The following is a 57,671-nucleotide window of genomic DNA, read 5'->3' on the forward strand; positions in this document are numbered from 1 at the left end:
CAATGCAGCAGAAATTAAATGCAGCAGGCTACAACTGCGGGACTCCTGACGGAAAATTCGGCAGCGGCACAGATACTGCTGTAAGAAATTTTCAGAGAGCAAAAGGTCTTACAGTGGATGGGAAGGCTGGTAAGGCGACTCTTAAAGCTCTTGATGGAGCCGACTCCGGCGGTGGGACTACCTATTGCAGTAACAGTTATTTAAACACCAAACAAATGACGGTAAACGCTCAATATATCTTAAACTATTTACGGAACAAGGGCTGGACCAAAAATGCCGTCTGCGGAATGCTTGGCAACATGCAGACAGAGAGTACCATCAACCCAGGTATTTGGCAGAGCTTAAAGGAAAACAACACCAGCGGCGGTTTTGGTCTGGTTCAGTGGACACCAGCTACCAAGTACATTGACTGGGCCAAAAGCAATGGATTAACTGTTGCAAATATGGATAGTGAATTAAAGCGTATTCTGTACGAAGTAAGCAACAAAGAACAGTTCCATGCAACTACCAAATACAATATGACGTTCTCACAATTCACCCGTTCCACTGAGAGTGCCTATTACCTGGCTTGTGCCTTTTTACATAACTATGAGCAACCAAAAAATGCCTCCCAGGATGAAACACGTGGAAATCAGGCAACTTATTGGTTTAATACACTATCATAAAAATAGTATAATGCACTCACTATAAAAGAAGGGGGAAACTGTTTCTGCTTAGTTTCCCCCTTCTTTTAACGGTTCTATTATCTATTTTCCCAAAGGTTCTGTTTCAGCAGATAGAACTGCTGTATATCACTGTATTTAAGCTGTGCTTCAAAATGATCACTTCCAGTTGCGTGAACAGCAGGCAAACTAAACACTATACCGTCAGGCTTTAGGAAGAATTTTACATTCCCCTCAATACTAAAGGGGTCTACCGTCTGATATTCCGGTGATTGAAGCTTCAGCATTTCTGGAAAACTGGCTTTATCATAGGAAGTAACAGGGTTCTCAGGGAACATGGCTTTCTCAAAAAATACTGCCTGGAAATCAGCATTGGTTGTATACAAATCTTTAAGATTCAGCTCTTTCATGGAATGCAGATCTACATTCATTGTAATTAAATTGTTGGTGCTATATGCTGCATCGTCAATGGAGCTTGGACCCCAAAATATAATACTTACCACCTTATTATTGTTAAGTGTCACATCGGCTTGATAATCAATGTTTAATCTGGCATCACTTGAAAAGAGAGATGTATCTATCTGAGCCAGGCTCTGTACTTTATCATAGACCATGGCGTTTAAGGCATCATTATTCTTGAATTGAGGATATTGAATTTCTACAGAACTATTCTTATTTGGCGCTTCTGTATAAACAAGCATTGTAATGCTATCATCTTTTACCTTTGTTTCCTCCGTATTACTGATAGACAATGTCTCTTTTGTACTAATTTCTGTTTCTAATTCCTGTTTTTTCTCCTGCTTCTGTTCCTGCGTTTGTTCCTGCGTTTGTTCTACGGTTACCGTATATGATTCACCATCTGCTTTTTTCCCACAGCCCCCAATAAGGATACAGGAAAAAAATACGAAGCCTAGTAAACCCATTTTCTTTTTCATTGAAGTACCTCCACTTAATTTAATCCATATTATGTATGATCTCTCTATCATAATAATTACTTTTATATCTTATCATATGATGTAATAAATACGGTATTACTTGTAAGTTTTCCCTTCCTGAATCGACTTTATTTTACATGGTGTGAAACCCAACTGGCAGAGTTTTTTACATAAAAAATGCGCTTTGAACAGGCTGTAACAGCCGGTCAAAACGCATTTTGAATTTACTTATAAAATTATACTTCGAAAATAAGATCGCCGTAGCTTGGTAATGGCCATATCTCTTTATCTACAATCATCTCAAGCTTATCAGCAGGTGCACGAAGAGCTGCCATAGCAGGAACTACCTCATCGTGGTATGCAGCTGCCTGCTCTTTGTTCTCTTTGATCGCTGAGCACTTATCTGTTATCTCTACCAGTGCGGATAAGGCTACCTTCATATCAGAAAGGTACGCGCTCACTTCGATGAGAAGCTCTTCCTGTACGCTGGTATCTGCATCAGGACATGCTGTCTTGATCTTTCCTAAGGAATCTGCCAGTATGGAAGTGTATTTTACAACGGCAGGAATGAGCTGCTTTCCAGCCATATCAATCATAGTTCTGGCTTCGATGTTGATCGCCTTGGTATAAGCTTCATATTCAATCTCAACGCGAGATTCCAACTCAGCCTTTGTAAATACCTTAAATTCCTCAAACATCTTAACAGCAGCGTCTGTAGCAAGAGCTGGAATTGCATCGATCATGGACTTTAAGTTTGGAAGTCCTCTCTTCTCAGCTTCTTCTACCCATGCATCTGCATAACCGTTTCCATTGAAGATAATTCTTCTGTGAGCGGCTAACTGCTTCTTGATTAAGTCATGAACTGCGGTATCGAAGTCTTCTGCCTTCTCAAGAATGTCTGCTGCTTCTTTGAATGCCTCTGCGGTAATGGTATTTAACACTACGTTTGGAGAGGAAATGGAATCGGAGGAACCAACCATACGGAACTCAAACTTGTTGCCTGTAAATGCAAATGGTGAAGTTCTGTTACGGTCTGTTGCATCCTTAAATAAATCTGGTAAGGTTCTAACACCTGTCTTTAAGGTGCCGCCTGCCTTGGAGCGGGTTGCCTCTCCAGTGCTGCAAAGCTGGTCAACTACGTCTTCTAACTGCTCGCCGATGAATACGGAGATGATAGCTGGAGGTGCCTCATTGGCTCCCAGTCTGTGATCATTTCCAACGTCTGCTGCAGACTCACGAAGGAGGTCAGCGTGTTTGTCAACTGCCTTTAAGATACAGGATAATACCAGTAAGAACTGAATGTTCTCATGTGGTGTCTCGCCTGGATTTAATAGGTTGATGCCATCATCTGAGGTTAAGGACCAGTTGTTGTGCTTACCGGAACCATTCACGCCTGCAAATGGCTTCTCATGAAGGAGACAATTAAGTCCGTGGCGTCCTGCTACCTTCTTTAAGGTTTCCATAACCAGCTGGTTATGATCTACGGCAACGTTTGCCTGCTCAAAGATTGGTGCCAGCTCGTGCTGTGCAGGAGCTACCTCATTATGCTGTGTCTTTGCCGGTACGCCTAACTTCCAAAGCTCTTCATTTACTTCCTTCATGTAAGCAGCAACTCGTTCCCGAATAGCTCCAAAGTAATGATCTTCCAGCTCCTGGCCTTTTGGAGGCATAGCGCCGAATAAAGTACGGCCAGCATAAATTAAATCTTTTCTCTGTAAATATTTATCGTGATCCACCAGGAAATACTCCTGCTCCGGTCCTACGGAAGGGGTAACTCTCTTGGCTGTGGTATTTCCAAATAATCTTAAGATTCTTAAAGCCTGCTCATCAACAGCCTCCATGGATCTTAAAAGAGGAGTTTTTTTATCAAGTGCTTCTCCTGTATAGGAACAGAAAGCAGTCGGTATGCAAAGGGTAACACCAATTGCATCTTCTCTTAAGAATGCAGGTGAAGTACAATCCCAAGCAGTATAGCCTCTGGCCTCGAAGGTTGCTCTAAGTCCTCCAGATGGGAATGAGGATGCATCCGGCTCTCCTTTTACCAGTTCTTTTCCGGAGAATTCCATGATGACCTTTCCTTCGGAAGTCGGTGCAGAGATAAAGGAATCATGCTTTTCTGCGGTAATACCGGTAAGCGGCTGGAACCAATGGGTGTAGTGAGTGGCACCTCTCTCAATTGCCCAGTCCTTCATTGCATGTGCAACTACATCAGCAATGGAAGGATCTAACTCTGCGCCATCCTCAATCGTTTTCTTTAACTTCTTGAAAACGGACTTTGGTAAACGCTCTCTCATAACGGTTTCGTTAAATACATTCTTGCCAAACTTTTCGGCTACGTTTACAACTTCACTCATAAATTCTCCATCCTCTCATATGAATTACCACTTAATAAAATTAAGTCAGTTCGCCCTTTTTAAGTCTCCTCAATAACTGAATATGCATAAAAAACAGAAAAGGCGCCCTCCCTTTGCAAGGAGAACGCCATCGTTCTTAATTAAAATAAATCATTTTCCTAAAAAAATCAAGTACTTTTTCAAATATTTTTGAATTAAAAACAATTATGCTTTTCCAACAGAACCAAATAATTCCATCTTCTCTTTTACAGTTCCCTTAATTGCTTCTACACCTGGTGCAAGAAGTTTTCTTGGGTCAAAGCCCTTGCCTTCTAAATCCTTGCCTGCTTCGATGTACTTACGGGTTGCCTCAGCAAAGGTAAGCTGACACTCTGTATTAACGTTGATTTTAGCAACGCCAAGGCTGATGGCTTTCTTGATCTGATCTTCCGGAATGCCTGTACCACCGTGAAGAACTAAAGGCATATCGCCAACTTTGTCTTTAATTGCTGCTAAAGTATCAAAGCTTAAACCAGCCCAGTTTTCCGGATATTTTCCGTGAATATTGCCGATACCTGCTGCCAGCATGGTCACGCCTAAATCAGCTACCTGCTTACACTCGTCTGGATCTGCACACTCACCCATACCAACAACGCCGTCTTCTTCTCCGCCGATAGAACCAACCTCAGCCTCGATAGACATTCCCTTTTCTGCACAAACCTTTACAAGCTCTGTTGTCTTTTCAACATTCTCAGCAATCGGGTAATGGGAACCATCGAACATGATGGAAGAAAATCCTGCTTCGATACATTTATAACAGCCTTCATAGGAGCCGTGATCTAAATGAAGTGCTACTGGAACTGTAATCTTCATCTCTTCAATCATCGCTTTTACCATAGAAGCAACTGTTTTATAGCCAGTCATATATTTTCCAGCACCCTCGGAAACACCGAGAATAACTGGGGATTTTAACTCCTCTGCCGTCTGCAGAACTGCTTTTGTCCACTCAAGGTTGTTGATGTTGAACTGTCCGACTGCATACTTTCCGTCTCTTGCCTTTTCAAGCATCTCTTTCGCTGAAACTAACATATCTCGAACCTCCATCTATTTTTAGTTTTTATTTATTCATTATATACCATTTTGTCCTATTTGGAAAGTTTAATTTCAAAAAGATTGTTTTTTTTATAACAAAGTTACATTTTGCTTTCATACGGTCATTGCTTTATAATGGTATTAGAATAAATACAACATGGGAGAAATGTTATGAATCAGAAGACAGAAGAAGATAGGAACCTGTTTACCAGAAAACAACTGAGAAAGCTGATTTTCCCCCTGGTCATCGAGCAGTTTTTAGCCGTTGCCATGGGAATGACGGATACCCTTATGGTGGCCGCCATCGGAGAGGCTGCCGTATCAGGCGTATCCATCGTTGATACCATTAACATTCTTTTGATCGGTCTCTTTGGTGCCATGGCAGCCGGCGGATCTGTTGTAGCAGCCCAGTACATTGGAAGAAAGGACGATAAGAACGTTGCAAAAGCTGCCGGACAGCTTTTTCTGGCCGTGGGAGGACTTTCTATCATCCTTGCGGCAATCGCCCTGATATTCAACGAGCCGCTTTTGCGTCTTGTTTATGGAAACATCAGTCAGGATGTTATGGATAATGCAAAGGTCTATTTTTTCCTGTCCGCCTTATCTTATCCTTTCCTCGCCTTTTATAACAGTTCCGCCGCGCTTTTCCGTTCCGCAGGCAATTCGGGAGTATCCATGCGGGTATCTCTCATTGCCAATGTAATGAATATCGTGGGTAATTTTATCTTTATCTTTGGACTCCATATGGGTGTGGCTGGATCTGGAATCTCCACTCTGATTTCAAGAATTTTCTGCGCTGTTATCATGCTGGTTCTGTTAAAAAGACATGCAGGATTAAGCGTTGATTTCACCCTTAAGGTGGATAAGGGAATGCTTCGAAGAATTCTTAATATCGGTGTACCGAATGGTGTGGAAAACAGTATCTTTCAGCTTGGGAAACTACTTTTATCAAGCCTGATCTCCAGTTTTGGTACCGTTGCCATTGCCGCCAATGCAGTAGCAAGTACCATATGCGGTCTGGAGACCATTCCAGCTACTGCTATCGGCATTGCCATGGTTACTGTGGTCGGACAGTGTGTGGGAGCCAGAGAACTGGATCAGGCAAAGAAATATATGGGAAGACTACTAAAAACCGCTTATCTCTGCCTCATCGTATTAAACCTCTCCATTATTCCATTTTTGAACGGAATAACGGCGCTGTTCCAGCTTTCCCCGGAAACCAGCGCCTTAGCGGTAAAACTTATGCTCTATCACAGCATCTGCTGCATGTTGATCCATCCACTGGCCTTCTGCCTCACCAACGGCCTGCGTGCCGCTGGTGACGTCCGTTTTACCATGGTGGTATCCATCTGCTCCATGTGGATCTGCCGTATCGTTCTTGCTTATTTCCTAAGCCTTCACCTTGGGCTTGGACTCATGGGCATCTGGATCGCCATGACCATCGACTGGCTGGTCCGCGCCATCTTCTTCTCCAGCCGTGTGCTGGGAGGAAAATGGAAGCGGTTCGCCCTTCGTTCTCTGAATTAATTTAAAAAACCTAAAACAGCTTCCTTCATCTGATCCGCATCGCAAACCGTGGTATGACGTACCTCGGCGGTGCGGATTTCTTCTACTGCCTGAGGAATCACAATTCCGGATACCCGGGAGAGATGGTCAATAATCTCAAACTCATCCTTTGTTTCCTGATTTCCTTCTATGGCTTCCAAAACACTTCTTGAAAATTTATAAGGACTGGCTGTTGAGGCGATGACCGTTTTTGTATCATCCTTTGTCTCTTCTTTATAGTTACTGTATACAGTCGAAGCGACTCCGGTATGAGTATCAATTAAGTAGCCGGTATCTTCAAACAGCTTTTTAATCGCAGCTTTATTTTCAGCTTCTGACGCAAAGCCTCCTACAAAGCCCTTCATTCTCTCTCTCATCTCACTGGTTACAGAATAGCTGCCGCTTTCTCCAAGAGCCTTCATAAGGTTTGCATTGGCTGTTGCGTCACCGCCAGCACTTAAGTAAATGAGTCTCTCTAAATTGCTGGAAATCAAGATATCCATGGAAGGAGAAGTGGTTAGTATAAATTCCCGGTTCCTGTCATAGGTTCCTGTCTGGAAGAAATCAAAAAGGACTTTATTCTCATTGGATGCACAGATTAAGGTCTTAATCGGTGCTCCCATGAGCTTTGCAAAATAAGCCGCCAGAATGTTTCCGAAGTTACCGGTTGGCACGGCCACATTAATTTCTTCCCCTTCTTTAATCTCTTCATTTAAAAGGAGCTTTGCATAGGCATAGACATAGTAGACGATCTGGGGAACCAGTCTTCCGATGTTAATGGAATTGGCAGAGGAAAGCTGATATCCTTTTTCTTCCAGAAGCTTTGCAAACTCTTTGTCGTTAAAGATCTTCTTTACTCCGGTCTGAGCATCGTCAAAGTTTCCGTGAATGGCTGCCACATGGGTATTCTCCCCTTTTTGTGTTACCATCTGAAGTTCCTGGACCGGACTTACTCCATCCTTTGGATAGAACACAATGATCTCGGTTCCTTCCACATCGGCAAAGCCTGCCATAGCCGCCTTACCTGTATCGCCGGAGGTAGCGGTAAGAATTACGATCTTGTTTTTTACCTCATTTTTTTTCGCAGCGGTAGTCATCAGATGGGGCAGGATAGAAAGTGCCATATCTTTAAATGCAATGGTACTTCCATGATATAATTCCAGATAATAAGCACCATCTGCTTTGGATAGAGGTGCAATCTCTTCCGTATCAAATTTGCTGTCATAAGCCTGATTGATGCAGCTTTTTAATTCGGCTTCGGTGAAATCCGTAAGGAACAGCTTCATTACCTCATAGGCTGTTTCCTGGTATGTCATGAGGGATAGCTCCTTCATGGATCTGTCAAGCTTTGGAATAAAGCTTGGCATAAATAAGCCGCCGTCTGCTGCCAGCCCTTTTAAAATTGCCTGGGAAGCCGTTACACCAGCTTCGCCGCCCCGGGTACTTTGATAGGATAATTCCATAGTATCTGATTCCTTTCCTGCTTTGTCATAATTTAGAGTGGATAAAAACCTTGCCAGCATTGTAGCACACTTTATGAAATGGCGCAAGCAAAAAGTATTCTTTATACGGACATATGTATTTGTTGCAAAGACATATGTCTGAGCTTTCCATTTGTCCCTTTCTATGGTAAGATACTCCCATGGATACAGAAAGGATGAACTTATTTTTATGAAATATGAACATATGCAGAAAGGTATTTTCCTTAGCCGGCCCAACCGCTTTATTGCCAATGTTTTAATAACTAATAAGAACGGCCAGGAAGAAACTGTCGTCTGCCATGTAAAAAATACAGGACGCTGCAGGGAGCTATTGATTCCCGGGGTGACCGTGTTAGTCCAGTTTCACCCGGAAGCCGCCCTTCTTGGAAGAAAGACTCAGTATTCCTTAATCGGAGTATGGAAGGAGCGGGAGGAAGGCCCACTTCTTATTAATATGGATTCCCAGGCACCAAACCAGGCAGCTTATGAATGGCTTTTATCTGGAAATGCTTCTCTTCCCTATGGTAAAAAAAATATTGAGACAACCAAATTGGTTGAAGGAATACAAAATATAAAACGGGAGGTCACCTACGGACAGTCCAGATTTGATCTTGCCTTTCAAACTGCCAATCCTGAGTTCTCCGCATTTATGGAGGTAAAAGGGGTGACCCTGGAGGAGGATGGACTTGCCATGTTTCCCGATGCACCGACTCTTAGGGGTGTGAAACATGTAGAAGAATTGGTAAAGGCATATGAGGCAGGTTATGAGGCTTATATTCTCTTTGTCATACAGATGAAAGAGATGACAGGCTTTGCACCAAACAGAAAGACTCACCCGGAATTTGCCAAGGCTTTACAGGAAGCAAAACGTGGAGGTGTTCATATACTTGCCTACGACTGCATTGTGACAGCTACCTCTATGACCCTGGATAAAGCAGTTCCTGTTTTATTAGATGAATAAACAAAAAGTCTGGCTAAGGATTACTCCTTCTCCAGACTTTTTTCAATGGTATTTCCTTAAAACTTACGGCCCCCGCCTCCCATGGTCCGCCCGGAGGAGGAATGAGTGGTGCTTCTTCCAGAAAAACCACCGCCGGAGCTGCCGCCGGAGTTCCCTCCGTTATTTCTCGGAATGATTACATGGGTCACCGTCTTATTAATGAGATCATCGGTCTGCTGGGAATAGCGAAACTGGCTGGCGCCTCGGTAAGCCTTTAAATAATTCCCTGACCGGTTTCTCTCCTTTTTCATGGAATACTGTCCAGCTACAGTAAGGCAAGCAGTTCCCCCAGCAAAAAGTGCGATTCCAAAGGCTGCTGCCGCTTCATACCAGCGAATACTTCTGTAAATACTGATTTCTCCCGTTTCCTTATCATAATTATACTGGCCGCCAGGAATACCAGCCCGGTAATACTTCATAACTCCATCTAAAAAGGCCTGGGCACTGGAAGCATATTCCCCCTGACTGGCACTCTCATAAGAGCTGTCTAAAATGGCATTCCAGCGCTGATCTGTTAAGAAACGGTTCATCTTACCCACTGGGAGAATGTACATTTCCCGGTTATCCATATCAATTAAAAACAGAACACCTCTGTAATCAGAGCCAACGCCGTATGATCCATTGATGTAATAATCCTCTGCATACTGCTTCGCAGACTTACCGTTCGTATCACTTGCGGTCACGATTAAAACATCCATGTTCATTTCTTTTTTCATGGATGCGATCTGGGACTGAAAGCTATCGATTTCTTTTCTGGTAAAAAGCCCTGCATCATCAAAGACCCGCGTTTCATCCCCAAGGGAATTAAGGGCCATAAAGCATGAGGAGAACAAGAAAAAAACTATAATAAAAAAGGCTGTTGGTATCCCTTTTCTCATCCATTTCCATGTTACATTCATCATATGAAATACCCCACGATCAGCATGGCAGCAAGCACCGGAATGAAGATCTCCAAAAACAGAAGGAGAAGCTTTCCTTTATCCACCGGCAGCTTTCCACAGACCTTTCCGGTCTGCCCGTTTATGGTAAAATAATACATTGCATTCTTTGCCCGGTCAAAATAAGTAAGAGCCCATACAGGAAGGAGCGCATATTGCCATTGCTCCTCTGTGAAGGAAAAGGATTCATCCTGTACCCTCAAAGTATCATAGGAAGTTATGCTGTTTTTTAAGGAGTCTCTGGCAAAGGACCGTACCTCATCCTTCACTTCGCTGGAGAAGTCAGTCTCTCCCATATCTCTTCGCTCCGCTACAAAACCTGATAAGTACCCCATGGTAAATGGCTTCATCACATCGGTATCAAAAGGAAACACTCCTTCTGTCAGCTCTTTACTGGCCTTTTTTAATGCATTACGGGGTACGTATTTTATGGGCATAAGCCCCTCTCTTTTTACTTCATAGGTCTGTGTTTCCGTATACCTGTAATTTCCGCTGACCCAGATGCGCAGACGGTCTGCCCTGGCTGTTAACTGTCCATTGACCCGGCAGCTGTAAAGAAGATAAGGAAAATATACGCCGGAGATCTTTTCAATCTGATCTTCACTGTAAAATGCTTTTGGTGTAAATCTCTTTTTCTTCATCCAGCTTCGAAACATCTCTACTGCCTTTTCCTTTTCAATAGAAAAGGGAATGACATAATCCGGATGGTATTCGCCGGATAGTCGGCCGGTCAGAATGACCGGATTGTGACAATAGTAGCAAAAGGTGGCTGCGGTAGTTTCATCGGTTACAACCTCTGCTCCGCAGCTGGGGCAGGAATAAAGGACCGGCTCACCCTCACGTCCTGATTGCTCCGCCTTTTCCTCTTCCTGCGCCCTTTTCTCTCTTGCCTTTTCCTCTTCTTTCGCTATCTCCTCTTCCTGCGCTTCCTGCTCCGTAAATTCTGAAAGGCAAAATTCACAGGCATACTTTTGAAGCTTTGGATTAAATTTTAAGGGGCCGCCGCAGTTGGGGCAATGATAGGTTATGATGCCGCTCATGGCTTTGGCTTACCGCACTGGGAGCAGAAGTTTCCGGTATTGGACTCACCGCATTCGCACTTCCATGGTCCGGCTGGCTTTTTGTTTCCGCATTGTGGGCAGAAATTACCGGTATTAACGCTTCCGCAGCTACAGGTCCAGCCCGCTGTAGCCTGAGTACCGGAAGGAGTATTATTTCCTGCCTGCTGTTCCTGATTAATCTTCATCTGCTGAAGGTTGGCACTTGATGCAGCACCCAGGATACCGCCTCCTACATTCATTCCCATGCCCATTCCAAGATAACCGGACATAGAACCTGCGGAATTGCCTCCGGCTGCCTCCATACCTCTGGCAGCAGCTCCCTGGACGTATCCCTCTCTTACTGACGGATCTCCAAGCATAGCGCCCTGGTTTCTCATATGAATCAGGTCCTTGGATTCCTCATCATAGGTTATGCTTGCGATTCCCACGGACTGAATGGCCATTCCTCTCCTGGCCTTCCACTGTTCGTCAAGAACATCTGACATATACTGTCCAAGCTCTCTACCCTTTGATGATACGTAAGAGATTCGGATTCCGTCTGCGGACATCTGATTGATGGAGGACTGCAATGCCTCTAAAAATTCGGAAAGATACTGGCTGTTGATATCATCCACTTCCACGCTGACAGCGTTTCTTGGAATGACTTCCGCAAAGAATAACAGAGGATCTGTTACCTTAAAGGAATACGTTCCATGAGCCCGCAGGAATAATTCTGCATTATAAAACTGATCGAAATAATTAATGGGATTAGGGGTTCCAAATTTTACCCCTTTTATTTCCTGAAGATTGATAAAAAATACTTTTTGAGCCGTAGGTGTCTTTCCACCATAACGGACACGGTCAAAGGATTCCTTTAGAGCTTCTTCGAACTGACCATTAAAAAGAGAGGGGAGGGAAGAATTCTTTACAGTAAAATAGCCTGGTTCTCCGGTATAGTCAATCACCTTTCCACCGTCCACTAAAATCATGAACTGATTGGGGTAAACATGAATGACAGAACCATCTGAAACGGTGTTATCTGTTCCCCTTGTATTGGAGCCTTTTCTGATTTTTACTCCTGAAGAGAATACGGTCTGGTCTCCCATATCTCCTGCTTCTATGACTTCAAGCCATTGATCTGCCAGTGAACCGCCTAACGCGGTTGTCAGTGCCTTTACAATTCCCATGTCTGTTCCTCCTCAACTGTTAGATTCCTCTATTATACTATAGGATTGGTAATTACGCCATCAGGCATTCCTCATCATTGCAATTTCTTTGGCGTGCCCAGATAAATCGTTGGGTGTCTCTAAATAAAAAGGCAGCTCCCTAAGAACCGGATGGGTCACGATCCTTTTTATAGCCTCTATTCCGATACAGCCCTCACCTAATCGCGCGTGGCGGTCCTTGTGTGCGCCTAAGGGATTCTGGCTGTCATTTAGATGAACTGCTTTTAAACGGGAAAGGCCGATTACGTCATCGAATTTCTTTAATACCCCGTCTAAGTCATTTGCAATGTCATATCCGGCATCCCACACGTGGCATAAATCAAGACAGACGCCCATGAGATGGCTAAGCTCTACCCGGTCAAGAATCTCTCTTAATTCTTCAAATTCACGGCCTACTTCACTTCCCTTACCTGACATGGTCTCAAGGAGGACCGTCGTATGAAGTTCGGGAGAAAGAATCTCTCCAAGCATATCTGCAATATACTGTATCCCGGTTTCAACGCCCTGTCCTACGTGGCTTCCCGGGTGAAAGTTATAGCAGTTTCCGGGAGTGTATTCCATTCGCAATAAATCATCCTTCATGGTATCTCTTGCGAGAATACGAAGATTTTCATCTGCAGAGCAGGCATTTAAAGTATAGGGCGCATGAGCCAGAATCCGGCCAATGGAGTTTTCTTCTGCAAAGAGAAGAAAACGTTCCACATCGGCCGGATTCATGGCTTTGGCTTTGGTTCCTCTTGGATTTCTTGTAAAAAACTGAAACGTATTTGCATCAATGGCCTTGGCATCCTTACCCATGGCAAGGTAGCCTTTGGCCGATGATAAATGACATCCTATTGTTAACATAAAACCTCCTTTTACTTGGTGTTTTTCATTCGTTTTCCATTGGTAGGGCTGATGGCCTTCACCGCAATAAAAAGGAAGATAGCTGCCAACAAAAGCTGGATGAAAATGCTTAGCACCACCCAGTGATCCATAATGCCATTCTGAGGGTGAGGACCGAACCAGTTGTTAAGGCTCTTTAATACCTGATTATCTCCAGCCTGGGTATTTATCATTACATAAAATGTAGCCACAGGATTTAATAAAAGAAGATACAGGAATGAACCGGAATTGGCCTGATCTGCAATGCCGCTGACCGAGGATGCATAGGTATTGACCACATTTAGGCGGGCAATGGATAACGCAAATATATTGATGGCATAGGTACCTGCCGCAATCATCACCAGCACTCCATAGCTTACTACCGTAGCAATGGTAGAACGCTTAAAAATAGAAGAAAAGCAGATTCCCATGCTTCCGCAAAGAAGGGCCACGGCAAGATAGCATAAAAGCAAAATAAATATATCAGAAGCTGTCACGCCTCCATATACAAATGAGACGGAAAGAAGGGGAAAGCTTGACATGACCATTAAAAACATGGTTCCAAAGGAAGCCATTAATTTTCCCCAGATAATCTCCCATGGCTTCATGGTGGTGGTGAGAAGAAGATCCAGAGTCTGGCGTTCTCTCTCCCCACTGACACTGGCCGCTGTCAGAGCCGGCATGATGAACATGAGCATGACGAATTCCACCACTGCTACGAAAACGTATATGTTGATAAAGGATGAATACTGAATCTCAGCTGTCATCTTCACCTGTTCTACCACGGAGTACATATTAAGAAGAACTACCAGGGCAAGAATGGAATTAAACAGCACAAGAATGAGGGCCAGACGGAAGCTTCTGGAGCTGACCGTTATTTCCCGTTTATAGACCGGGTTCATTTTCATGTACAAGCACCGCCTTTTCTTTATCATGATCGGTTATCTGCATGAACAGGGTCTCTAAGCTCCCCTGCTCTCTGTAAAACCCGCGGATCAGTACCTCCGCATCCACAAGCTGTTGTAGGAGAAGGGCCTCATCCTGTTCATCCCCAATGAAATTCACCCGGATATCCTGATCCTTCACGGCTATGGTCTGAACACAGGGCTGGCTCTTTAAGATGGAAAGAGCCCTTTCCTTATTGCCCAGAACTGCGATGATCAGGGGATTGGTGGCATTGACCCTGTGAAGGATTTCTTCCATACTTCCTCCCAGAACCATCTTCCCCTGGTCAATGATACCAATATCCGTACAAAGCTCTGATAGCTCCGACAGCACGTGGGAGCTTATAAATATGGTCTTTCCCTGATCCTTTAACTCTTTTAAGATCTCCTTGAATTCAAATCGGGTCCTTGGGTCCAGACCGGAAGCAGGCTCATCAAGAACCAGAAGAAGGGGATCATGGATTAAAGCCCTTGCCAGGCACAGACGCTGCTTCATACCTCTTGATAAGCTGTCTACATAAAAGTTTACCTTATCTTCCAAGCCCACCTGTTCTAAAAGGGTCATATACCGGTTTCTCGCTTTAAGCCCATCAAGTCCATAGCAGGAAGCAAAAAACTCCATGTATTCGTTGACCCTCAGATTATCATACACGCCGAAAAAATCAGGCACATAACCAATGCTTAACTTTAAATCATTTAACCCTCTGGTCACGTCGGTACCACGAATCAGGACCTGGCCGCAGTCTGCCGATAGGAGTCCGGTCATAATCTTAATGGTGGTTGTTTTACCTGCACCGTTTGGCCCCACAAATCCGTAAAGGGAGCCTTCGGGAATCGTTAGATCCAAGCCATTTAAGGCATGGAACTTACCGAATTTTTTCCATAAATTTTTGATTTCTAACATCATTTATCCCTTCCTGTAACCGTGAGCATAGGCAGTGTTATATACCAGTTCTTTCCTTCCGCATTGTCGCTTACATATTTAACGGTAAGGGTATTGCCCGGTGATAAATAGGGGGTCAGCTCCCCGGCTGTATAGTCCAGCTTTCCGGCGGTCATGACATCATAATTCCCTGTGTCGTGATTGTAAAAATAAATATCTCCCTTAAACAGGTTGATGTAGGAAACGTTATCATTGTTTGTAAAGTCCGCGGATGGATTTTCAAACGACAATTTGTCAATCTCAAGGTCATTTCCAAGGAAATACTCCAGGGCTACCGGATCAACCGCATAGGTTGCGTTGGAATCAGAGTAATACTGACCGCTGATTACTTTTGGCGGTTTTATCAGTGCAGAATGAGAGACAACTCCAAACTTCCTTGTGTTTACATCCAGAGTGGAGGTAAACATGGACATTCCAAAGGTCTCATAGTTTCCTTTGGCCAGGAACTGGCTGTCAGTCTGATTGCTGCTGAAGGCTACAATTCTGGCTTCCTGGTTATAGGCGGTGGAATATTTATCCAGGTAGAAGCTTAAAATATTGGTTCTGGACAGTGCCAGCATATAATCTGGATTGTCAATATCTGCCTTTGGATACTGATAGCTGCCTGTTACTCTGGCTGATACGTTAAAGGCGTTGTTAATGGGATAATTAATGACTGGAGCACCATCTAATTTAACAGTCTCCCCAGGCTTTAATTCATCTAGCAGAATCATCTTACCGTACATAAGAACTCCGACCTTCTCTACGGGGAAGGGGTATTCATTGGTCACAGTTCCGTAGACCTTTCCGTCTGACAGCGTAATATCACCAAGAAGTCCTCTGTGGTCTGTATTGGGAGTCCGTTTTTGCAGAGAGAAGTATTTGGGCGTAAATGCTGCTGCATTCTGAACGGAAACCTTTGTATCTCCATTTCCGTATCCTACTCTTACTTTATAATCTTCATCTCCAAGAAACTTGGGGACAGGAGACATTTCATAGTTGTTGCTCCTTGTTATGGGCAAAATCATATAAGAAGGATCCAGGGAAATGGTATAAGCCTTGTTATAAGGAGTCCTCATATTAATATAGGTATATTCATCCACATAATCCTTAGTGGAATCCAAAATAGTGGCATAGGTAAAGAAGGTATCCTTAAACCGGGTCTTAATTCCTGTCAAGTATATGACCGCGGTAAAGATAAAGGAGATCACCACCACTGCGGTCCTGTAATATCCTCTTCTCTCCTTCTTTTTCAAATAGAGATAAAGCCCAGGTCCCACCAGGATAATATATCCCAGGATTAATACGATATAAAGAGCAAGCTTTGGAAGCTTATCTACATTGCCTGTATTGAGCATGTTCTGAACGGACCAGAACTGGCCGGAATTTCCGCTGTATAAGTATGAGGATAAGTTGTTTAATCTGGTATCTCCCAAAATGGTGGTAAAAAGCTTATCCACATAGGAGCGGTGGGTCTCACAAAAGGAGGAAATGTCTGCAAAATCATAGGCAGCCACTCCAACGATGCCTTTTCCCTTGGATACGGAAGTAAGGACTGAGAACTGGTCATTGGAAAAAACACCTGTGCCTCCTTTTAAGGAAACATCAGCACACACAAGATTTAAAAAGGAGTCTCCAGGTCCGTTGGTGGAATATTCTACACCCATATCCACAGACCGCTCCGCTGGAGGTGCATATTGCTTCTCCAAAAGGTCCGATTGAAATGCAAAAAGTGTATCATCTGCTCTGGCTCCAGTGCCAAGAAGAAGGGTGCCGCCTTCCTTTACCCACGCCCAAATTGCTGACACCTGGTCTTTGGAAAGCTGTTTGGTATCGTAATCGGTGATAACAAGGACATCAAGAACACCCAGTCCGATTACATGATCCGGCATCTTTTCCGTCTTCATGTTAAAGGTCTTGATACGGACAGAGCTGTAATTGACTCCCACTCCCTCCATATAAGAAAGCTTATCAGCATTATCCGATAAAATGCCTACGAAGAGTTCTGCTGTTTCCGGAGTGACATTGGTTTTTAATCGTTTTCGAATCAGCTCATTTCCACTTTGATCTAAAAGCTTCACATAGAGGGTGTCTGCCCTTCCCGCAGGAATATCCAGGGATTGATCAAGGATTTCCATCCCTTTTAAACTCACCGGATAATCATACTGGTAAATATCAAAATCTGATTCCATGGCTTCCACCCGAAGTGTACCGGTAAATGGGGCGTCCTTGTCACTTTTTACGGTTACATTCACGGGTACAAAACGTCCGCTTTTTGCATTTCCATCATATCCATAGGAAACATCCATGGAGATTTCTGATTCAGAAACCGCATTAAATTCATTTTCCTGAGAATTGGCATCTGTGGCTACCATGCCGAAAGCAGGCAGCTTCATGCTGCCTGCTATGGTAAGCGCTATGGCAAAAATCAGGGATATCTTCTTGAAATTCATCCTGTATCATCCTATCTTTCCAAAGTTCTCTTTGTTCACATCAAAATCAACCTTAAGCTTAACCGAAAATACAGTGCCGGACAAATCACTGGTAACGTCTATGGCTCCGCCGTGCATATCCACAATGTTCTTTGCAATGGCAAGACCAAGACCAGTTCCTCCTGTATCTGTGGAGCGGGACTGCTCCACCCGGTAGAATTTATTAAAGATCAGAGGCAGTTCGTCTGCTGGAATCACATAACCGTAATTGACCACAGAGACTGTCACCTGTTCTTCGTTGCCATTCACTTTTACCAGAATCCGTTTCCCATCGGCTCCGTATTTGATGGCGTTGTTGATAAGATTGTCAAACAGGCGCGCCAAAAGATTTCCATCCGCCGCGATTACCATAGCGGGGACATTGCTTTGAAGCTCATAGGATAAGTTTTTATCCACAAAGCTGGGATAAAACTCCTCTAAAAGCTGGCTTAAAAGCTTTACCACATCCACTCTTGATACGTGCATGGACATCTTTCCGTAATTTAGTTTTGTAAATCCGAATAAATCTTCAATCAGCTTTTCCAGCCGTTTTGTCTTTACGTATGCGATTCCTATGTACTTTTTCTGAACCTCAGGATCAAGCTTCGTATCACCGGATAAAAGCTCTAAGTAACCGTTAATGGAGGTAAGAGGAGTCCTTAAATCATGAGCGATGTTGGTAATCAGCTCATTCTTCGTCCGCTCTGCCTCTCTTTCCTTATCCATCAGCTCTTTTAAATCGCCCACCATCTTATTTAAGCTGGCTGCCATAACGGAAAATTCATCATCCCCTTCAATATCTACCGTGATGTTTAAATCTCCTTCGGAAATGCTGTGCATGGCGCTGGATATCTTGGCAATATATCGCATGGATTTTTCCTGTAATAAAAGAAAGGTAACCGTAAAAATACCGATTCCGAAAACAACATAAATAAGAATCACTACGGCATCAAAGGTGGTAAGAAGCTCCACAAATGCATTGTCCCTGTCTGTATTACGCATATACGAAGCGATGAGGGAAATATTGGTTACAAGAAAAAGTTCTATCAGGACCGTGACCACAGCACTGTAAAAAATGTTGGCTACGACCCTGGCATGAAAACGGCGATTGATATCACTTTTCAATTTTGTAACCTACCCCCCAAACAGTGGTGATGATCTTATTCTGTCTGGTGTCTTCCTTCATCTTGCCGCGCAGACGTCTGATATGTACCATTACGGTGTTATTGGCTTCATAAACCTTTTCGTTCCAAACCTTTTCAAAGATCTCATCGGTGCTGAACACCCTGCCTGGATTGGAAGCCAGCAAATATAGAATGTCAAATTCTATGGGAGTCAGTTTAATTTCTTCTCCGTAAACGGTTACCTTGTGATTATCCTTATTAATGGTCAGCCCCCGAATAGCAATTTCGTTCTTGGCTGCTTCATTGACTGAGCTGTTGGGGTTTAACTGGGTATAGCGGCGAAGCTGTGATTTTACACGCGCCGTAAGCTCCAGAGGGTTAAACGGCTTTGTTACGTAATCATCTGCCCCGGTACCAAGGCCAAGTATCTTATCTAAATCAGTGGATTTTGCACTTAGCATGATAATGGGGATATTATTTGTCTCTCGTATCTTCCTGCACATGGAAAGTCCATCCATTCCAGGCATCATGATGTCTAAAAGAACCAGATGAATCTGATGCTTTTCCAGTATCTCAAGGCCCTCCTCTGCGTGGTTTGCCTTATATACTTTATATCCATCGCTAACCAGATAGATTTCAACCAGATCTGCAATCTCCTTCTCATCATCCACAACCAGTATGCTTATTGTCTCGGACATGAAAAAATACCTCCCTTGTCGTTATGTAAGCGGCTCTTCTTTTTACACAGAAAAGCCTGCATCCATTCTACCACAAGAAAGGTATCTTTGCCTTACTATTTTCTTACAAAAAACCTATAAAACGGTAATTCACACCTGAATTTTCCAGTTAGCTCTGGCTCTCATTGGGGATAAATACCCGGCTTGCCTGAGGGTTTAATTTCTTAAGTTCTTCCCTGACCGCTAGCTTTGCTTCCTCACAGAACTCCTCCTGGCTGTTTCTCTGGACCCGGCCTCTCCGGTCCGGTTTTTCATAAGTTCCATCAGGTAAAAGGATATGGGATTTTACATTATCCTCTAATTGTATCAAAAGGATCTTGATAATCCGTTCTTTTAAATCCTCATCTTCTACCGGAAACATGATTTCCACCCGTTTATCTAAGTTTCTTGGCATCCAGTCAGCACTTCCCAGGTAAAGCTCCGGGCTTCCATCATTTTCAAAATAAAAGACTCTGGTATGCTCCAGGAAATTTCCAATAATGGAGCGGACGGTAATATTTTCACTTAATCCAGGGACGCCTGCCCTTAAACTGCAGATGCCTCTTACAATGAGCTGAACTTTCACTCCTGCACAGGAAGCCTCATAAAGAGCCGCGATAATATCCTTATCACAAAGGGAATTCATCTTTGCGATGATATGAGCCTGTTTTCCTGTTTTTGCATTCTTTGTTTCCCGCCTTATCATCTTTAAAAACCTGGCTCTCAGCCAGATGGGGGCAACCACCAGTTTGTTCCACTGCAAAGGCTCAGAATATCCGGATAGCATATTAAAGACTGCCGTGGCATCCTCTCCGATCTGGGGATTGCAGGTCATTAACCCAAAATCCGTATAAAGCTTTGCTGTGGAATCATTATAGTTTCCTGTTCCCAGATGAACGTATCGTCTGATGCCATCTTCTTCTCTTCGGACCACCAGGGTAATCTTTGAATGAGTCTTTAAGCCTACCAGCCCATAAATTACGTGACAGCCTGCTTTTTCAAGTCTCTTTGCCCAGTTAATATTATTTTCCTCATCGAAACGGGCTTTTAATTCCACCAGTACAGAAACCTGCTTCCGGTTATCTGCGGCCTCTTCCAAGGCAGCTACAATGGGAGAGTTGCCGCTGACCCGGTAAAGCGTCTGCTTGATAGCCAATACTTCAGGATCTTTTGCCGCTGCCTTTACAAAATTTACAACAGGGTCAAAGGTCTCATATGGATGATGAAGTAAAATATCTCCCTTTCTGATATTGGTAAAGATATCATCCTCATTCATTAACTCCGGCACCTGCTGAGGGACATAGGGAACGGCCTTTAAGTGCTCGAATCCTTTCACTCCATACAGCTTCATTAGAAAGGTAAGGTCCAAAGGGCCACTGATTAAAAAGATATCACTGGAGCTGATATTAAGCTCCCTTTTTAATATTTTCAGGAGACCTTTATCAATCTTTTCTTCTACTTCAAGGCGTATGGCCTCGCCCCACTGTCTTTTTTTCAACTGCTTTTGAATCTCTTCCAAAAGGTCCACAGCTTCTTCTTCATCAATGGACAGATCCGCATTTCTCATGACCCGGAAAGGGCTGGCTGTGACTACGTTGTAATTTAAGAACAGGCTTCCCATATTCCGCTCGATAATTTGTTCCAGCAGGATTACCTTTTGCTCTTCCCCTTCTTTTTTAGGGAACTTAACAATCCTTGGAAGCACGCTTGGGACCTGGACCATGGCAAATTCCAGCTCCTCTTCCCCGCTCTTTTTCTTAAGAAGTGCTGCAATGTTTAAGGACTTATTCCGAATCAGTGGAAATGGTCTGGAGGAATCCACTGCCATTGGGGTGAGAACCGGATAAACATCACGTTCAAAATAGTTATCTGCAAAATTTCCTTCTTCTTCATTTAGATCTTCATGATTTAAAATTACATGAATTCCATGTTGCTTTAAAGCTGGAAGTAAGGAGCGGTTATAGGTGGAATACTGGAGAGCAACCAGCTCATGAGTCTTCTCACTGATTTTTTCCAGCTGCTCCCCTGGTTTTAAGCCAGAGATATCAGGCTTTGTATATTTGGCATGGACCATGTCTTTTAACGATGCCACACGGACCATATAGAACTCATCTAAATTGGAGGCTGTGATGCCTAAAAATTTGACTCTTTCAAGTAAAGGAAGGCTTTTATCTCTCGCCTCGCCAAGAACCCGGTAATTAAACTCGATCCAGCTCAGTTCTCGGTTAACATAATTATCCGGATTGTTAAATATCTCATTGATGTCTGCCATCAGGTCAACCTCCTCTTCTGCTTTAAGACTGGCCTTATTCCAAAAATCTCTTCAAAAAATTCCGCCTTTTGGCTAAAGGAAACAGATTCCAGAGTTATATCTCCCTCATAGGAAGTGGTCACCAAAAGCTGCCCGTTTTTCACATTCATACGGCTGTCTGACAGCTTTTGTTTATGGCTTCGATCCATGGAATTGGCAAGTCTTAAAATGGCGGTCAGCTTTGCCATAAGAATGGTAATATCCTCTTTGGATAGTTCCCCTTTTGTATTGCGAAACAGCTCTTCATTTAGATGCATACGGCTGTAATCAAACTCCACTCCATTATACCGGACCACATTGGCTATGATTTCCCGTTCCATATGGGACAATCCTATAATCTCTGTGGACATAATAATATTATAAGCAGATTCGCTGGGTTTTTTCATGGAGATAAATTTTCCGCAGGCGTGCAAAATGGCGGCAATCTGTAAAAGAAGCCGTTCTCTTTTTCCCATGCCGTGATATTTTTTCATGCTGTCGAAAAGATCGACCACATATTTTTCCATAATAGCGGTATGCGGACCATGGCATTTGTATCTTTTTGCCATATTTCTGGAGGCGGCCAGGATGTCCTCGGAAAAATCGTGATGAAATTTCACAGCCTTCGTTTCCTCGGCATATTCTGCTGCTATGCTGTCACAAAGACGAATTCCCGGAATCCAGAACATGTCTGCTCCCGTGATTTCTAGCACGCGTTTAAAGATAATGGCCGCTGGAACTAAAAGGGCGGCATATTCTGCATTGACTCCAAACCGTTCCTGAATTCCTTCCACTGACATCTTTAACAGCTTTTCGTAAAATTCTCCATACTCCTCTGCGGTAATCCGTTCCACCGCCTTGCCGCCATTGCTGCCTCTGGAGAGATAGAGGATGCTCTCCCCAATCCCAATGAGACTTTTTATCTGGCGGTCCTTTAAATATACCTTTCGAAAGGTGTAAAGCTCATTATCCACCATCTCTTCAATGAGAGTGTTCTGCATTTTGGCACTGACCTGCACGTCAGCCATCATTTCCCGAATCCGCAGTACCCCAAGCATCAGATTCTGGGTGGACACAAGGGCATCCTTATCAAAGAGAGATACCTGCATGCTGCCAAAGCCCACGTCAACGATGGCGGTCCCTTTTTCTATGATTTTGCTGAACTCCGCATCTTTTGATGCAATGGCTTTATAACTGATGAAACGCTGCTCGGAATTGCTTATGATCTGTACCTCAATTCCAGTCCTGACACGGACCTGGTCCAGTACGATCTGGCTGTTTTTAGCCTCCCGTAAGGCACTTGTGGCATAAGCACGGTACCCAATTACCTTATACGACTGCATGATTCCGGCAAAGTCCTTGATTACGCTGCACATCTCTTCCACCAGCTCATAGCTGATTTTCCCATTGTTGTAGGTATCCCTGCCAAGGGCGATAACATGGCGAACATGATCGATCTTATTGATTCCATTTTTGACAGATATCTCATAGATGCCCAGCTCCAGTTCAAACGATCCCACATCGATGGCAGCAAATATCTTGATTGCCATACTTGTCCTCCTTACCGCCCATGTAGCGGGCGTTTACACCTATTTTACTCTATCCCAATGATTTTTGTGTTAAATCCAGGTAAAATCTTACAAATTTCTTCCACTTTCTTCTCTTTTCCCCAATATATGAGTGATGAACTGACTTGCCATCCTTCCGGATAGTCCTCCATGCTGAAGCTCCCATATATTTGCCTTGGCGTAAAGCTCTTCCGGCTGTAAATCCAACTCATAACGATCTGCCAGCTCCTTTACGATATTTAGAAATTCTGCTTTGTCCGGAGAGCCATAATAGATGGTAACGCCAAAGCGGGCAACCAAAGAAAGCTTTTCCTGGACGGTGTCATTGTTATGTAATTCATCATCCAGTTGTCTTTTATCGCTGAACTTCTCCCGAATCAGATGGCGGCGGTTGGAGGTGGCATAAATCAGCACATTGCCAGGCCTGATTCCAAGTCCTCCTTCGATGATTGCTTTTAGATACTTATATTCCAGCTCCGTATCCTCAAAGGATAAATCGTCCATATAGATGATAAACTTGTAATTCCGGTCCTTTAACTGCTCCTGAAGCTTTGAAAGCATCTGAAACTGATGTTTGTAGACTTCTATAATTCGAAGGCCTCTGTCATAATATTCATTTAAAATGGCTTTGATGCTTGAGGACTTACCTGTGCCGCTGTCTCCAAATAAAAGGACATTATTTGCCGCCTTTCCATCTAAAAAAGCTTCTGTATTTTCCACAAGCTTCTGCTTCTGGCGCTCATATCCAATGATGTGAGAGAGGCGTATCGGTTCTATATTGGTAATGGGAAGGATTCTAAGCTCTCCTCCCTCATCTTCGATTCGAAATGCCTTATTTAAGGCAAACGTTCCAACTCCGAACCCACGGTAGAATTCAGTAACAGCATTCTTAAATTCCTGCACATCTAAAGTGCTTGAAAGTACAGCAGCCAATGACAGAATCTGATCCCTGATCTCACCGTCATAAACTCCATTTTCTTCATCCGGAGCCTCATAGCTTTTTAAGGCTGTCCAGATACTTAAGCCAGAGCTTCCATCCAAAAGGCTTAAATCATACTGAAACAATTCCCGGAAGATGGAAAAATCATGAGCTGCCAATTCATTTAATGTGCCTTTGACTGGACCGGTAATCTCACATGCAGTGCTGTATGGGTTTTCATGACTTACCAGGCATAATGTTAAAAAGCAATGCCAAAGATTCCCATGAAACCCATAAACAGAAGCTATCTGGGTCAGCCGTCCGGCGCAGGCATAGGAATCCGGCATTGCTTTTTGAAACTCCTCTCCTGATTTGGAAATGAGTGCTGCAATCTGGTCAAAAAGTTCTCTAAATTCGAAATTGCGGTAAAGGATCAGTTCCTGGGATTTCATAAATCTCCTCCTCATGTAAAGTTTAAGTCCGGTCTGAATCAGACCGAACTTTATAATGTACTTAATAATTTCCTAAAATTCTTACATTGCGCCCTTCCTCACTAATGCCCTTTAACGCATTCTGAATGGATGCATGGCTTAAATTCCCTTCAATATCTACAAAGAACCGATACTCCCAGTTTCTGCCCGGGACTGGTCTGGATTCAATCATAAACATATTGACTCCGTTATAGATAAAATTACTTAAAATATTATAGAGGGAACCGCTCTTATGTGGAAGCTCAAAGCTTAAGCTTATCTTTCCTGCCTCTTCCTGGTATACTGCTTCCCTGGAAAGAATGATAAACCGGGTGGTATTATTTTTATTGGTGTTTACCTGGGTTCTTAATACCTTAAGTCCATAAAGCTCTCCAGCCGTCTCACTGGCTACGGCTGCCTGGGAAAGGTCTCCTTCTAAAATGACTTTCTTTGCCGCCACAGCTGTATTTTCAACGCTGATCTGTTTCCAGCTACGGTTTGAATTCAGAAATTCCTGGCACTGCATCAATGCCTGAGGGTGAGAAAATACGGTCCTGATATCCTTTTCCTCCGCTCCCGGCAACCCTAACAGCGCATGATTCACGGTTAAAAAGGTTTCAGCCACAATGTAGTTTTCGTATTTCATTAACAGATCGTAATTATCCGTCACAGCACCTGCAGAGGAATTCTCAATGGGAAGTACGGCATAATCAGCATTCCCAAGCTCCACTTCTTTCATGGCATCATCCCATGTGGTTACATGGTACAGGCTGGCCTCATTTCCAAAATAATTTAAGGCTGCCCCATGGCTGTAAGCACCTTCCACTCCCTGATATACCACTCTTACTCCGTTTAGCTTTAAATTCTTTACCGGCTGAAAGGAATGATTGGCCTTAAGCCCGTTTTCAGCCATTTGTTTATACTGATAATTCCGGCTGATGGTCATCATCTGGGTGAAAAGCTCTCTGACAGCCTGCTTTAAGAACTCCCCTTCCACCATTCCAGTCACGGAGTCTATCTTCTGCTGTTCCCGCTCTCCGTCATAGACCGGCTTTCCAGTACCGATCTTAAATTCTGCCACTTCCCTGCATAGCTCCATGCGCTTCTCAAAAAGGGCTACCATCTCCTGGTCAATTCCGTCCAGCTGTTTTCTGATTTCCTGCAAGTCTAAATTCTTCATAGGTCTTATTTTCCCTTTATCCGTTGTATGATGATTCCTGGCTGCTATCTTGTCCCAACTGTTCCCTTATCATATCCTTAATTCGTTTTTCCGCATAGGCTCCCGGAAACTTACGAAGCTCAGGCTCCAGCTCCTTTAAATAGATTGGTTTTCCAAAGGTAATGGTCACCTTAGACGGCCGGATAAAAGGAAGGTGCTGTTCAAAAACCTCCGCAGTTCCGGTCATTGCTACGGGGATCACTGGACAGCCGCTTTTCTCAGCTATTTTAAGACTTCCTTCCTTAAAGGACAGAAGTTCCGTGGGATCTTCATTTTTATTTCTGGTTCCTTCGGGAAAAATCCATACCGATACACCATGTTTCACTTGTTCGATTCCTGTGAGAATGGTTTTTAAGCCCTCCTTCACATTCTTCCGGTCAAGAAATAAGCAGTTCACATACTTCATCCAGGTTGAGAGGAGCGGTATTTTTTCCATCTCCTTTTTAGCTACAAAACCCATAAGGCCCGGAACCGTTACATAGCCTACCAGAATATCAAAATAACTTCTGTGATTTCCCACATAGAGAACGGCACGGTCCGTTGGAATATTTTCTTTTCCATTAACAGTAACCTTCACACCTGCCATAAAGAGAAGTGCTTTAAAAACTCCCCGCACCACTGCAATACTCTGCTCATCTCTTAAGCGGGGATTCTTCTTTCCTGTCATCCACTCAAAAAGGATTACCGGAATACTGAAAATCAAAAATAATATGACTGTTGCTGCTACTAAAATAAAACGTATCATAGATCTCGTCCTCCATTTCATCTATTATATAAAATGGTGACTTTAATTACAATACTACCTCCCTCTCTTTTTTGTGATTTGTTCAAACAACAGTCCTGTGAAAAACCACAGCGGTGCAAAATCCAGGCGGATCAGACCGTCAATATTGGTGTTTCGTCCTGTATAATCCCATGGACACATTCCAGTGCTCCTTAAAAATGTCCCTGCGATATATTCCGCCACAAAAATAAGAACCATATAAAGGAATCCATGCCGGATCGCCAGATCTGCAGGCTTTGCAGAAAGTCTCTGCCCCGGGCTCACCCACTGGTCAATGATACCTCCAATTGGCCCGAGAAGTGCTCCTAAGCCATAAATTGGGAACATTAACAGAGAAGTCTGCCCCATGAGCCGCCAGTCATGGCGTAATATAGATTCCGTCGAGGTAAAAATAACCTCCAGGCACCAGCCTGTCACTCCGCATTTGCAGAAGTTGATGGGTAATTGTTTAATATCGATTTTTGTTAGTGTCTTCATAATCTTCATTATGCGCCGGATCTTTTAAAATTATGTTCGGCGAAAAATGAATTCTATAAAAGAGGAGACAAAAGTCTGCTGCCCTGTTCCTTAATCCGGATAAAGATACTTCTTTCTCCATAGCTTTCTCTTGTGATTTCCTTGCACACCTTAAGATCTTCTATAAACAGTGCCTCCAGCTTCTTCGATGTCTCTTCATCATAAATGACTGCATTGACTTCAAAATTAAGCTCAAAGCTTCTGATATCCATATTAGCCGTTCCAAAGGAACTGACCTTTCCATCGGTCATCACCCCTTTTGCATGAAGGAAACCATTTTCATAGGTATAGCATTTGGCTCCTGCCGAAAGGAGGTCCCCTACATAGGAATAAGAAGCCCAGTAAACAAACGGATGGTCTGGTTTGCAGGGTATCATAAGTCTTACATCAACCCCAGATCTGGCTGCAATAATCAGAGCAGAAAGTACTGCATCATCGGGAACAAAGTAGGGAGTCTGAATATAGATATGGTCCTTTGCCTTTGAAAACAACCGAATATAATTATCCCTGATCTGTCTGTTTCCTGCATCAGGGCCGCTGGCTATGATCTGAATTCCAAGCTTTTTCTTTTCCCTGCTTAAATCAACCACACCAAGACATTCTAAGCAGTTACCGTCATCACTTTCACAAAAATACCTCATGTGCTTAAACAGATTTTCCCCTGCTGCATAATTCCAGTCCAGGGCAAACCGAATCTGAAGGCTTAAAACAGAACCGCCGCTTAGCTTCAAATGAGTATCCCGCCAATAGCCGAATTTAACGTCTTTGGAAATATATTCCCGCCCGATGTTAAAGCCTCCCACGTAGCCAACTCTGTTATCTATAATTACGATTTTCCTATGATTTCTATAGTTGACCCGAAGCTGCAGACGTCCCATAATAGGAGGGAAAAAGATTCCCACTTTAACGCCATTATCCTTAAGGATCTTCCATTTGGATTTTCCCATAAAACGACCGCCCATTCCGTCGCAGAGGATTCGAACCTCAACCCCTGCCTTTGCCCGCTCAATGAGAATGGGGATGATGGAATCAAACACTTCATCATCCTTTATGATATAATATTGGAGATGAATAAAGTGGGTGGCACGGGAAAGCTCCATTCTTAAATCACTGAATTTTTCTTCTCCGTCTGTAAATATGGTGACCTCATTATCCACGGTAAGAACAGAACCAGAGGTCTCTAAATTATAATACACCAAATCCGAATAATCACGGGATAAGGAGGTTACCAGACTCATATCATTGTTTCTTAAAAATTCTTCCTGGTTCTTTATGGAATACCGCATTCTATCCTCAATCTCTTTTACACGGAACATCTTATTCTTTCGCATATCCTGGCCCAAAAGAAGATAAAAAAGAATTCCAAATACGGGAATAAAATAAAGGGCAAGAAGCCACGTCCACACTGCCTTTGGATCTCTGCGCTGAAAAAAGACTATAATGATGGAAAGAACCAGATTAATATAGATTAAATGCGTCATCATCCACTTCCACACTTCCACTGCCTGCATTCCTATGGTCTGCATGAAAATCCCTCCTGTCTAAATGGTTTTTTCCAAAAAGGGCCACCGCATCAGCGACGACCCAAAGCTTTTCCCTTACGGGAAAAATCCCAGTTTATATAAATTGATTTTTCTCTCTATTATAATGATAATCTATGGAACTTAAAGTATGGATAATATCCTCTTCCTTAATTCCAAGACTCTGACAGCAATCCTTTAACGAGGGATAAAAGTCTCTTAACTGAGTGTTCATATAGCTTAATAAGATAACCGGGTCCTTTGGTATATTAGTCATGAATTTTCTCCTGCCTCTTAATTATATATGATTTTAGCATAGTTATCCTTACTTTTCAATAAATGGCCTGTACGAATGGAAAAAGAAGTGCTACAATCTTGTTCAGAATCTTGCAGGAGGTAATCTCAATGAAAAAAATACTAATGCTGGGCACAGGTGGAACCATAGCCTGTAAGCGAGGCGATTCCGGACTAAAACCCCTTTTAACTTCCAATGAGCTGCTCTCATACGTTCCGGATGCCAAAGAATTCTGCCAGGCCGACAGCCTGCAAATTTTAAATATCGACAGTACCAACATGCAGCCCAAGCACTGGCTCATTATCTCGAAAGCCATTGAAAGTCATTACGAGGACTACGACGGTTTTGTAATCTGCCACGGCACTGACACCATGGCTTATACCGCGGCTGCTTTGTCTTATATGATTCAAAATTCTCAAAAGCCCATTGTAATTACCGGTGCACAAAAGCCCATAGATATGGAAAATACAGACGCCCGCACCAACCTTTTCGACAGCCTCCGTTTTGCAAGCGATGACAGAGCCCACGGGGTGACCATTGTTTTTGACGGCAAAGCCATAGCCGGAACCAGAGGCAAAAAGGTGAGAACCAAAAGCTATAACGCTTTCTCAAGCATCAACTTTCCGTATATTGCGACCATTCAGGATGGCCATGTTATATTTTACCTTGATGACAAAAAAACATACTCCGGCAAGCTCCATTTTTTTCATGATTTGAATCCAAATGTGGCTCTTATGAAGCTGATCCCTTCCATGGGCGCCCATGTCCTTGATTATATGGCAGAGCATTATGATGCCGTTATCATTGAATCCTTTGGTGTCGGCGGCCTTCCCTCCTATGATTCCGGTGATTTTTATAATGCCATTGAAAAATGGATCTCTCTTGGGAAAACAGTTGTCATGACCACCCAGGTGACCAATGAAGGCAGCAATATGTCCGTATACGAGGTGGGACATTCTATAAAGAAGGAATTCGGGCTTTTAGAGGCTTATGATATGACTCTGGAAGCAACGGTTACTAAGCTTATGTGGATTCTTGGCCAGACAGAGGACCAGAAGAAGATTCGTGAAATGTTTTACCAGACGGTTAACAGGGATATTCTTTGGAAATCTTAAACGAGGTACACATGCGCACGCACGCCTTCCCATGTTTCGGTATGAAGGACATAGATATGAAATTACCCCTATACAGGACCTTTAAAATTATTGGTCCTATATAGGGGTAAGATTTTATGGAAGTGTTTGACTATTCCAAGTAAGCAATTAGCTTGCTGCCATCCTCAGAGGCGTCAACTACGATGAGATCACCCGCTTTTATCTCGTCACCAAGAATTATTTTAGCTGCCAGTGTCTCCACGTGTTTTTGGAGATACCGTTTTAATGGACGGGCTCCGTATGCTGGGTCATACCCCTGATCGACTACGATATCTTTTGCAGAATCTGTAAGTTCAATTTTTAGTTCACGATCCTGTAACCGTTTATTTAAATCCATCATGAGCAGATCAATGATTCCGGTAATATTTTCCTTGCTCAAAGGCTTAAACAGAATGATCTCATCCAGACGGTTTAAGAACTCCGGACGGAAATGACTTCTTAGATCATTCATTACCATTGCTTCTGCATTTCCCATGATTTCTCCATTTTCATCAATTCCGGAAAGGAGATACTGGGATCCGATATTGGAAGTCATGATGATAATGGTGTTCTTAAAGTCTACCGTCTTTCCTGTGGAATCTGTGATACGGCCATCGTCTAATACCTGTAAAAGTACATTGAATACATCGGGGTGAGCCTTTTCCACCTCATCAAACAATACCACAGAATAAGGTTTTCTGCGCACAGCTTCCGTCAGCTGGCCTCCCTCATCATAGCCTACATATCCAGGAGGAGCTCCAATCAAACGGGATACGGAATGCTTTTCCATATATTCGCTCATATCAATTCTGACAATGTTGTTTTCATCATCAAATAAGCTCTCAGCCAATGCCTTTGCAAGCTCTGTCTTACCAACTCCCGTAGGTCCCAAAAACAGGAAGGAACCAATGGGCTTTGTGGGATCTTTAATTCCAGCTTTGGAACGGATGATTGCCTCCGTCACTTTAATTACTGCCTCTTCCTGGCCGATGACACGTTTATGAAGCTCGTTATCCAGATGAAGCGTCTTGTTTCTCTCACTTTCCGTCAGCCTGGATACTGGAATCCCAGTCCATTTGGATACGATTCTTGAAATCTCTTCTTCTGTCACATTTTCATGAACAAGACTGAGGTCCTGATTTTTTACCCGCTCTTCCTCCTCTTCCAAAGCTTTTTGAAGCTGTGGAAGCTTTCCATACTGAAGCTCTGCAGCCCGGTTTAGATCATATTTTTGCTGGGCATCCTGAATCTCACGGTTTAAGCTTTCAATTTCTTCCCTTAATGAGGATAAACGGTCTACGGAAGCTTTTTCATTTTCCCACTGAGCCTTCTGAGATGCAAATTCATCATGAAGTTCAGCAAGTTCTTTTTGAAGCTCAGATAATCGGTCCTGGCTTAATCGATCGGTTTCTTTTTTGAGAGCTGCCTCCTCGATTTCCATCTGCATGATTCTTCTGGATAACTGATCAAGCTCTGCTGGCATGGAATCAAGCTCTGTCTTAATCATGGCACAGGCTTCATCCACCAGATCAATGGCTTTATCCGGCAAAAACCGCTCACTGATATACCGGTCAGATAAGGTAGCAGCTGAAACAAGGGCAGAGTCTGTGATCTTCACCCCATGGTAGACCTCATACCTTTCTTTTAACCCTCTTAAAATAGAAATGGTATCCTCGACCGTAGGCTCATCTACCATGACCGGCTGGAACCGCCGCTCCAGAGCCGGATCCTTTTCCACGTACTGACGGTATTCGTCAAGGGTCGTAGCTCCAATACAATGCAGCTCTCCTCTGGCCAGCATTGGCTTTAACATGTTTCCTGCATCCATAGAACCTTCTGTTTTACCGGCTCCCACAATGGTGTGAAGCTCATCAATAAAAAGAACAATCTGTCCATCGCTCTTTTTCACTTCGTCAAGTACAGCCTTTAGACGCTCCTCAAATTCGCCTCTGTATTTAGCACCTGCAAGCAAAGCACCCATATCCAGTGCAAACAGTTTTTTATCCTTTAATCCTTCCGGTACATCACCCCGCACAATTCTCTGGGCAAGCCCCTCTACCACTGCAGTCTTACCAACTCCAGGCTCACCAATCAGAACCGGATTGTTTTTTGTCTTTCTTGATAAAATACGGACTACATTTCGAATCTCGCTGTCCCTGCCAATGACAGGATCCAGTTTCTGATCCCTTGCCCGCTCTACCATGTCATACCCATATTTATTAAGGGTATCGTAGGTGGATTCGGGATTATCGCTCACCACCCGCTGGTTTCCCCTGACAGTGGAAAGCGCCTGTAAAAAGCTTTCCCTAGTAATTGCGTAACTTCTTAACAGCTCTTTCACCGCTCTTGATGGCAGCTTTAAAATGGCAAGGAATAAATGCTCGACTGAGACATATTCATCTCCCATTCCCTTTGCCTCATCCTCAGCACTGATTAAAACCTTATTTAAATCATTGCTGATATAGAGCTGACCTCCGCTAACTTTAGGAAGCTTTTGAATCGCTTGAACCGTCTCATTTAAAAACTGTTCTTTTTGTATGTTCATTTTCGTAATAAGCTTTAAGATCAGGCTGTCTTCAATGGTAAGAAGGCTGTAGAGCAAATGCTCCTGCTCGATTTGCTGGTTTCCATATTCGTAGGCAAGCTTCTCGCAGCTTTGTACCGCTTCCATGGATTTTTGTGTGAATTTATTAATGTTCATAATAGCTTCCTCCTCTTTCCCGACATAAATAGAAGCATTGTTTTTTGTTCTATATGTAATATAACAGACCATTTTAAAGGTGTCAAGATATTTTCCGCAAAAATCGAAAGGATTTCAGTCGAAAACCTTACGGTTCACTAACCTGCATTGTATTTTATACTTTCATCACTTATAATCGTAAATAATAATACTATTATTACAAAAGTCAGGAGGTTACTGTCCTTATGAAAACAATTAAACGCCAGCTTATTATGCGCTCCATTGTGGCAATGACCGCCCTATTTTTATTTCTCCTTGCAGGCTCCAGCCATACCTTGAGCTTTGCCCATACAAAGGATGAATCCGTTTATATCTCGGGCCAGTGGGTCGAGGATGAAGTGGGCTGGCGTTTTGTCAATCATTGGAATTCTTCTTCCCCAGCAGGTACCTGGGCAGAATATCAAGGATATTCCTATTATTTTATGGACAATGGATACATGGTCACCGGTTGGAAATATTTAAACAACCACTGGTATTTCTTTAACAAAGACAAAGGCAAGCAGGAAGGCTCTATGGTAATCGGCTGGGTATACGATCCTGATTATAACGGTTGGTTCTATACCAACGAGTATGGTATCCTGTCTACCGGCTGGCATCGTATCAGCGGATCCTGGTACTATTTTAACCAGAATCAGGACGGAGTACTCGGACTTATGGCTACCAACCGAATGGTGGAAGGATCTTACGTGGATGCCAATGGCCGTATGAATGAGGTTCGGTGATAGTCTGTTACGCAATCTGTTACGGTAGCCGAAATGAATGGGTTTCTAATTCTATAATAAAAAAGACTGCTGAAAGTAAATATTTATACTGGAGCTTGCATGAAATATCTGCAATTAAGCTCTGGCATTCATATTACTTCAGCAGTCTTTTTGTTATTCAAATGGGTAACGTAATCCCCACTGGTTTCTAAGCTCGTCCATGATCTTCATAATATCAAGGGTCGTCTTATGAGGCATCTGCGGACATTCTGTCCAGCCATTTTTTATAGCTTCCGCACTTGCCGTAATCTGATATTCATATCCTGAGATTTGCTCAGGTCTTTCATGGGTCTCAATCACTTTTCGGTCCTTATCGTAAACCTTGATGGACTCAAAATTATTGATATTTTCAATCACCATATACCCTTTTGTTCCATAAATAATACCCTGACGGTCTGAGAGGACCTGCAAAGAGCTGTTTAAGATGGCCATTTTCCCGTCGGGATAGCAAAGTGTAATGCTGTTTTGTGCATCCACTCCGGTTTCAGTCTTTATTACACTGGATTTTATATCTGTAACCTCATCACCAAAAATGAGAGAAGCAAAATTTAAAGTATATACGCCTACATCAAGCAGCGCACCTCCGGCAAGCTCAGGCTTTATCAGACGGGGCTTATCAGAAACCAGATAGCAGAGATTGGCCGTAAGTGTCATAGGCTCCCCGATAACACCAGAATTCAGGACCTCTTTAATGGTCTTAGCCATTGGCATATATCGCACCCACATGGCTTCTGTAATCAGGAGCTTTTTATCTTCTGCCATAGCAATCATTTCTTCCGCCTGTGCCACATTGGCTGCAAAGGACTTTTCACAAAGAACATGCTTGCCGTTTTCCAGACATAGCTTTGCATGATTGCAATGTTCTGAATGAGGCGTTGCAATATAGACCAGCTCAATTTCCGGATCTTTTACCATCTCCTCATAAGTACCGTAAGCCTTTTTAATGGAGAAACGTTCTGCGAACTCCTGGGCTTTTTCCAAACTTCTGGAAGCAATACCAACAAGTTCAACATCAGGCATTCTTACCATCGTATCAGCTAATACAGAGGCAATTCTTCCTGCTCCTATAATTCCAATTTTTAATGTATCCATAGCTTTGACCTCCTTGTATTTTTAACTATACAATTGCTAATCATTAGTATAGCATAACAAGGCAGCCTGTACAATCATTCGTTCCATCGATCCATAGCAGGTAGACAAGGTGATTAAACCATCCTTGGTAGTGGGCAAATAAGACGTTTCATACATGGAGCTTTTTTTCATCTTACAGATAAATTCTGTTTTTTCCGAGGGTCGTAAAAATTCTGTTTCATAGCATTGAAGATCAGTTTCATTTCTGAGTTGGATAGAATAAATAATTGCCTTATACCATTTCCCGTTGTAATGTAGTTGAATGCTACTGTGAGCTTTATAAAATCCCGGTTTCATATATCGCTTTAAGTCTGCAAACATGGTTCCGTCCTTCATATTATGACCGAATATTACCGTATTCCCATCTCCTGGTTCCGGCGCGTCTTCTTGAACAAATAAGCAGCCACTTGGGTTTTTAGTTCGCATAAAGGTGTGATTTAAGTAGTAACCAGGCTGTTGGTTTCTTGCTACCGGATAATCAATAGACGTCCCCGGTATGGATAACCACATGAGGTAATCTGGATTGATTTCAATAGGTGATTTATAACTGGATTTTATATTAGTGGTTGATTTTTTATTGTCAGATTGAGTGCTCCAAATGACTTGGTTCAGATTTGCGTATTCTTTATTGGAGGACATATATAGATTTGCTCCATTGGTCAGTATTATTGCCGATATAAGAAATACAGAAAACCAGAATGCTAAGAGGCATACTTTTAGCGGTCTGAGATTTTTGACTAAATGCAATAGCTTGGGATTTAAAAATTGGATTTGATAGTTTCTTTTATATTGGTTTCTTTTATATTGGTTTTTCTTATGTTCTTTTGGAATCTCTATTTGACTCTCCTTTCGACTTTTTAACCTTTTTTGATCTTTTTGAATCATATATGATTTTCTTTTTTATTTTTAGCTTTCCTTAATCCGCTTACTCTCCTTACTCTATTTTATCTGTTTATTCTCTTATTCCTACTATTTTTGATTATTTTTTTGCTCTTTGTTACTCTCTTTGGTTCTTTCTATGATGCTCTTTTTAATTCTCTTTTAGCTTTCCTGTTCGATCTTTTGTTTGGCATTCTGTTTGATGCTCCCCGAAGGGAGCATTGTTTATTTACTTGTAGTTCCAATCACGTTTTCTGTTTGGCCTTTTTTGTTCTTTTTTTGTTTTCCTATCTTCAATGTAATAATTGTACCTGTCAGGCTGATGAATACCCCCATGGTCCAAATGAGAAAAGAAAAATGATCTCCCGTTTTCTCCCCTTTTATCTTTCCTTTTTTACCATAAATCAGTTCCAGCCAGGAAGGATTTAAGGGGACTTTTTGATAAAAGGCAGTAACTTTACCAACTTTTGAAGGCTCATTGGGTGGATCTGGCTGGGGTGGTGGTGGTAATGGTATTGGATCTCCTCCCGTTTTTCCCGGAGTTTTTAAATCTGTCATGAATACATCAGCAACTATATTGGCTCTTGGTACACTAAATTCAACCGGTTCAGAAAATTGATATCCCTCAGGAGGTTCTATTTCTTTAAGTATGTATTTTTCTCCTGCTTCCAGCTGCCCTTCTATTATGGTTTCTGTTGGTCCTGTTGTAAAATCAGGTATTATAACTTTCCCTTGCATGTTTACGATTCGAAGTACAGCGCCTTTAAGCTGCCTTCCTTTTGAATCTACCTTATGTATTTTAATTTTTGTTGTATCATTGACCATTTCTACTGGTGTGATTTCATTTTGCATCTCTACAGTAAATAAGACAGATTCTGCGTACGCATATCCTTTTTGAGGCTTATCTTCACATAGAAAATATGATTCTCCTGCTGCCAGCTTTCCAAATATATGATGAGGTTCTTGAGTCGATATCCACCGCTCTATGATTGCACCATTTTGATCTCTTATACTCATTAGATTACCTGGGAGTTCATTTTGATCCTTGATAGATTTTTTAGATAATATTACATGAGTCTCATCATTAACCATTAAAACCTCATCGAATTTTCCGTCCAAGCTCACTGTAAAGGGAACATCTTCTCCATAGGAATAACCCTTTGCAGGTTTTACCTCATGAATCCAGTATTGATGACCAGCTAATAGCTGACCTTTTATTACCTTCATCTCTTCTGTTGTTGTAAAAATCAGCTCCTCACCTATTTTATAAGTATCTGAATTTCTAATGGCTTTTGCTGGAGATTTGTCTTCATTTAATATCTGAAGAATATTACCTGGTAAGAGATACTCGGCTTCCGATGGAGTTCCATTTGCATGCGCTCTTGCTGTTTTCTTTATGAAAATTGTTGTCTTCTTATCCTTCATTGTTACCGTAAGCTTCGTTGGCTCTCTGGGGACCATAAACTCTATTTTCTCACTATAAGCATATCCCGCAGGGGGCTCCTCTTCTATCAATTCATAGGATTTTCCGGCAATGAGCTGCCCCTTTATTAGGATTTGTTGCCCTTCAAATGTAAAAGACTTTATGAGTTTCCCGGTATCTTTCTCCAAGAGGGTAAAGCGGCCTCCAGATAATATCGTTCCTGTCTCTTCATCTGTTTTTTGAATATACACTTCAGTCTGCTTATCTTCCATAACAATGGTTTCTGAAATACCAGCATTATCAGCTATAAAAAGTATATCATTTTCATAGGAGTAACCATCTGGAGCTATATCCTCACGGACAATATACGGCTGACCTGAATTTATCAATTGAGAGGGTATTTCCACTAATTTTGCTTCTGTCATTGTAAATTCATACAAAACCTTATTACTAATGGCATCAATGAGGCTATAATGTCCGCCTGTTATGATTTGTCCAGTCTCTCTGCTAACTTTAAGAAAATTTAATTTCACTGGACGATCTTCCAGATCCAGATTATCAACCATTCCCAGATTATTTATGGTGAATCTATATATTCCACTTGTATTACTGTTTTTATCGCTGTATTCAGTAGTCTCTGTAAGACAATAGTTACCCCCTGCTGTTAGAATTTCACGAATAGTATAATCATCTCTGTTATTTATAAAGACAGCATTCTGTAACGTCTTTTGTATCTCTCCAGATCTGATTTCTCCTTCCAGTTCGTAATCGTCTGCTGGTTCCTGTCTGATTTCGTATCTGGTTCCGTATGGGAGTCCGGTAAATGTTATATATCCATCTCCTGAAAGAGTAATGGTTCCTTCTCCCTTGATTCGTCCCTCTAAGGAACCTTTAAATGCCTGATAACCAGATAAAATTGCTCCATTCTGGTCTGTAAGCCTTACGCGGTATGTAAATGTATCCGGTTGGTTCGCAGCGTGCCCCGCACTACTGGGTATTCCGGTACCTGTTAGCTTATTTATAATGGTGATTGATCCATCTGGTACAATCGGATTTGACAGGACACTACGTTTTGATACGGCATTTACTCTTGTTTCAAACCATGCTTTTGCTTGTGATCCTGTCTCACCGTTTACAACTACAACTACGTCTACCGTTCCGCTTTCATGGGCAGCTACATCGGTAAGATTCCACGTGATAATGCCATTCCGCTCCGTTCCATAGTCCGTGGATCTTAAATATTCCAGTCCATCTGTTAGAACTGCTTTTATGTGAACATCGGTCGGTTTGTCATAGGTGTTTGTATATGTGATAGAATATTTTATAACACTTCCTGTCTTGACAGCTCCATGATTCGCTCCAATGCTGCTAGTTACCTTGGCGATTGGAACTTCCTTGATTACCGGATTTAAAATCGTGTAATCGTGATTATCATTATTCACCGCCCAGCTTGCCAGGATGTTCCCATTCCCATCCTTTAATTCCTGTCTGGTTCCCAGATACGTCCGGGAAGGGAGGGTATAATCCCCATTTTCATTGAAGTAGATTCGCCTGGTTTCCTTAAATGATTTTTCTGACCTTCCATCGGAATATTTGGTATACTCTGTAATCTCATACAAGTGGCCTTCTGTAATGCCGTCCCTTACTGTTACTCTTTGATTTTCTCCAGTTCCGATTAAGGCTGGCAATTCATAGCCAGTGTCAAGGTCCTTTATCACGGTATATACTTTTACGGGCACCCGGCCAGTTATGGTAAGTGCTTCAATGGCTCCGTTATCGCTGGCCAGTTTTAATACATTGAAATTATTGGATACATTTTTGATTCCCGTTCCAGCTTTATTTACCGTAAAGATCACTGGTTTTGATAGCGCATATCCAGCTGGAGCTTTTAACTCCTCCATGATGTAGACCTGGTTTGCTTTAAGTTTTTTCTTTAAGATAAAACCATTCTCTCCGGAAACAACCGTTGCAATGGCCCCTCCGTTCTTTTGATATTCTCCATCTACCACGGCTGCCTCATAAACAGCAATCTCTGCCCCCTTTACGGCTATACCGGTATTAAAGTCCGTTTTTCTAAACTGGATCTCTGTAGGGTTGTTTAGTACCTCATAGCTGTATTTCACTTCCGTTCCACTCTCTGCCCCATCAAACTGGAACTTTTTCACTCCTGCGGTGATCTGATAATAATCAGGAGGAGAGATTTCTTCTACGGTGTAAGTGTAGGCTTTTATGGTTCCATCTGTCTGAACCTTTCCCACTGGAAGATCTCTCAAAACGGCGTTTCCTTTGGTGCCGGTTGTCATATACCAGATAACTCCTGTTTCCTGGTTTGTCACTTTAAATCTGGCATTTTCTAAGCCTTCTGTGGTGTCGGAAGCCTTTTTATTGATTTCCAATGCTCCAACGGTGGGATAATTAGTGAAATGATAAACCGGAATCTTTTCTGCTCCCACTTCGATTTTCACTGGATCTGCTTTCTGCATATAAGCCGGTGGGGTGACTTCCAAAATATAGTAGGTTCCGTATGCGACCTTACTGATCCGGTGGGGCTTTAGATCTCCCACTTGGAATCCGTCTATGATTTTGTCGTTAAATTGATCTTCTTTGGTATAGCGTCCGTCTAATCCGGAGATCCAGGTCTCTACAAAGTGGTTTTCATCCTTTATAAAGTTTCCGTCTTCATCAGCCCGATATAGGGCAAGTTCTGCCCCTTCGGCTGCATACTGATCGGTTCCATCTGTGACAACTTTTAAGACATTGATGAACTTCTCCTCATTTTGTAAGCTAACTCGTTGTACGGCTCCTGTTTCCGTTAAGGTGATTGCTTTTGGATCAGCTGGTTCGAATCCATCCGGAACCTTTTCTTCCACCAGGACATAGGCTCCTATTTTTTTACCGTTTGCTTCTACATTCAAAGGGAGATAATCAAAACGGTGCATTCCCTCTAATGTGTCATAGGATTTTATACCGTCATATTCCTTATAGTTGAACTGGTATTCAAAGATCAAAGGAAGCTTTCCATCCGTATCCAAAACACCATTTGTCACGTTCCGGTAAATGGTGATCCGGATTGCTGCCCCTGTGTCGGTTGTCCAGGTCTGAGTCATGCTCTCTCCCTTTCCGGTTGAGATGCTCCCGGTCCGTTCCGCACTCCGCATTCCGCTTTTGGTGTACCAGGTAAGATAGGTAAGTTCCTCTCCCTTTTCCCGGTAAGCAGCCTCAAAGTCTGTTAAAAAGCTTGATTTATTATCCGTTATACCTAAGAAGCTTTTTATACGGTCCGCAAACTTCGTACTCTTTTCTGTCAGCTCTGTATAATCGCTTAGATTGTCTGTAGTCCATTCCCCTACTTTTTTTGACTCATCGTACTGAGGTTTTCCCCCTTCCATTAAAATAGTTCCATCTTGACCTGTCTTTGCTTCATAAAGGGTAAGTCCTGCAGCGTGATCATTTGGTAACAGCGACTTATTTCCTTTACTGTCTAAATAGTATTTATAGATTTCCAGCTTGGTATGATCATTGGTCAGGTCAAAGGTCTGAATGTCACCAGCTGCTTTCACGGTAATCTCCATGGAAGTTCTGGCATATCCACTTGCTGCCTCCGTTTCTTCAAGGATATAGTCTCCAGCCGGGATGCCTTCAAAATACTTGGCTTTCCCATCCGTGATCCAGTCGGCTACAATACGCACCGGTGCATTATCTTCCGTATTTTCTACGGTCCACTCAGCCGGTTTGTCTTCTGCTTTTACCAGATAATAACCTTTGGGATAGGTGTTACTGTCGGTGGTGGAAACTCTCTTCGCTTTATAAAGCACCAGGTGCGCCCCTGTGATCTGCTGATAGCTGTAAGTGCCTTTGGGTTCCGTTACTATTAGAGAAGACTTATAGTCTGACCCTTGGTCATAGTCACTGATCACTGGAATCCGGTACTGACTAGAGGAATCGGTTTTCGTAATCTCCACTTTAATCTTTGGATCTTCCATAGAAGCGGTCTGCACCTCTCTATGTTCCGTTACGGTAATTCCCTGGGGGAAGCCTTTTTGATAGCCGGAAGGGGCCTTTACCTCTTCCATGATGTACGTTCCTGGAATCACACGCTTTAACATATCTGCCTGTCCCACGGATTTTTCGGATTGGAACGGATCATTGGGATAGGTTTCTCCAGTGATCCAGGTATTTTCCATGATCCAGGCTTCTCCCTGGCGGTAGTAGAGCTTCGGATCATCGGTGATATCCTCATCTTCACCAATGGCATCTCTTTCGGCCTTATGATTGATCCGGTAAGCGACCCGGTTAAAAGCCTCCAAGAGATCATCGTATTTGTATCTCACATAATCCCCGTCAATGTCATAAATAGGATCTCCCTTTTTATAGGTTTCATTGGATTTTTGATAATACTCCGGTAGGCCATGGCTGTTAAATACCGGATTCATGCTCTTTTGAAAGGTGTTCCCCTGGTATGTTCCAGTGGTGTACTCCTGGTCGGTATCTGCATTCATGGTAGCAATCCGGAAGGTTCTTATCTTTTCCCTGGCTATAATAGCCCCAGTTTTATTTTTTGAAAGCTTTACCGGCCATACCATAAGCTTGTTGTTATCTTTGGGGTCTGTTTCGCTACTCCGGGTATAGGCCATTCCGGTGCTAGGATTAACAAATGCATCCCGGTTCCCTTCGGAATCCAGATGGTAAAGTGTTGTTTCAGACGGTAGGGTAAGGAGCTTGTCTGCCTTTGTATAGCGGACCTTGGTTAGATCTCCCCCAGCCAGTTCAAAGACTGGGTTTCCTGCCTTTAACACAAAGATGGATTCCCGGTTCTTTACAGATACCTTATTGCTGTTCCTGTCATAACCATATACAGTCCCATCAGCCCCAGCCTCTGTAACCGTAAGATCTGCCAGAGAATAAAAGAGTATGTCGGTATCTTCCCGGTCAACGGTCTGATACGTCCAGGTTCCTTCTCCGGTCTCTCCCAAAAGGCTTCCTTCCTGGTCCTGCTTGTTAATAAATTCTACGGTAGTCCCAGCGTATCCTTTTTTCACTATTATGGATTGGACGTTGTTGTTACGGTCCCTGGTCACTTCCACGCCGTCATACCCGTAATCTCCACTATCTCCGTTCTCTTTAACCTCAATGGCATCGTATAGCGCCATTTTTGCTCCAGCTGCGTAGCGGTTCTTATCGTCAGCGGTATCCAGTGGTCTGGAGACCAGGCCATATCCAGCAAACACACCATTCAAGTAAACTGGCTCCACATCTTCTCCTGCTTCTTTTCTGGCCATAAGTGACTCTAAGGTTCCTTTGAACCAGCCATATCCTAAGTAGGTTCCATTTTTATAGCCAAACTCCAGGTTTTCCGCTCCGTATCTTTGCTTTAATTCCAGTCCCGTTCCTTCGACTCTGGTTTCGGTCTGATAGGTGACAGTCTGGGCTGAATCCTTGATTTTAGATACTTCTAAGCGGACCGGGGTATTTGCCACATAGACCCTTGCGGTATCCTCTTTCACAGTCCCATCTTCACCTTGATTTTCATAAATGGCTGCGGCCACTCTCTCATCCCGGTTTCCGTCCAGGTAATAAGTGGTCTGATCGGAATAGATTTCAATGGCTACCGGCTTTGTTCTCACATAACCAGCAGGAGGCTTAATTTCACAAAGAACATACGTCCCTGCGCCAAGTGGCTGGGGAGTGACAAGATATCCGGTGTTCTGATCCTGATACTCCGTCTTTCCGTTATCCTCCTCCTTGGCCTGAAGGCCGTCCCTGATGGTGGTAAAGGCTTCGAACTGTCCAGTCCTCCGTCCTTCCTGATCGGAAAGGATTACTTGTTTTGCTTCCTCGCAGGTAGGGGTTCCTGCCGGGACGATTCCGGTCCATAGAGTCTGCCCCGTTTCACCCAGCAATCCCGAATTATTTATTGTTTGTGCTCCCATGGCTTCTAAAAACTCCTTAGAGCCTTTGATTCTGGTATCTGTCTCATAAAATTTCACCAGACCATCCATGGTTTCTCCGTCTTCTCTGGAAGCGGCATACAGGGCAAAGATGGCCCCATCATGTAAGATATTTTCTCCTGTCTCGGAATCCAGCTTTTCGATCCGCAGCCGGCTTTTATAAAAGGTGTTTGTGAACTTCCGGTATCCATACCCTTTATAGCTGGGGGTGCCATTCTGATTTTGGACCGCATCCGTTTGCTCATTGGCCGGTTCTGTCATAGACCAGGGAACTAACATGGAAGCGTACTTGCCATTATAGGCGGTCTGCATTCCCTCCATGGCTGTGACATGGTCTTGATAGACCACTCCGCTCTCGGCTGGAAACGCCACCTGGTCATAGATCTGTTTGTCCTCTGAGATAGAGCCGTAACGGTAGATTTTCTCAACTCCATCGTTCTCATAGGTGGAGCCGTTTGGCGTTCTCTTTCCGGTATTCCCATCGTCGGCCAGGTAATGGCTGTTTGAACTGCCTCCGGCTTCTTTGGGGTGGACCAGGGTGTTATAGTAATCTTTTCCCGGATCGTTCTTCTCCTGGGTGATGGTAAAGTGTCCCTTTCCGGATGGGTCTCCAGGAGACGTACCGGAAATTGCCTGAAGGTCTAAACCATAAGGATAAATTTCATAATCTCCTAACCGGCTGTGCGCCCGGATGACATATTTTCGCTTGTCCTCTCCATTCTCTCCCGGCCATTCCTCATTAAATCGAATATGATATTTGGAAGAAAGTGCTGCCACACTGTCAGAAGCATTATAGTTGTAATAGTGACTCATTGCTTCTGGCGTCTGATCTGATCCGGCTTTCCCTCCTTCGTATACCGCTGGAAGTTCAATTTCTTTTGGAGCATCTGTCTTATAATGCTTATTGAAAAGATCTCCTAATTCCTTATTAAAAGGCTGCTGTTCTACGGCCACGTAGGTTCCGTAGGGGAGATATTCTGACACTCCATAGCAATATCCCGCCTCTGCATCTTCCTGATCGGCGCTTAGGGTCGTGGTATCTTTGTCTTTTCCTCCTTCTTCTTCACTGTCCCAGTGAATGGAATAAATTTCATCAAGGTCGTAGCTAAAGAACGGTTTTAAATAATTTTCCGCTTTTTTAATGGCTTCAGACAAAGCCTTATCATAAAGTTCATCCGGATATTTCTTCTGTTCGAAAGCCCCCTCCCTTTCTCCGGCCGGATTCTGTTTTACCAGCTTTGCCACTTCATCATCCAAGTACCAGGTAATTGCAAACTGGCGGACATGATCAGAACGCTGGGAATTACTTTCAGCTTTAGGAGAGGTGCTAATATTGTTTTTCATGTCTGAATTGTTATGGATGGCCGGGTATTCCTTTTGTCCTCCTCCCGTTCCAAACAGTAGCTGCTTGATCCAGGCAAATGGTTTAAAGGAAGTGCTGCCTTTGTCTGTCCGGTCCCATTTATCTTCATTGGCTACTTTGATACCATCAAAAAATTTCTCATAATTGTAACCGCTGATCTCCCGGTCGTTTCCGGCTTCATCCTTAACTTTCTGCAAGCCTTTTTCCAAAATTGCTGTATACCCTGGATTTTGATCTGCATTGATATAACTATTTGTGTAACTATAAAGTTCAGGATTGGCAATTGCTGCCTGGTTGGAATCTTTTTTCAGAGGAGTGGTCTCATAGTCTACGTTGGTGTATAGCTTTTGTGCTTTCTCCGGGAATGAAGTCCGGTAAGCTTTGATATCCACGGTATTTCCATTCCGGTCCTGCCAGAGAATGCTTCCATCCTCTGCTCGGTAGAGCCGTTCTAAGTTGGACTTTAGGTAGACTTTAAACCGGAGGTTTTTCATATATGCTGCGTTGTCTTTGGTTCCCCCTCCCTGTTCGATATACTTATCCATTCCTCCAGCGTTTGCATAGGTATTATCTTCGTAGGTTCCATCCGCCTGGACCGATATATTCTTTGTGATCTTAACCTTCTGTATGATGGGCCGTCCTTGTAAGGAAACAGGGGCTAGTCTGGTCCCGCCGTCAGAATCGATCCGGGTCCGGTCATACCGGAGCGTCACGGATTCAATGTAACTTCCAGCACTGGCCATCTTTGGTGTCACAGAAATGTTACCATAGTACTCTGCATACTCCTGGGGCGTGGTATAGGTTCCTTCCATCAGCTCCGTATTATATTTGATCCGGTACTCCTTTGTTTCGGTTCCCTCACCTCCAGATGCTTCTATGGTATAACCTGTTCCGTCATATACGGCTGTCACTGGTGTGTCCACGTCCTTTAATTCATAGCCTGGTGCTACCTGGATCTCTTCCTCTACCATGACCTTTTTTATACTTCCGTCATTGTTCCGGATGGGTTCGCCCTGGTCATAGACCCAATAGGTACGCTCCGGGCTTTCCTGTAAGGTGATTTTTGATAAATCTTCTGGAAAAACGGCCTGTTTATTAGAAAGTTCCCCGGCCTTTACCTTGGCAAAGGTAAGAAAACCATTACTATTTTCCTTATAATCTTCCAGCTGATCCACGGGGTAGGAAAGATATACATATCCATTAACTTCAGCTCCCTTGATCTTGTAAGTGATTGGCTGTTTGACTAAGACTATTTTTCTGGCTTCATCGTAGATACCTGAAGAAATGGATGTACCTACCCGGTAGGAATAACGGATCACTGCATTTCCATCCGTGATATCCTCAATTCGTAAACAGTTAAAAACAGAAAGTCCAGCTTCCTCCATGCCTTCATACAAACTTTTTGCTTGTTCCTCAAAGGTCTCTCCCTCCACGGGAATTAACATCCAGGGTGCACCCTCATCTGGTTCCTTAAAGGAAGCCTTCTTTAGTGCTGCATTGGCATCCTCCATTAAGTCCTCGGTATTCTTCTTATCCTCAAAGGTAGGAATGGTATAACGCAGGGCATTGTCCGGACGGACGGCGGTATGGTCATACTCCGGATCAGATACCAGACTTACCACCACACTCTCTCCATTGGGAAGGGTTATGGTATCCCCTGCCTTTGCAGCCACGCTCTGGCCGTTTATAATGACCTTGGCTCCCGTTTCTTCTGCCAGGGCCGTTTCTTCCCTGGATATATACTCCGTATGGGTCCCCTTGGGATCTTCCACGATCTGGCTTCTTGTTTCGTAAAAGGAAGCTCCTGCCGGGATTCCCAGTGCGTAGATCTGATACCCGTTTGTGGCCCCACTGCTCTTAATGGTAAAGGTATTGCTTTTCTTTAAACGGTCTACCTCCAGGCTTCCTGCGGAAACAGTCCCCTCCGCCGATGGGTTCCCTCCGGCTTCAAAGGCTTCCCGGTTGGTATGAGCTGCATCTTTTCCATATACGGAAAGTTCATAGCCTTCCGACCGAGTCAACTCCTTGATGTAATACTGGGTACCGTCGGCGCCAACAAGAAGCGGCCGGCCGATCCAGGCATTACCGTTCAGTGTCTCATTGTTTTCAATGGGGTAGAAATGACTGCTCTCTCCGGTGCCATCCCGTCCTTGGTTGGAGGAAAGCTTCTGATATCCAGATGCGGTCTCACTTCGGCTGTCTGTCATGGAAATGCTGCTCCCACCGGAGGTATGGCCCTCAAACCGTTCTATATCAGACTCTTTACTCACAGCCTTTCCCATGGAGGTATAGAGATTCGTGGGGGCACGATCTGCAAAACCGCCAGATCTCTTTTCAATGGCTCCCGTTTGATAGTTAAAGGTATGTCCCGGTGCCTGGGTAATGGTCAGGAAACTGGCTTCCCCGTTCCGGTCCGTGGTCGCTATGGAAACCAGGTCATCCTTTTGAAATACTACTCCGGAATGGCCATCTGGATGGGAAACATCGGTAGCGGCAAATAGCCCATATACAGCTCCCTCCATGCTGCCATCACCTTGAGTATCGCCATAGGCGTTGTAATTCCCGGATTCCCCTTTCTTTAAGTCCATGTCCTTTTTATTGATATGGATATCTCCCTCGACACGGTGATCATAAACGATAAAGGTCCAGTCAATGGTAGATGAGCTTGGGGGAGAGATCCGGCTGGTCTCCGTTGACTCTGGAAGGGAGGATAAGGAGGAGCATCCTCCCGCCCCCTTTTTCTTACTGGTCAGTTTGAATAGGGAGTTTGTTTTGTCTGCTACCATTCGCAGACTTGATGTAATGCTTACCTTAATCTGCTCCAAAAAGCCGGTAAAGGAGATCCCTCCATCAATGGCATCTGCCTGGGAAAGTGTTGCCTTTTTCTTTTTCACTGGCTGTGGCAGTTCCAAAGGAAGTGTTTCCGGAATGGTCTCTTTAAGTGTTTCCGCTTGGGATTCCTGGGTCTCTTCCTGTGCCGTAGTCTCTTCCGGTACTTCTGCACTGATTTCTGGCTGTGTTTCTGCTTCTGTTGTGGTTTCTATGGCTTCAGAAGTTGTTTCTTCCGCCTCTTCTGCTTCTGTTTCCTTTTGGCTCTCCTCTTCCGTTTCTCGCTGTTTTTCTTCTTCCGGTTGTTCCATCGTTTCATTTTCGGAAGAAACTTCTACTTCTGTCTCACGCTCCGTTTGTTCCTCATGGTCAGATACAATGAAATCCTTTTCATCAACCAGATCTACTTGCTCTACGGCACCAAAGCCCATGAGTAAGTCCTGTCTGGAAGTGAAATCATCTTTCTGAAGAAGGGACGTATCAAGGGAAATAGAATCTTCCTCCAAGTTGACAGAGCGCATACCAGAAGAACGGTAATTCTTATACTCACTGGATGATACGGTTCTCCATTCTAACGGGATATCATCAGGATGGCTGCCATGAAGGGCATAGCCTGGAGCTGGAGTAGTTTCCTTTGCCGAGTACTCATAATCTAAGGAAATGAAGTCCTTATAAAACTGATCCCGGTCCTGTTCTAAGGCTTCCTTCTGTGGTGCACCGCTTGGATCAATGGCATGGAAGAAACCACCTTTTTCTACCAGACGCTCACACTCCTGCACTCCGGACAGCCACTCGGCCCATTTGGTATCATGAAGTGCCTGGTTCTCTTCCTCTACTCTTTCTATATCATCTTCATTTGTCGGATCTCCGGTTTCTTCGTCGTACTCTGGTTCTGGAACCTCTTCGTATTCAATGACTGGAGCTGGGTGACCAGAGCAATATCCCTTTTCATAGGTATAACTCTTAGCATCGGAATGGGCTTTCTTATTTACCATTCGTCCCAGAGAATCCACGTAGTGAAGTTCCCCGTTTTGATTGGTAATATGGTCATCGGCCGAGCATGGATCATTTTCAGGGTTACTCCAGCGCTTAAATTGGGAACCAGAGGAATTCCCCTGGTTATAGAGATTTGCTCCAGAATCGTTCAGTCCAGTATCTCCGCTGTAATTAGTAGAGATCCTTTCTTCATCCCCTCCTGCATCCTCTTCCCAGGAAGCTCCGGTCAAGGAGCCAAGGTTGGAGGAATATCTCTCTGGACCATCAAGATCCAGGTCCGTATTATCAAGCTGGGAATCATCGAATTTCTCTAAAATATCCCACCTGGAACCAGCCAGAGGTTTTCCTGTCTCAGAATCAAACGTTGAGAGGGATACGTTATAATTAGCACCAAAGGCTTCCGTGTGTTTATAACGCTTTACTCCGTTTGGTAAGGAACCTGGAACTACATGAACTTCTAAATCTTTATCCAGCTTGGCGACAAAGTAGGTTTGAGATGCATCAAAGGTATAAACCAATCCCCATGGATCTCCAGGATCTTGTGTGTAAAATTTAAAAGTTGCAAGTTTTGCGGAACCTATGTCTTTTGCCAGCTCTAATCCATATTGACCGGGATTCGCCCAATACAAAACACCGATTCCCTTTCCATCCGTTGGAACTTCTCCAGACTGGGAAGAAAACACAAGACCAGCATCTGTAGGCCCGTTATAGGTCCAATCCCCATAAAGATCTTTTGCAGAAAATCTTTGATAGTAATCTTTTACCGCTGCATTAGGATAAGGCACGGTTATGGTGTATGTTTCAGTAGCATGGTCAATTTTGGCATGATAAATGGTTTCTTCTGCATCCACATCTAACTTACTTGTTATAGTTGCTGCATCCCATACCTGTCCAAACATCCATTCTGCCCAGTTTGTACAGCCTTTGGCTTTATATTCCTCTGGGATCTGAGTGCTGGATAGCTGACTATAAACAGAACGATCTCCCACTGCATTGGGGTTCATTTGTTTTATGACGGCTTGATAATTGTCACTGCCCTTGAAAATTATTAAATCAGTTGCTAAATCTATACCAGTAAAAGCGCACTCATCAGCTGCAATCCAATTTATAACAGAGGCAACAATGTATTTTGCTGTTCCCGCATTGGCATCATTGCAAGCTTCTATGCTGTCATTCTTACCCATGTAGCTGCCGTATACGTTCATGAGAAAGTTAAATTTCTCTAATTCTTCATTTCCAATATCTTTTGGGAACTCTTCAGGTCTACTTGTTGCAGTCCAGTACTTTTCAAAAAAGGCCTGGCTTCCCAAATGAATCATGGTATTTCTATTATGTCCTTGTACACAATAAATAAAGGTTTTATCAAACTCCTTAAACTCACCTTTACTATGCTGTTTATTTTCAACGAGATATTGTTTTGCCCCAGCCGGAAAATTCCCCTCTTTTACTGGTGAACCAAGATGAAACACTTTATTTTCATACATTAAACCTGTAGCTGTATAGTTGTTATTGTTATCTGCGTCGTATCTAGCGGCATCCCAGGAAGGCAATGATACTGCTTCAATTAGCTGTGCATAGTCTGCAAAGGATACCATGATTGGTGGAACATAGGGCAGGAATGCCATAGTTGTTAGTATTACAGCCATTACTCCAGCAGTCTTTCTCCTTAACTTCATCTTTTGCATAAATATTTTCATTTTTTTATCCTCATTTTTGTAACAAAAAAAGACCACCGATTATGAATTAACCGATAGTCTTTTATATTTTTATTTATTTTATTGTATTAGAAGAATGGGTTTGGCGTTCCCCAAAGTTGTGCTGCTCTTCCACAAGAGTCATAATCATATCCCAATGCTCCTATTGGAAAATCCGCATAACCATACCATTTATTTCCAGGATTAGTTTTTGGGTCAATAGTTTTCACCTTGCCGTCAATTATAAGCTGCCCCAGCTCATTAACCATATATCCATCTGGTGTAATTGTATTTGTATAAAGATATCCATACTCGTTAAAGCAGTAAGCATACTTTAGACCGTCTTTCTTTCCATCTGGAGAAACCATGAGCCATTGCCATTTACTTATAGGATAACAGCCATCACTACGTCCATACCACAAATTACTTACTCCTTTCTCATTTGTGGATTTTGTTGCATCTTGATGCCAGGAAAGAGGCTCATAAGTTAATGTATTTGCATATTCTAATTGCCCCTGCTGGGTGCCATAAGAAGCAACATGTCCATTACCAAGTATTACAACACCATCTGCATTAGTAGTCATTCCACCAGCAAATGCTGCATTCTTCATAATATTTCCATGTAAATCTTTTATATAATACGTGTAGGTATCCTTCTTAATTGCTGTTCCTGCATTAAGAAAGAAATTCTTATTTTCCCACTCATTCGTCGTATACCCTGCTGGAAGTTTTTCAGCGGTCCAGGTGATTTCAGCAAAAGCCGGTGTTGCCATTGTTACAGTAAGTAATGTTGATAATATTGCTCCTAATAATCTCTTTTTCATATCATTTCCTCCCTTTTTACCTAAACAATATATCAGCTACAACATGAGCCCATAAAAGGTTATTATTGCTTTGTTGCCTCTTCAGAACCGCATCCATTTTACTTTCTACATTCCAGCGATGTATTTGTTCTTCATAAAGATTCAACGCCTCTTTCATGGTATCTGCTCTTCCACATATCAATACATCTGCAAGAAAATCCGTTGACAATGGGTAACGATATTTTTCAGGTATTATACTAATAATTTCAATTTTTTCTTTAATAACAATATCTAACTGTTTTTTTAACTCATTGCTATTTAAAATTAATTGTTTTAGATTTCTACTTACACTACTAAGCCCCCAAAATAACGATATAGGAAAATCAATTATACTTAAAATTAAGAAATATCTATAGACTGGTATTGCAAACTCATTTAAAAGAACGGCATTTGGATTTGGTGGTTCGATGGGATAAGCTTGAATTAAACGATATATAAATATCCCAAACACTATAATAAATATCATAAACATGCTTGGAAGCCATCTAACTATAACCTGACCAATTTTATGACTTATTCTTTTTTGCCGTTTAATTCCATTTTCACATGTGAGATACTGTTGATTTAATTCTAGAATCTTCTTGCACCAATATCCTGCTTCTTTTACTTTTTCTGCTGTAATATTCATACTCTATGCCCTTTGTTACATAATTGACATCATCATAATTTCATGATATCCTAACAAAAGGTAACGACTTTTTAGTAGTTTCCTAATTATTATTTTCAAAAACAACCATTCTCACTGGTCAGTCGGGGTGGTTATTTTTTTTATTTAGGTCTTAATCTGTCTACAGTATACCATAATATGGTAATTTAATCAAATTTCTCTATCCAATTCCTTTTGAATGAAACACTCTCTTAACATAAGTACATGGTATGGTAAGTTAAGTTTTTCCCACTTTACGTGATTTTTTTGATACCGGAATGAACGGAACTGAGTTCCGCTCACCGATTAATATTAAGCTGAGATTTTATTGCATCCTGCAATAGTTGAGAGAAGTTTATATCATGCTCCAAGGCAACAGCATTAAGCCAAGCAGGAAGGGTTACGGTACGATTCACCGATTGATTTACCCGCGCCATGCGAACAGAAGGCATAAATACGTCTATCAAAACCACCCTCTCATTTTCACCAACATGGAAATTTGATAGCGGTGTAGGCTGAGGTATCTCCTCCTCATCCTCTTCTAATCCGCAAAGAGCACAGCCAAGCAATTCTCTAGCAGAGAGAAAAGCATCATCATCATCGTTTCCACTGGTAGCACAATCCAAATCAGGAAATACCACTGCAATTTCCTTTTCTGGTTCATACGTAAAAATTGCAGGGTAAAAATAACGATCTGTCTTTTTCATGGTAAAAGCCTCCTTCTACTAATTTTGTCAGGAGATAACCAGGGCTATTTAAACTTTAGCCCAGACTGTCTTTCAATACTTTTAAACGTTGGAAGCGGTATGTCTTTGTCAGGATGTTTTACCGTTTTACGCCCCTTTTTAGTTGGATGTTTATATCGGTGATGACTTCTCGTCACTCCAACTTCATACCAACCATCAGCTTAAAGTATCGAAATAACCTCTCTTGATGAGTAACTCTTTATGTAACTTACCCTCCTGACAAAAAAATACAATACATATAATAATATTTGTCTACACGGGCAAAGATTATTATATTTATTAATTCTACTTAGAGGCTTTTTCTATCGGCTAAAATATATATGGTTTTCAATGTACTAGTTTACTTTTTTAATCTTTTTATCTTATCTCTTTTGCTTTTGGGTATATTCTTTTTACTATATGATCCGGAACATCTACATACTCTCCTATATTCAGTAAGACACATATCATATGATAGTCTGTCCCTACCACAATTCCATATTTTTCTCCAGTTTCTGATATTACTGATACCGGAATAACTTTGTTTTTATCTTTAGTCGTTAACTTCATCTTCCCACTTATGAATTAAATGGAAGTCCCTGATCATCCACCCCATTCGGGATATTCATAAAGCCATCTCCCATACTTGATGGTTCTGGTCTGGAGTGAGCCTGACTGCCATCATCTGAAGCTTGTTTGCTATCCGCAAATTCCTGCTCTTCTATAACAACATCCGTGGTATTAACCTTTATGCCGTCTTTATTTGTATAACTTCCAGTTTGAATGTGTCCTGAAATTAAGACTCTCATTCCCTGGCGGAAATACTTCTCTGCAAACTCCCCAGCCTTGTCAAAAGCCACGCAGTTAATAAAATCAGCCGTCTGTTCATCTTCCTGACTTTTACGCCATCTACGGTCAACGGCTAAGCTATATCTAGCAATTGCCATGGAACGCTCTCCTTGGGAGTATCTTACTTCTGGATCACGGGTCAATCTGCCCATTAAAATTACCTTGTTCATTTCTTCCTCCTCTCCTCCTCTACATTTCAGCAGAGGAGGTATGTATTTAACTTACTGTATCCATTGTCCCTTTTGGTCTACGTGATATCCGTCTGGTGTTATAGTGTTTGTCATTAACTTTCCTCTTGTCCCATTAGAAACCGGATTAAAATAGTACCAAGCTCCTTCAATATTCTGCCAGCCAGTAAGCATCTGGCCCTGGGTTCCATCAGTGGTCATTTTTAAGTAGTACATAACTCCATCTGCATCTGTCTGCCAGCCAGTTACCATAAATCCATCTTTATCAAATCGGAACCAGGAGGCCTTTTCCTGCTCTCCCGTTGCAAACGGGTTACTAATGTAGGCCCATTCATCGGTATAAGTCCGGTCGGAAGCAAAGATCCACTTTCCATTTCCTGCCTGAGTCCATGTGCCGGTAAGCGCACCGGAGGGAGCTGCCGGTCCTTTGATATTTCCTGCGACCGTTACTCCTACGGATCGGCTTCCACCACCGCCTCCAGAGCTGCCTCCGGAAGTGGTATTATCAATGACCTTTAGATTCAATCTAACCTGTACTGGATCAGAAAGCTTTCCATCACTACTTTCTGCATAAATAAAAGCGTTTGTACTTCCGGAATACTGGGATTTACCAATAACCTGGTTCACCCAGCCAGCAATGACTTCCTGCTTTTCATTTATCACCACTGCCTTTACATTTCCATCTGCATCAACAGAAAGGATTCCTGTATCCGAGGCTCTCCACAGGATGTTCTTGTTCTCTCTATTTTCTGGATAAATAGAAGCGGAAAATTTCTTTCCCTCTAGTCCGCTCCAGGTATAAGCCGAGCTGCTTCTTCTTCCTGTTTTGGTCAGGATAAGGTCAAAAGTTTCACTGTCTCTGTCTGCTTCCAGGCATTCTGCCTGGAACAATAACTTCACCAGACAAGTGGCTGCTTTCTTTCCATCCCTTGTAGTGGCTGTAATCTCTACATTTTTCTCTCCCATATAAGGAGCTTTGCGAAGTGCTTCTTTGATCCAGGCTGCACCATCAACTGGCATAACATTTCCCTGTTCATCCACGGATAATGCATCCGGATCAGAGGAAGTCCAGATCACAGTACGGCCATAGGGTTTATGTTCTACTGACTCATCTAGATCCGGTAGGACCGTTGCAGACAGCTTCTTTGCCATAAATCCCTTTTTATTTTTGATCTGTGAATAGACATCTCCGGCCATCTGATAGCCAAGGCGATAGGATAGTTCATTCTGATCCAGCGTAACGCCTTCCGGGACTACTCTCGTCTGGTCATCTGTCACAAAGTTGATGCTTACCTGGCAGACAGCAGAAACTTTATTCCCCAACTTATCTTTTCCATCTACGGTAATGACTACCTCCCGGCTTCCGCTTCCTGATACCTTCGCATAGGGATCATTGCTTTTGATTCCATTGTCGGTCGCTATGATATTACGAATCCAGGCAGCATCCTTGAAAGCAGAAACCGATGCTTCCCGGTAGGCTTCATTTTCCTGAGTCACTTGTACGACTGCCGGATCGGAACTGGTCCATACCACTTCGTCCTTTGAGAAGAAGTCCGGGGTGAATGTTGCAGTCAAGGACTGAGGGGCTGTTACCGTTATTGTTTCACTTGGAGCCTTTCGGTCTCCGGTCAGGGTCCTTTTGACAGTGTAGGTAAGCGCCTGTTTATCAAGGGCTGCTCCTTCTGTTGCAACTAAGGTATTGTCAATGATCTGGAAGGTGACATTGATCCGGCTGTTGGCGGTACAAGGCTTTCCTTCAAAGGAAGTAGAAGGTCTGGTCTGTGCAGTTAAAACTGCAACGCCTCCGTTTTGATGCCCAGCTCCGTAAATCGTATTGGGGATCTTATACTGGTAATTTTCATCTGCCTGTTTCTTTTCTGCGTCCTCTATAATCGTTTGAAAGAAAGAGGAGGAAAGATTGACAGAAAGGCTGGCTGATTTTGCGGTATAACCGTCTGTTTCTTCATCCGTATTCTTTTCCAGGGTAATGAGCTGAGGGTCATCAATGCTCCATTTCACACGGTTATCTGCTACGTCATTGTTGGCATCAATCACAGCCTTGATATTCACCAGCTGTACTTCAGTCCCTTTTTCTAACACGCCGTTAATGTAGCGGGCAATCAGCTTTCCTTCCTTATTCTTGATCTCTGTTGTTATGACCGGAGCCTTTCGGTTCCCGGTTCTTGTCTGGACCACTGCAAAGGTATAACTTTCCGGATCAACCTTTACGGATACCGCTACCTTTTTATAGAGGGCCGATAGGGTAATGTTGTCCTCCGGCATGGTAAAGGTATAGGCATGGCTGCTATCTGAATAGGTGCTGCTCTTTTTGATTCCTTTACTATTTACGTAAAAAGGAGAGCCTTCGATCTGAAACTTTTCCGTATCCGTATTGCTTGGCGCCGTTGTTACAGTAACAGCGGTACCGGCTGCAATGGCCCCCCGGTTCTCTTTATCCATAGGCTTGGAATACTGAGAGCTTCCACGGACTTCTAAGGTAGCAATGTCATAATAGTTCTGACCATTTGCTATGGTATCAATCTGATTGACATTTAATAGATATCCTCTTACGGGCCGTCCAAGGGAATCCGGTGCAAAGTGATCCAGGATATAATCTCCTAATTCCTCATCAAGAACGGTCAGGATGCCTTTTTCCAGTTCTTCATAAAAGTACTGGTCAGAAATGGTCTTTTTGGCTCCGCCCTGCACCAAAGTATAATAGATATCTCCTGTATGCCAGTATCCAATATGAGCGGCGTAGGTATAATCATTATCATCTTCAATCTCTGAACCGCATACATTGGCGCTTATCTTGCTTTCCGTATCAGCAAACAGATACGCCACATCTTCTATGTAGTTGAAATTAGTTGCAGCCCCTTGTCTCGTTCCGATAAAGGTTCCTTCCCTTGCCATGGAACCGAGCTGGGAGTTTCCAATGGTTCCAGCAAAACGGGCCACCTTTAATTTTCCGGCTGTGTACTTTCCTGTGATACCCCCAATGGCGGTGGAATGATAGCCCCCAATGGTTCCGCTTACATAGGTGTTAAATATATCACTAGCATTCTGATAGCCTACGATTCCACCAATGTATCCGGTTCCCTGGATTCTCGCCGTAGTTCCTGTGCCGGTAGATACCTCACAGTCTACAATGAAAGAATCCGAAGCAATACCTGCGATACCACCGGCATAAATAACTTCACTTCCTCCTTTAGCATCAATCATGACTTTTTCACAGATGGCATTTTCAATGACCGTACCACTGATTTCTCCTGCAATTCCTCCGGAAATACCGGTAGAGCTAATGTCAGCATTTTTTACGGTTATGTTTCCAATTTCACTATTTTCTGCATAGCCCACGACCACACCAGTCCGGTCATTTCCCTTAATGGAACTGCTGTCCGGGATTATGGTCAGGTCATGGATATTGGCATCGTTTACAGCTCCGAACAGACCCACGTTGTTATAACTGGCAAAGGAAGCCAGTTTTAAGTTTTTAATGGTGTTTCCGTTTCCATCAAAGAAACCATTAAATGGGTGGGAGACTTCCCCGGCAATTTCTGAAGAATCCTGATAAAAGCCAATGGGAATCCAATTCACTCCCTGAAGATCAATGTTTGCTCCCAGGGCAAAGTAGCATCCGGAATAATCTCCGGCATACTTGGCTCCCTCTGCCTCCGGAACCATCATCCCCATAGCTGTAAGTTCAGAAAGGCCCATAAGCTGCTCCCGGTTCTTAATGAGATAAGGCTTCTCTTCCGTTCCCTCTCCCTGGCTTCCGCTAAGGAATTCAAAACTGGTCTTTCCGGACCAGGAATCCCAGATATCTCCCAGGGAGCTGGAAGTCTCTAACGCTAATTTTTTCACAGCAATCAAGGAGGACGGCAGCAATGGATTTACGGATACCGGCTTCGCCTGGGAAGGGGTGGCCGGCTCAGTCCAGTCAATGTCAGGTTCCGTCACTGGCTCGGTTTCTATTTCATCTTCCGGCTGATCAATTTCCGGTTCTGTTTCTTCGATTATATTTACTGGTTCTTCTTCATCTTCGATCTTCTCCGCCTGAGAAGGGGTCCCCATCCGGGCATACACCGGATTTCCGGAAAGAAGGTCTGTATTGGCATAAACTGCCCAACTTGGCAGTGATGTCATTGCCAGGGCGGCACACAATGCGTATGCCGTCCCTTTCATCATCTTTTTGTTCATTCTTCCTCCTATTTCTTATCTTTGCAAACCCCATTTTCGTCTACCCAAAATCCATCTGGGGTATATTCATTTCGATACATGGAACCATACGGCCGATCCAACAGACTTAGAGGTGTATTAAGTATCTCAAGATCAAATAGCCACCCTATTTTGTTATCTCCCATATAGGTCTGACGCTGGTTCTTTTCTGTAAAGTAATACATTTTATTGTCAATACGCCGCCAACCAGTAAGCATCTCTGTGGTGTTTGGATCAAAGAAATATAACTTTTTATCCATTGGTTCGTTATACCAGCCCCTAAGTGCTGCTCCAAACTGCTCTTCAGGGTCATTGTTCAGCATGAACCACTCATTATCTTTTTCTTTGTACCAGTTGTAATTTAACTTACTTTCTTCATTCACATGATATAAATTGGTACCATCTCCGATC

The 57,671-nt window shown here is 43.1% G+C and carries 38 protein-coding genes (2 of these 38 only partly in view); 5 read left to right on the forward strand and 33 right to left on the reverse strand.

Annotation, left to right across the window (positions count from 1 at the left end; all coding sequences use genetic code 11):
• On the forward strand, positions 1-665 hold the 3' portion of the coding sequence (locus OW255_RS18455; RefSeq protein WP_051464574.1) for a phage tail tip lysozyme. It extends 103 nt beyond the left edge of the window; 665 of the gene's 768 nt are visible here — the last part of the coding sequence; its start codon lies beyond the left edge, outside the window; the stop codon is at positions 663-665.
• Positions 666-742: 77 nt separating this feature from the next.
• Here the strand turns inward: OW255_RS18455 and OW255_RS18460 are convergent, their stop codons facing one another.
• The 3 genes from OW255_RS18460 to fba form a co-directional block, all read right to left on the reverse strand.
• Complete coding sequence (locus OW255_RS18460) at positions 743-1,597, reverse strand: hypothetical protein (RefSeq protein WP_268114918.1); 855 nt, start codon at positions 1,595-1,597, stop codon at positions 743-745.
• 236 nt (positions 1,598-1,833) lie between these two features.
• Complete coding sequence (locus OW255_RS18465) at positions 1,834-3,951, reverse strand: glutamine synthetase III family protein (RefSeq protein ID WP_024834816.1); 2,118 nt, start codon at positions 3,949-3,951, stop codon at positions 1,834-1,836.
• A gap of 204 nt (positions 3,952-4,155) precedes the next feature.
• Positions 4,156-5,019, reverse strand: coding sequence for a class II fructose-1,6-bisphosphate aldolase (gene fba / locus OW255_RS18470; RefSeq protein ID WP_024834815.1), 864 nt, complete (start codon positions 5,017-5,019; stop codon positions 4,156-4,158).
• Positions 5,020-5,193: 174 nt separating this feature from the next.
• On the opposite strand from fba, the gene OW255_RS18475 reads away from it, so the two are divergent.
• Positions 5,194-6,549, forward strand: coding sequence for an MATE family efflux transporter (locus OW255_RS18475; protein WP_268114919.1), 1,356 nt, complete (start codon positions 5,194-5,196; stop codon positions 6,547-6,549).
• On the opposite strand, the gene thrC is transcribed toward OW255_RS18475, so the two are convergent.
• Positions 6,546-8,030, reverse strand: a complete 1,485-nt coding sequence (gene thrC, locus OW255_RS18480) for a threonine synthase (RefSeq protein WP_268114920.1) — start codon at positions 8,028-8,030, stop codon at positions 6,546-6,548. The two genes, OW255_RS18475 and thrC, sit on opposite strands and share 4 nt — an antisense overlap.
• A 208-nt stretch (positions 8,031-8,238) precedes the next feature.
• On the opposite strand from thrC, the gene sfsA reads away from it, so the two are divergent.
• On the forward strand, positions 8,239-9,009 hold the full coding sequence (sfsA, locus tag OW255_RS18485; protein ID WP_268114921.1) for a DNA/RNA nuclease SfsA: 771 nt from the start codon (positions 8,239-8,241) through the stop codon (positions 9,007-9,009).
• A gap of 56 nt (positions 9,010-9,065) precedes the next feature.
• Here the strand turns inward: sfsA and OW255_RS18490 are convergent, their stop codons facing one another.
• The 17 genes from OW255_RS18490 to OW255_RS18570 form a co-directional block, all read right to left on the reverse strand.
• Positions 9,066-9,950: a TPM domain-containing protein gene (locus OW255_RS18490; protein WP_024834811.1), complete on the reverse strand. Its 885-nt coding sequence runs from the start codon at positions 9,948-9,950 to the stop codon at positions 9,066-9,068.
• Positions 9,947-11,026: a TFIIB-type zinc ribbon-containing protein gene (locus OW255_RS18495; RefSeq protein WP_024834810.1), complete on the reverse strand. Its 1,080-nt coding sequence runs from the start codon at positions 11,024-11,026 to the stop codon at positions 9,947-9,949. The genes OW255_RS18490 and OW255_RS18495 overlap by 4 nt, the downstream gene beginning before the upstream one ends.
• The gene (locus OW255_RS18500; RefSeq protein ID WP_024834809.1) at positions 11,023-12,213 is read right to left on the reverse strand and encodes an SPFH domain-containing protein; all 1,191 of its coding nucleotides are present in this window, start codon (positions 12,211-12,213) and stop codon (positions 11,023-11,025) included. The genes OW255_RS18495 and OW255_RS18500 overlap by 4 nt, the downstream gene beginning before the upstream one ends.
• 60 nt (positions 12,214-12,273) lie before the next feature.
• A complete protein-coding gene (locus OW255_RS18505) occupies positions 12,274-13,098 on the reverse strand; it encodes a deoxyribonuclease IV (RefSeq protein WP_268114922.1) in 825 nt (274 codons plus the stop codon).
• Between the two features lie 11 nt (positions 13,099-13,109).
• On the reverse strand, positions 13,110-14,024 hold the full coding sequence (locus OW255_RS18510; RefSeq protein WP_024834807.1) for an ABC transporter permease: 915 nt from the start codon (positions 14,022-14,024) through the stop codon (positions 13,110-13,112).
• Positions 14,002-14,964, reverse strand: a complete 963-nt coding sequence (locus OW255_RS18515) for an ABC transporter ATP-binding protein (RefSeq protein WP_024834806.1) — start codon at positions 14,962-14,964, stop codon at positions 14,002-14,004. The genes OW255_RS18510 and OW255_RS18515 overlap by 23 nt, the downstream gene beginning before the upstream one ends.
• A complete protein-coding gene (locus OW255_RS18520; RefSeq protein ID WP_268114923.1) occupies positions 14,964-17,435 on the reverse strand; it encodes a hypothetical protein in 2,472 nt (823 codons plus the stop codon). Before OW255_RS18520 ends, OW255_RS18515 begins: the two co-directional genes overlap by 1 nt.
• A gap of 6 nt (positions 17,436-17,441) precedes the next feature.
• Positions 17,442-18,578 (reverse strand): sensor histidine kinase, encoded by a 1,137-nt coding sequence (locus OW255_RS18525; RefSeq protein WP_024834804.1) that lies wholly within the window; start codon positions 18,576-18,578, stop codon positions 17,442-17,444.
• Positions 18,568-19,275, reverse strand: coding sequence for a response regulator transcription factor (locus OW255_RS18530; RefSeq protein WP_024834803.1), 708 nt, complete (start codon positions 19,273-19,275; stop codon positions 18,568-18,570). Before OW255_RS18530 ends, OW255_RS18525 begins: the two co-directional genes overlap by 11 nt.
• A 148-nt stretch (positions 19,276-19,423) precedes the next feature.
• Positions 19,424-21,565 carry an RNA degradosome polyphosphate kinase gene (locus tag OW255_RS18535; protein WP_268114924.1) on the reverse strand — a complete coding sequence of 714 codons (2,142 nt, stop codon included), beginning with the start codon at positions 21,563-21,565 and terminating at the stop codon, positions 19,424-19,426.
• Entirely contained in the window at positions 21,565-23,133 is a 1,569-nt protein-coding gene (locus OW255_RS18540) for a Ppx/GppA phosphatase family protein (RefSeq protein WP_268114925.1), read from the reverse strand. Before OW255_RS18540 ends, OW255_RS18535 begins: the two co-directional genes overlap by 1 nt.
• Positions 23,134-23,220: 87 nt before the next feature.
• Entirely contained in the window at positions 23,221-24,522 is a 1,302-nt protein-coding gene (locus OW255_RS18545; RefSeq protein ID WP_268114926.1) for an ATP-binding protein, read from the reverse strand.
• Positions 24,523-24,583: 61 nt separating this feature from the next.
• Positions 24,584-25,720: a prephenate dehydratase gene (gene pheA, locus OW255_RS18550; protein WP_268114927.1), complete on the reverse strand. Its 1,137-nt coding sequence runs from the start codon at positions 25,718-25,720 to the stop codon at positions 24,584-24,586.
• 16 nt (positions 25,721-25,736) lie between these two features.
• The gene (locus tag OW255_RS18555) at positions 25,737-26,504 is read right to left on the reverse strand and encodes a lysophospholipid acyltransferase family protein (RefSeq protein WP_268114929.1); all 768 of its coding nucleotides are present in this window, start codon (positions 26,502-26,504) and stop codon (positions 25,737-25,739) included.
• Positions 26,505-26,558: 54 nt separating this feature from the next.
• Positions 26,559-27,029: a putative ABC transporter permease gene (locus OW255_RS18560; protein ID WP_268114930.1), complete on the reverse strand. Its 471-nt coding sequence runs from the start codon at positions 27,027-27,029 to the stop codon at positions 26,559-26,561.
• Between the two features lie 44 nt (positions 27,030-27,073).
• Positions 27,074-28,585, reverse strand: coding sequence for a cardiolipin synthase (gene cls / locus OW255_RS18565; protein ID WP_268114931.1), 1,512 nt, complete (start codon positions 28,583-28,585; stop codon positions 27,074-27,076).
• 91 nt (positions 28,586-28,676) lie between these two features.
• Positions 28,677-28,856 (reverse strand): DUF4250 domain-containing protein, encoded by a 180-nt coding sequence (locus OW255_RS18570; RefSeq protein ID WP_024834795.1) that lies wholly within the window; start codon positions 28,854-28,856, stop codon positions 28,677-28,679.
• Positions 28,857-28,984: 128 nt separating this feature from the next.
• Here OW255_RS18570 and OW255_RS18575 point away from each other — a divergent pair, with 128 nt between their 5' ends.
• Complete coding sequence (locus tag OW255_RS18575) at positions 28,985-29,989, forward strand: asparaginase (RefSeq protein ID WP_024834794.1); 1,005 nt, start codon at positions 28,985-28,987, stop codon at positions 29,987-29,989.
• Between the two features lie 130 nt (positions 29,990-30,119).
• On the opposite strand, the gene clpB is transcribed toward OW255_RS18575, so the two are convergent.
• A complete protein-coding gene (clpB, locus tag OW255_RS18580) occupies positions 30,120-32,708 on the reverse strand; it encodes an ATP-dependent chaperone ClpB (RefSeq protein ID WP_268114933.1) in 2,589 nt (862 codons plus the stop codon).
• Between the two features lie 224 nt (positions 32,709-32,932).
• Here clpB and OW255_RS18585 point away from each other — a divergent pair, with 224 nt between their 5' ends.
• The gene (locus tag OW255_RS18585; RefSeq protein WP_268114934.1) at positions 32,933-33,469 is read left to right on the forward strand and encodes a glucan-binding protein; all 537 of its coding nucleotides are present in this window, start codon (positions 32,933-32,935) and stop codon (positions 33,467-33,469) included.
• A gap of 153 nt (positions 33,470-33,622) precedes the next feature.
• Here OW255_RS18585 and OW255_RS18590 read toward each other — a convergent pair whose 3' ends face one another.
• From OW255_RS18590 to OW255_RS18640, 11 genes are all read right to left on the reverse strand, one after another.
• Positions 33,623-34,600 carry a Gfo/Idh/MocA family protein gene (locus OW255_RS18590; RefSeq protein WP_268114935.1) on the reverse strand — a complete coding sequence of 326 codons (978 nt, stop codon included), beginning with the start codon at positions 34,598-34,600 and terminating at the stop codon, positions 33,623-33,625.
• Between the two features lie 36 nt (positions 34,601-34,636).
• Positions 34,637-35,524, reverse strand: coding sequence for a class B sortase (locus OW255_RS18595; protein WP_268114937.1), 888 nt, complete (start codon positions 35,522-35,524; stop codon positions 34,637-34,639).
• 219 nt (positions 35,525-35,743) lie between these two features.
• A complete protein-coding gene (locus tag OW255_RS18600) occupies positions 35,744-49,774 on the reverse strand; it encodes a SpaA isopeptide-forming pilin-related protein (RefSeq protein ID WP_268114938.1) in 14,031 nt (4,676 codons plus the stop codon).
• Positions 49,775-49,860: 86 nt separating this feature from the next.
• Complete coding sequence (locus OW255_RS18605; RefSeq protein WP_268114939.1) at positions 49,861-50,595, reverse strand: hypothetical protein; 735 nt, start codon at positions 50,593-50,595, stop codon at positions 49,861-49,863.
• A gap of 16 nt (positions 50,596-50,611) precedes the next feature.
• Positions 50,612-51,262: a hypothetical protein gene (locus OW255_RS18610; protein WP_268114940.1), complete on the reverse strand. Its 651-nt coding sequence runs from the start codon at positions 51,260-51,262 to the stop codon at positions 50,612-50,614.
• A gap of 317 nt (positions 51,263-51,579) precedes the next feature.
• Positions 51,580-51,987, reverse strand: coding sequence for a type II toxin-antitoxin system HicB family antitoxin (locus OW255_RS18615; protein ID WP_268114941.1), 408 nt, complete (start codon positions 51,985-51,987; stop codon positions 51,580-51,582).
• A gap of 44 nt (positions 51,988-52,031) precedes the next feature.
• Positions 52,032-52,163, reverse strand: coding sequence for a type II toxin-antitoxin system HicA family toxin (locus OW255_RS21005; RefSeq protein ID WP_416861654.1), 132 nt, complete (start codon positions 52,161-52,163; stop codon positions 52,032-52,034).
• A gap of 220 nt (positions 52,164-52,383) precedes the next feature.
• The gene (locus tag OW255_RS18625) at positions 52,384-52,575 is read right to left on the reverse strand and encodes a hypothetical protein (protein WP_268114942.1); all 192 of its coding nucleotides are present in this window, start codon (positions 52,573-52,575) and stop codon (positions 52,384-52,386) included.
• Between the two features lie 8 nt (positions 52,576-52,583).
• On the reverse strand, positions 52,584-53,024 hold the full coding sequence (locus OW255_RS18630) for a single-stranded DNA-binding protein (protein ID WP_268114943.1): 441 nt from the start codon (positions 53,022-53,024) through the stop codon (positions 52,584-52,586).
• 51 nt (positions 53,025-53,075) lie between these two features.
• The gene (locus tag OW255_RS18635) at positions 53,076-57,242 is read right to left on the reverse strand and encodes a hypothetical protein (protein WP_268114944.1); all 4,167 of its coding nucleotides are present in this window, start codon (positions 57,240-57,242) and stop codon (positions 53,076-53,078) included.
• A gap of 8 nt (positions 57,243-57,250) precedes the next feature.
• Positions 57,251-57,671: the 3' portion of an InlB B-repeat-containing protein gene (locus OW255_RS18640; RefSeq protein WP_268114945.1), read on the reverse strand. Its footprint extends 5,813 nt past the window's final position; the window shows 421 of its 6,234 coding nt (coding positions 5,814-6,234); its start codon lies beyond the right edge, outside the window — the gene reads right to left on this strand; it ends in the stop codon at positions 57,251-57,253.

This window comes from Lacrimispora xylanolytica (assembly GCF_026723765.1).
Classification (GTDB): domain Bacteria; phylum Bacillota; class Clostridia; order Lachnospirales; family Lachnospiraceae; genus Lacrimispora; species Lacrimispora xylanolytica.

Coding starts and splice junctions, on each gene's coding strand:
- OW255_RS18460 (WP_268114918.1), bottom strand. CDS start 1,597: ATGAAAAAGAAAATGGGTTTACTAGGCTTCGTATTTTTTTCCTGTATC.
- OW255_RS18465 (WP_024834816.1), bottom strand. CDS start 3,951: ATGAGTGAAGTTGTAAACGTAGCCGAAAAGTTTGGCAAGAATGTATTT.
- fba (WP_024834815.1), bottom strand. CDS start 5,019: ATGTTAGTTTCAGCGAAAGAGATGCTTGAAAAGGCAAGAGACGGAAAG.
- OW255_RS18475 (WP_268114919.1), top strand. CDS start 5,194: ATGAATCAGAAGACAGAAGAAGATAGGAACCTGTTTACCAGAAAACAA.
- thrC (WP_268114920.1), bottom strand. CDS start 8,030: ATGGAATTATCCTATCAAAGTACCCGGGGCGGCGAAGCTGGTGTAACG.
- sfsA (WP_268114921.1), top strand. CDS start 8,239: ATGAAATATGAACATATGCAGAAAGGTATTTTCCTTAGCCGGCCCAAC.
- OW255_RS18490 (WP_024834811.1), bottom strand. CDS start 9,950: ATGATGAATGTAACATGGAAATGGATGAGAAAAGGGATACCAACAGCC.
- OW255_RS18495 (WP_024834810.1), bottom strand. CDS start 11,026: ATGAGCGGCATCATAACCTATCATTGCCCCAACTGCGGCGGCCCCTTA.
- OW255_RS18500 (WP_024834809.1), bottom strand. CDS start 12,213: ATGGGAATTGTAAAGGCACTGACAACCGCGTTAGGCGGTTCACTGGCA.
- OW255_RS18505 (WP_268114922.1), bottom strand. CDS start 13,098: ATGTTAACAATAGGATGTCATTTATCATCGGCCAAAGGCTACCTTGCC.
- OW255_RS18510 (WP_024834807.1), bottom strand. CDS start 14,024: ATGAAAATGAACCCGGTCTATAAACGGGAAATAACGGTCAGCTCCAGA.
- OW255_RS18515 (WP_024834806.1), bottom strand. CDS start 14,964: ATGTTAGAAATCAAAAATTTATGGAAAAAATTCGGTAAGTTCCATGCC.
- OW255_RS18520 (WP_268114923.1), bottom strand. CDS start 17,435: ATGAATTTCAAGAAGATATCCCTGATTTTTGCCATAGCGCTTACCATA.
- OW255_RS18530 (WP_024834803.1), bottom strand. CDS start 19,275: ATGTCCGAGACAATAAGCATACTGGTTGTGGATGATGAGAAGGAGATT.
- OW255_RS18535 (WP_268114924.1), bottom strand. CDS start 21,565: ATGGCAGACATCAATGAGATATTTAACAATCCGGATAATTATGTTAAC.
- OW255_RS18540 (WP_268114925.1), bottom strand. CDS start 23,133: ATGGCAATCAAGATATTTGCTGCCATCGATGTGGGATCGTTTGAACTG.
- OW255_RS18545 (WP_268114926.1), bottom strand. CDS start 24,522: ATGAAATCCCAGGAACTGATCCTTTACCGCAATTTCGAATTTAGAGAA.
- pheA (WP_268114927.1), bottom strand. CDS start 25,720: ATGAAGAATTTAGACTTGCAGGAAATCAGAAAACAGCTGGACGGAATT.
- OW255_RS18555 (WP_268114929.1), bottom strand. CDS start 26,504: ATGATACGTTTTATTTTAGTAGCAGCAACAGTCATATTATTTTTGATT.
- OW255_RS18560 (WP_268114930.1), bottom strand. CDS start 27,029: ATGAAGATTATGAAGACACTAACAAAAATCGATATTAAACAATTACCC.
- cls (WP_268114931.1), bottom strand. CDS start 28,585: ATGCAGACCATAGGAATGCAGGCAGTGGAAGTGTGGAAGTGGATGATG.
- OW255_RS18570 (WP_024834795.1), bottom strand. CDS start 28,856: ATGACTAATATACCAAAGGACCCGGTTATCTTATTAAGCTATATGAAC.
- OW255_RS18575 (WP_024834794.1), top strand. CDS start 28,985: ATGAAAAAAATACTAATGCTGGGCACAGGTGGAACCATAGCCTGTAAG.
- clpB (WP_268114933.1), bottom strand. CDS start 32,708: ATGAACATTAATAAATTCACACAAAAATCCATGGAAGCGGTACAAAGC.
- OW255_RS18585 (WP_268114934.1), top strand. CDS start 32,933: ATGAAAACAATTAAACGCCAGCTTATTATGCGCTCCATTGTGGCAATG.
- OW255_RS18590 (WP_268114935.1), bottom strand. CDS start 34,600: ATGGATACATTAAAAATTGGAATTATAGGAGCAGGAAGAATTGCCTCT.
- OW255_RS18595 (WP_268114937.1), bottom strand. CDS start 35,524: ATGATTCAAAAAGATCAAAAAAGGTTAAAAAGTCGAAAGGAGAGTCAA.
- OW255_RS18600 (WP_268114938.1), bottom strand. CDS start 49,774: ATGAAAATATTTATGCAAAAGATGAAGTTAAGGAGAAAGACTGCTGGA.
- OW255_RS18605 (WP_268114939.1), bottom strand. CDS start 50,595: ATGAAAAAGAGATTATTAGGAGCAATATTATCAACATTACTTACTGTA.
- OW255_RS18610 (WP_268114940.1), bottom strand. CDS start 51,262: ATGAATATTACAGCAGAAAAAGTAAAAGAAGCAGGATATTGGTGCAAG.
- OW255_RS18615 (WP_268114941.1), bottom strand. CDS start 51,987: ATGAAAAAGACAGATCGTTATTTTTACCCTGCAATTTTTACGTATGAA.
- OW255_RS18625 (WP_268114942.1), bottom strand. CDS start 52,575: ATGAAGTTAACGACTAAAGATAAAAACAAAGTTATTCCGGTATCAGTA.
- OW255_RS18630 (WP_268114943.1), bottom strand. CDS start 53,024: ATGAACAAGGTAATTTTAATGGGCAGATTGACCCGTGATCCAGAAGTA.
- OW255_RS18635 (WP_268114944.1), bottom strand. CDS start 57,242: ATGAACAAAAAGATGATGAAAGGGACGGCATACGCATTGTGTGCCGCC.